Here is a 57,671-nt window from a genome sequence, read left to right as displayed (position 1 = left end):
ATTTACGTCTCACTTTGTCTGGCCTGAAGCAAAAACATCTGGTGCTGATTGATACTATCGGTATGGGCCAGCGCGACAGTCGTATGGCAGCGCAAACTGAAATGTTCAATGCTACTGGAGTGCAGCGCCTGTTGTTACTAAACGCCACCAGTAGCGGCGATACCCTGAATGATGTGGCGTGCATGTACAACGGTGCAGGGGTAATCGGCTGCATACCTACTAAACTAGATGAAGCGGTAACCGTTGGTACAGTGCTGGATGTGGCAATGCGCCACAAATTGACATTGCACTACATTGCCAATGGGCAACGGGTGCCGGAAGATTTGCACGAGGTCAACATGGAATACCTGTTGCATCGCGCCTTAAAACAATCTACAAAAACAGCTCCATTTACTTTACATGAACTGGATTTTCCTGCATTGATGGCAGGAGTGGGTGCAGCACCTTTAACTGGGGATGAATATGCAACTAGAATGCGTAACTGATCAAGCAGAGGGCTTGCGCCGTCTGATAGTTCGTGCTTCCACTCGAGTGATCACAGTGACCGCTGCCCGCGCTGGCTTCGGGGCAACCAGTGTAGTTGTAAACCTGGCTACTGCCTTGGCGCGCGCAGGTAAAGATGTACTTATACTGGACGAGAGCCAGTCGCACGACAATGTAAGTACTATGTTTGCGCTTAAATCGCATCATGACTTGTTGCACGCTGTACGGCGCGGAAAATCGATGCGCGAAATTATGCTGCATGATGGACCACAAAATATACGCATACTACCTGTAGCACGTGCCATTCAAGCACTGCCAACATTGTGTGCGCAAGAGCGTGAGCATTTACTGGAAAGTTTGGCGGAAGTATCCTGCGATGTTGATGTTGTATTGGTGGATGCAACGACATGTAGAAATTCAGATGTTACTGGTAGCTTCGCACCTGATCAGCCGCTAATGCTGGTAATGAACTCCACTGCCTCTGCAATCACTGAAAGTTATGCCTTGATCAAGCGCATGGCCATGCAAGATGGGCGACTGAACTTTGGGATTGTGGTTAATAAGGCGTGCAATGAGCAGGCGGCACGCCTTATATTTGGTAACGTGGCAAAGGTAGCACGCCAACATTTGCAGGTATGCGTGGAATATCTAGGTTATATTCCGTTTGATGAAAAGCTTAAACGTGCAACACAACTAGGTCGCCCAGTTCATGATGTGTTTCCGGCTGCACAATCTACGCTGGCATTTGGTGAACTGGGCCGCAACCTGATGTTGCTGCCCGCCACAGAAAGTGAAGAGTCAGAAGGTCTGCCCAATTTTATGCAACGATTAATTCGGCAAGTAAGCACCCTGAATTAGGGCTCGCGCAAGTTATTAAATGCATAAGGCGTATTTCTATAAACAAAAGGAATGTGTTGAGATGGCTTTGTTTTATAAAATTTGTCAGCAACTTCTCATCCAATATATTATATGTCGCTAACACTTCATCTCGCGCCATGTTTATTTAACTCAGTAATCCCTGCAAAGACAGGGGATCGTGAACTTTTAAAAGAATCGTGAATTTTAGATTTCCGATTCATCAAAATCAGCCTGTTTTGAGCTTATTGAAACGAGAATGATGGTTGCCATCAGTGACACTCTTCATAATCAATGTAAATCTCAATAACAAATATTATGTACACAGCCAGCGGAATCAACGATAAGGAACAGTGCATCAAAGAATATGCGCCGCTTGTAAAGCGTATTGCATATCATTTAATGCTGCGATTGCCCAGCAGCATAATGGTAGACGACCTCATACAGGCTGGCATGATGGGTCTTTTAGAGGCAGCTGGGCGCTATGATGATTTGCGCGGCGCGCAGTTTGAAACTTATGCCTCGCAGCGCATTCGAGGTTCGATGCTAGACGAACTGCGCCAAGCTGATTGGATGCCGCGAAACTTGCGTCGCGATATGCGCCGAATTGAAACGGCAATCTGCAAACTACAGCAACGCCTAGGCAAACCGCCAAGTGAAACAGAGCTTGCTAAAGAGTTGGGCGTACCGCTGGCCGAATATCAGCATATGTTGTTTATGTCGCGCGGTGCGCAATTGGTGTATTACGAAGATTTTCAAAGCGATGGTGAAGAGGACTTCTTCGAGCGCTATGATTTTGATAGCGATGTTAATCCGCTCGACGTGTTGCAAGATGAACGTTTCCGCGATGCGTTGATCAAGGCAATCGGAAATTTGCCAGAACGTGAAAGCAAATTGATGGGCATGCATTATGAGCAGGATATGAACTTGCGCGAAATCGGTGAAGTAATGGGCATTAGCGAATCGCGGGTATGCCAGTTGCACAGCCAAGCGGTAGCACGTTTGCGCAGCTCGTTGAAAGGGCATTAATGGATAAGCTTAGCTTAGCCGGCCTATTGTTTGGCCTGGGCGGAATTGTAGGAGGGCAATTACTTGAAGGGGGTGAGCTATCCATCCTTTTTCAGGGCGCGGCTTTTCTCATAGTTTTCGGCGGTACGCTGGGTGCCGTGATGCTGCAAAGCCCTCTAAATGTTTTTGTAGAGGGTATCAAAATGGGCCGCTGGGTGTTCGTTACACCAAAGCTATCCCCGCAGAAGTTGATCAATCAGATTGTCGCTTGGAGCAGACAGGCACGCAAGGATGGAATGCTCGTATTGGAACCGCAAATTGCCAAGAGCAACGATTCATTTGTACAAAAAGGGCTTCAACTGCTGGTTGATGGCCACAATGGGGAAAAAATTAGAGAAATACTTGAGGTAGATAATAATACGTATGAACAATTGCGATTTCAGTCTGCACGTGTATGGGAATCCGCAGCAGGTTATGCGCCAACTATCGGCATTTTAGGCGCAGTTCTTGGGTTAATTCATGTCATGCAGAGTCTTGGAGAGCCTTCAAAGCTGGGTGCAGGTATTGCAGTTGCGTTTATTTCTACTATTTACGGAGTGGGACTTGCGAATCTAGTATTTTTGCCCATGGCCAATAAATTGAAAATGTTGATTCTGCAACAGGTTATGATGCGTGAGATTTTGGTTGATGGACTGACAGCCATTGCCAACGGCGAAAGTTCAAGTTTCATCGAAAGCAAGTTGCAGGGATTTATTCCTTAGTCATGGCACGTCAGATCAGACATCATGAGCATGAAAACCATGATCGCTGGCTGATCTCATATGCCGATTTCATCACGCTGTTATTTGCCTTCTTCGTAGTGATGTATGCAATTTCGTCGGTGAATGAAAATAAATATAAGATATTCAGTGCTTCATTGACTTCCGCATTTAGTAAACAAATAGTCAAATCTGATGCAAGTGATTCAGCCGGCAGGCCGGACTGGTTGCTAAAATCATTGGTGGACAGAAGAAATGCCAAGTTAGTGGAACAACGACAGAAAGCCATGCAGGACATCGCCAAAAAAATCAATCAAGTCATGGATGCATTGGTTAAAAATGGCCAGGTCAGTGTGATGGAGACTAATCGTGGGGTAGCGGTCGAAATTAACGCTAGCGCACTATTCAAAGAAGGCGATGCAACGTTACAAGGCGGTGCAATAAACACGCTAATTGCTGTGGCTAAGGTATTAAAACCAGTTGATTTGGCCATTGAGGTTGAAGGGCATACTGATGACATACCCATCTCCAATCCGCTGTTTCCATCCAATTGGGAGTTGTCTTCGGCACGTGCCAGTAGTGTAGTGCGCTTATTTATCGGGCAAGGGTTAATGCCAAAGTACCTGAAAGCGATAGGCTCCGCCGCCAACTATCCAGTTATGTCCAATGATACGGCGGGTGGCCGCGCGAGAAATCGTCGAATTACTGTGACGATATTATCGCCTCTATCAGAGGAAGCAACATTAGAGCAAACAACGCAAGCACCTAAAGCGCTTCCTATCGAATAGTACGCACGTCAGTTTTACGAAGGCTGGAATCTATAGAATGGTGCTCCCACCGATGATGCTCAGTAGGCGTTATACGTTACTTGTATAGCTGCTTCACTCACGCCCATCAGTGAACCCATTGCCGGCCAGGCAATTATTAACATATTTCTTACAGAATCAATTTTTATTTGAGGATCGTTGCTGATTCAGCAGCATTTTTTGTATTCACGGTGTCTGAAATCTGACTGGCATGTGCCAAATCGTCCAGTGTATTAATGTTAGTAAATGCAATTGCATCATCTATTACTACTTCGCTTAAATGTAAGGTTTCTAGCCAGCTATTTACTTTACGCCCACCCGAGTTCAGATAGGCATCAAGTTTAGGAAGCACGTTCTTGCGATAGAGGGCAATAGTAGGTTGTCGCTTACCAGCAACGACTGCCACGGAGGCTTCCATTGTAACTGTTGAGCTAACTGCTTTATATAATCGGGCAATCAAATCGTCTGGCAGAAATGGTGTGTCGCAAGGAACACTCGCAACCCAATCATGACGTGCAAGTCGCAGAGCGGACTGCAATCCAGCAAGCGGTCCTGGCCAATCCGGTGTCTCATCGGCAATGACTGGATAGCCGAAGCACATATAAGCATCTGGCACACCATTCGCATTAATAAAAATCTCTTCACTTTGGCGGCTGACAGAATCTAGTACCCAGTCAATTAACGCTCGTCCATGCAAGGGCTGCAAGCCTTTCGCGCCGCCGATACGCGTGCCTAAACCCCCTGCCAGAATTACAGAGGTTATTGCAGGCTGTGTCGCTTCTAGAGGCGTCTCGAATTTCACCTGAGACATTCTCATAACCTATTACGTATTATTGCTAATGGCATAAACTGTAATATTTTAAAGTTTTAAGATATTCGGTTGAAGTGACAAATCATTACAAATTGCTATTGCAAGATTTAATTTAAAAAGAAACCTATTGCCCCGCTGAGAAATGGTGAGGGTATCCTGATAATAACTTTGGTTCAATTTGGGAATGTGGAAATAACTACTATCCATTTTTGGATGCGATGACAGGCATACTTCATCGTAATCTGTAGGTCAGTCTTACTAAAAAATTTAGCACTGCTTCCGCCAACACCCATTCAAAAACGGAACATCGGCTATTCCCTCATTCCTTACTTACACGGATAGATTTAATATAATCTGCTAAACCGTCCTCTCTAGTATCATCCGTCGCCGTCTCTTCAGCAAGTAACCCATATTTATTTTTAATCATGATATCTGCGCCATATTCAATTAAAATTTTGGCTGATGCTATATTATTTGTGCAATGTAAAGTGCTATTCCCCTTCTTATAAAGCCCCCCTCTGGACAATGTACCACCTCGTGAAAGCTGCACATTTGGGTTGGCACCCGCAACCAATAAATGTTTGGCAACTGTTGGATGATTAACCCATAAATGCAAAGGCGTGAAACTATCTTTATCTTTCAAATTAACACTAGCACCGCTATCAATTAAAAACATGGCGATATTAGGATCGTCAACCTCGAACAGTGGAGTGCGATTGTTATTATCCATCATGTTAATGTCAGCTCCACCATCAATTAACAGCTTAGCTGCGTCTAAGCTAGAGACATAATGCAAGGGCGCTTTACCCAGAAAATCACGAAAATTCAAATCTGCACCCTCTTTGATTAAGCTCTCTATCCCCGCTAAGTCATTGTCCCATGTCGCCACCATCAGGGCGTCATTATCTTGCACCGCTAAGATAGCGTTATTATTTTCAGAAGGAATAATGCTAGCTGCTATCTTTGCAGCAATTGCGCCTTCATCGCCCTCTATTTCATATTTTTTTTCTTTTCCACGAAGAGGGTTAGATTCATCTGCTAATTTTAGTGATACTTCAGCAGCGTTTTCTATGTGCTGCTTGCGCAATTTCTCTATAGTAGTGGCGTCTTTACCATCCGCAAACGGTTTAGGTTCGGTCGGTACTTTTGGCTTCTCTGATTTTTTCCCAAATAATTTCGGCAGTAGTGCCATGAAAAACCTCCTGATGAAATTTTATTAAATAACAATGGCCGCTGCCAAATAGCCTGTAGAACGAAAAAAATAATAGCGAAAATTAGCTGAGCAGGGATAAATTTTGCGAGCTTACACCTTACGGCGAAATGCATGCTTACCCCACCTGACGATTTTACAGCGTAATAGTTATTTTATTGCCACAAAAGCGGAGAAACATATACGTCTCAGCTAAATTTGCCGCCGATTTACTTTAAGTACGTCAGGCTGCTAGTGGGCAGCTCGTTTAGCGTAATTTTGGAGCACGCATTCTTTAACATCCTGGCATCTGTAATTATTGATCAAAAGCTTAATGTTAATGCTTTAGAAAAGCCATTCTTTGTTAAGAAACTCTTAAACATATACCTTGCTTTAGGAGTAATTTTATTATCATCTATCCTGATTTTTTAAGTCAATATCAGTCAGTAACTGTATCCAAATATATAATAAGTCTCTTTATATAATTCCACAATTTAAAGAGTCTTCTTGATGCTGGTTCAGCATCAAGAAGAGCTTATGGTAGCACGCGCGTGCTTGATGAATAGCGTGGCTATTGCTTCCCCGGTGGCAAGGGCTGCGTGAGATGTTTGATGTTTGAGAACAGCTTAATGCATGAAGCTAATGTGGCTTCAAAACCACAGCTAATGGGTTCTATATAGTGGTCAACTGATTTTGAGCGTTTATCCAATATATGTATGTGCTCAATTACAGCCTTGTTGGGTTGAATATATAAATATTGATAATTTAAATCAATGTGTTGCTATGAGGTGTGACAATTTGCCGCATGTTCACACATATTGAACTGAGTTATTCTTGAGCGAAATCATTTCATAAAGGCATCAATGCAGGCATTAGCTTGTATCGCAAGTTTAATAATAAGAATTTTGTGAGTGCCTGTTCAATGGGTGATTGTCATCCCAACACGATAAATTACAAGGATTAGTTATGAGTTTTTCGAAAAAAGTTCCTCTGTTGATGTTTCTAACATCGGCATTGGCTATTTACAGCAATACAACTCGGGCTGATCACGGCTCTATGGGCTTCGGCATAGGTACAGCATCGCCAATTATCACTCAGACCGGTATAACACTCCCTACCGGAATGTGGGCCAGCGGACTGATCGCCCAATTTACTGATTTTGACACTCCCAGTCCGTCAGCCTTACATGATCTGAGCAAAGATTATGGTGATGTTCACAGTGTGAAATCTCAGTTAACCCCGTCGATATTTGCTGCTTATGGTGTGACCGACAATTTGTCGCTGGGTATCAGGCTACCTTATGTGCAGCGTTTCGATGTCGGTGGTGTAGATCATCATGGTGGTCATCATGATGTCAGTGATCAGGGCAATCCAGGCGGTTTTGGCGGTGTTTCCCTGTTTAGTCAATATCGTATTTTCAATTCCGTAGACAATCTAAACCATTTATCACTGGTTACGGCTCTCACTACCCCAGGCGCAACTCACGTCCGAGGTGCCGGTGAGCGACTTGAAACACATTCTCAGCCCAGTGGCGGTTCATGGAATCCTGCAGCCGGATTTTCTTTTACTCGTGCCATGGGAAAGGTTTCGTTTGACAGCAATATTCTGTATACGTTAGCCACTAAAGGCGCGCAACGTACCAACCTCGGCGATACTTTTGACTATAATGTTGCACTTTCTTATGCATTCGTTGGCACGGCCAGAAACAATCTTTTCGTTGGCAGCAATAACTCAACGTGGACGGGTATTTTGGAATTAAACGGTCATTGGCAAGATCGTCAAAAAACTGCTGGCCTGACTGATTCGAACTCGGGTAGTAATATCATTTATCTCTCGCCAGGTATCAGATATTCCGGCGGCAAAAATTGGAATACTGCCTTATCAATAGGGACACCGATTGTCAAAAATATCAACGGTTATCAAACGCCACCAGATTACCGAGTAACTTACCGCTTCGTTGTCGCGTTCTAGCAGCATTTACATTTTTACAAATTCAAGATTGACCATAAAATTATTTATGTATGATCAACTGACTAACGAGAGAATCTTTCGCATCAATCGCATAACAACTGCAAGGGATTTTATCGGGTCTCTCTCCATAAGCGGTGCTCAGCTACTCAGTAAGTTACTGCTGCTCGGCGCGTTGGCGTTAAGCACTGCTAGCTATGGCGATCATAATGACATAAAAGCCGGAACAAACGATTTCTCGCACTACCCTCAGGGTGGGAGCCTGTTTGTTTCTACGGCTTTTGGTCCTGATAACCGTTTATGGCGGATTGTCTCCGAAAAATGGCATGTTTATGTTGATTATTCAACCGATCTAGGCAAGACCTTCAGTGCACCTGTGCGTATCAATTCGAAATCACAGCGCATCAAAGCAAGCAGTGAAAATCGTCCCGATATCGCCGTAGATGGTACTGGCCGGATCTCAGTTATTTATTCGGCTGAAGGTGCTCAACCGTCAGTCCTGTACTTCAGTACATCTACCGATAATGGCCGCAGTTTTTCAACGCCAAAACCATTGAGCAACAATGCATCAGAAGCAAACTCTTCTCAAGGCCGACTGCTTTTAAATTCGTCGGATCAAGCTTATATCTTCTGGCTTGACGAACGCGATAGAACCGACTGGAGGCAACCTGGGAACTCGGTTTATTACACAATCATTGACGGCCAGAGCAGCCATGATTTCATCAATCAAAAACTCTCCGACACCGTTTGTGAATGCTGCCGTATTGCTGCCGCTATTGATAATGAGAGCCAGCCTGTTTTATTCGCACGTTTCATTTATCCAGGTGGTATACGCGATCATGGTCTTTCCAAGACTCAAGCAAATGGCAAAAATCCACTATCGTGGCGTGTCACCTTTGATGAATGGAAGATAAAGGGCTGTCCTGAAAATGGACCTGCAATTTCTATTAGTGATGACGGCCACTACCATGTTGCCTGGTTTACGCGAGGGAGCGTCCGTCAAGGTTTGTTCTACGCTTATTCATCTGACCAGGGAAAGAATTTTTCAACTCCGTTGCCGATTGGTACACCAAAAAAACGGTCAAGTCATCCTGATATCATGGCTCAAGGGAAGCATGTCGTTCTGACCTGGACTGAGTATGATGGGACAAAATCGCAACTTTTGGTGATGCAGTCAACCGATAGTGGGCAAACATGGTCTCAGGCCAGATCAATCGCAGAAAGTAGCAGTGGAATTGACTTTCCGTTTTTGTTAAGCAGTAGCGAAGGTGTTTTCGTGTCGTGGAACAGCAAGAATGAAGGTTATCGGTTAATTCCGCTGGATTGATATATCCACGTTTAAGCTACAGTGAGCGTAGTGTTGTTTTCGCCACCATACTTTTGATCCCTCACTCAGATTGGCTTCTACCGAGTATCGCCGTATCGTGACGCAATGGGGTAAGCAGGCAAGCCTTGAAGCGGCTACAAGCAAAATTGGATTTTTAGAGATGCCCTGAGGTGTAAGGAAGTTCTATTATTCATGTGGTCGCACTGATTGGCCCACAGTCGCTCTACTTGCCAATACCGACTCTCAACCGACCTATATCGAGTCGGTTGCGTCTGTTTTTAACCGGTGTTTGTCAGAATTTGGTAGCGTTTATTTTTCGAGTGTCGGGCTCGCCAAACTCCGGTCGAGCTTGTCTTCAACCTCGCCTATGTATGCCAACTGGCTGCGGCTAGTTTCTTCAATCAGGCTGCGTAACGCTTCTTCCACCCCTTCAATTTGAGTAGAAAATGAAGTTCTTGATTTTTCTGTCGACTCTCGCAATTGCGCAAACTCATGATTGATTTGGCCGCGCAACTCGTTCAGCCGCGAGGCCTCAGCTTTTTCGGCCAGCTGTTGTTGAGCTTTAAGTTCGCGCGCATAACGGTGTGCGTCCATCAGCATAGTTGTGCGAAGGATGAGGACGTAAGCGACAAAAAACGCCGCAAATACTAGAATCACTCCCAGCAACAAGAGACCCAAGGGCGCCTCAAAGCTGAAGGCCACGAAGGATAGCGTGGCTGAGGTTGTCAGCGTGCTCCAATTGGCTAAAACGAATATACCAAAACAGAAAAAGCCTACAAGTATCAGTGGCCCAAGAATTTTCATGATGTTTCCCCTAAAAAATGCCTACAGTTTTTTATTGACCCATCCAGTTGCCACTATGCAACTCTTAATGGTTAAACACTGTACTTGAATATCGGCATAACGAATTTTACAGCGAAACAGTGTCCTTTAAGTTTATTTTTACCCAACGATACCAAAGTATTACTATTTAAAAGCTTTGACCAGAATGGCACTAAGTCAAGCTCAATTAGCATTTCGCTACCCTTTAGCGCGTATCAATATATTGTGGCTAAGCTGTTGATAAAGATTGCTAAAATCTTTCGTTTTGGTTGGATTGTTATTGATTCCTTTAGTTGATTTAACTGGTCTCCAACTATTGTTTAATCCTGTTTGTTACATGCATGATTTAAAAAGACAGTCACCGTACCCCCAAATAACTGTGCCTGAAATAATTTCTATATGTGCAATGATAGTAAACGCATTATACCTAGGGGATAACTCTCTTTTATATACGATACCTGAACCTCCAATTTCTAGAGATGACGAGGTTTCAGCAGTAGACATTCTGGCGTTGTTTACTTGAAACTCTGCAATTACGGCCAGTAAGACCATTATTGACCCAGAGCGTGAAAACCATATGCCATCACTGCCGGTTGTAAGATAACTATAAATGCAAAATGCTAATGCAATAGTTAATAATATTTCTATGTTGTGTTTTTTTATCATGCTCATACCTAAAAGCACCTAACGAAAAATTGAAGCGCGCCGCGCTTTTGCATAGTCTTACTTAAATGTAAAATTGGGAAAAGCTGTTGTCGCAGAGAAATACGCCCCATCAATTTGATTAAAAGCCATAATTCCTCCTCAATCAGCAAGATGATTTTGTACTTTATCATGTGGAGAGTGATAATGAAACACGAATATCTGCAACTCTTTAAGCGGATTATGAGAGCCTGTCCAAGTAGCTTGAAGCTGCGCGGTATGCAGCCCAGACGGTTTTGAATCGTCCCGTAACGGTGCGCGCCGGACTGCCAAATATTTCAAGCGTTTTGACACGAAAGCCACTAAGATAAGCTTTGTTAGCAATGTTAGATCATTATAAAATCTAGGAAATTATGATTTAAGTTGTTGTTTTATATATGCTGAATAACCTTAATTTAGTGACATTCGGCGTTGCCTCCTTTAGTTACAAATTTATTTATCGAAACAGATTGAGATGATGCACTAACGGTCAGCCTGAAATTTCGTCAGTCTTTACGTAAGGTATTTAAAGGCGCTATTGTCGTTGCTGGCAATTACTCCAGCTGAAGTTGGGACACAAATAATCGCAGATGGATTAGTTGATTTCATTGCATATGGGCGTAAATTTCTTGCTAATTCGGACTTGCCATTTCGGTTCGAGGACAACTTGCCGCTGAAAAAAATTAGCGATATGGACACACTATTTGGTGGCAATGAACGAGGCTATACTGATTACCCGACATATCAAAATCCATAGGAACGAGAGGCTAAAAATGAAAGCTGTAGCTATCAAAAAATACCTTCCAATTGAAAACCCTGAGTCTTTTCTCGATGTAGAGATGAAAAAGCCTGTACCGGCCGGACATGACATTCTTGTCGCTGTAAAGGCAATTGCCGTCAACCCGGTAGATACAAAAGTACGTGCGCCAAAAGACAAAATTGAAAATGAACCCAGAGTTATAGGTTGGGATGCCAGCGGTGTGATTGAATCAGTCGGTTCGGATGTCACCTTATTTCAACCCGGCGATGAAGTGTACTACGCTGGTGACATCACTCGTTCTGGCAGCAATGCTGAATATCAGTTAGTTGATGAGCGGATTGTTGGTCATAAGCCTAAAACTCTCAGTCACCCTGAAGCGGCGGCTTTACCATTAACGACCATCACCGCCTATGAAGCGATGTTTGATCGACTAGGTATCGATCGTGATGGAAAAGACGCAGGGCAATCAATATTAATCATCGGAGCTGGTGGAGGTGTTGGCTCTATCGCAATCCAACTCGCAAAACGCGCTGGTCTGACCATAATCGCAACAGCCTCGCGGCCTGAATCATCTCAATGGGTGACAGACCTGGGGGCAGATTATGTGGTGAATCACCGTAAACCGATGGTTGAGCAGGTGAAAGCCTTAGATATTGAATACGTAGATCATATAGCGATTTTTAACGACATGCGGCACTGGCAAGCGGCCGTTGAATTAGTTCGCCCTCAAGGTGGTATTGTCTCTATTGATGACACTGATCACCCAATGCCTATGGGTGGTATGAAGTTGAAGTCTGCTAGCTTACATTGGGAATTCATGTTCGCGAGGTCGATGCACCAAACCCCTGACATGGTTGAACAACATAAGCTACTGACATATGTAGCCAAAGAAATTGATGCAGGAAATCTAAAAACTACTATTAATCTGGTTATTCGTCCGATCAATGCAGTGAACCTTCGCAAAGCGCATGCGTTAATTGAGCAAGGTAATGTGATTGGCAAAGTTGTTCTAGCTGATTGGTAATGTCGTTAAGATGACTAGGACGACGTTAAAATCTATGACTGCTTAGGGGCGCTTTTGGCTAAAATCTGACGATCAACGCTCCATAAAATTACTCTCAAGTTGCATGATTGCAATACCTGTCTACTTTATTTTTACAGCGAACAATACGTAGTTACGCTAAATTGCACCAATATTGTGAATATTAATATACAGACAAGGACTTAGCATGGGGTTTATACGAAAAACTATCACGTTAACCGCTAAGCCAGACCAATGGATTAAAGAACAAATATCTGCTGGCAAATTCACGAATGATAGTGAATATATACGTGATCTAATACGTCGCGATCAAGAGCAAAGTGCTAAATATGAAGCCTTGAAGCAGACTATTTATGAAGGACTAGAAAGTGGTGGGAGTGATAAAACTTTGCGTGAGGTATGAAAAGAGGCTGAGCTGCGTTACTAAATAAAGCATGAGTGAATTTTATTTGTCTTTCCAAGCTGTTGAATTCACAAATATCGCTAAGATGACTCTCAATTCAGTAAACATGCCTCGCAGCAACAATCGTATATTCAGCGAACCCGCCATCGCATTCCAAACCAGAGTACCAGGGCTGAGCCAGATCTTTTCCGCCGGCCTCGAACATACATGGCTCAACGAGCACCCTCGCATCTATCAGGTCCGAATCCACCTGCTCTCCAACAGCAACTATCCTGCCGCTGCCATCAGCGCCTTGTATCCTTGCAAATTGAATGGAGTTGCCTGACCACCTTGCGTCGCCAACTAGTGATACTCGATTTCGAGTATCACCCTAACCGGGTATTGATATCAGGGGTGTTCACTCCCGCTGCACCTACTTTTATCAGTACATCTCGTGGTCCAGGATGGGGGCATGAATATCGTCACGAAACAATCGCTTATCCAAGTCATTATGACCAGTTAGCTAAAAGCCCTTCATTACAGCTGATATTGCGTTCAACAATATTTACCTCCGAGCCTAACGCTCGCGTAATAGGCGCGAGCTTCCGAGCGTCTTAATTGACGCGCTTGTTAGCAGTAAATTTCAGGCGCAATACTTGCTGACCAGTAGGTTCGTGCAATTTCTCTTCAAGCTGCTCAAAACCATACTTTGAGTAAAATTTAAGACCAATTGAGTTTTCTTTAAAGACCTCAACTTCAAGATCTCCGTGTAATTCTTGCGCTTTATCCATTAGCGCTTTACCTACACCCTTGCCGTGATACTTTGGCTGTAAAAATATTGCACCAACCTCGTTGCCCATCAAGGCAATAAAGCCTTCAATATTGCCGTTAATGACTACAACCCATGTATCTGTATTAGGCATATACACTTCAGCTACATTTATTCGCTCTTGAGCTATAAACTCATCGGTCATAAAAGGATGCGCTAATCGAGTTGCAGTTTCCCAAGACGAGAGCACTGCATCTAAATCAGAATCTTTATATTGTCGTATTTGCACGAATCTATTTCCTTTACTGCTAATGCCCACGTTGAGCATTTCCGTAACCCGCGCGTGAAACGCGCGGGTTACGGGATATGCTTCGACGTGTTGTTAGCTATCTATTGTATTTCGATCTATTCGCCTCGACTGCGTTCACGAGTGCTTCGGAAAACAGACCGACTGAGCCTGGATTTTGACCGGTGATGAGCTCTCGGTCCTTTACAACGTGCGGGGACCAAGGTTTGGCCAACTCCACTTTCCCGCCTGCGGCTATGAGAGCAGCATCTGGATAGAAGCGAACTTTTCCGCCAAGCCCTGTTGCCTCGGCGACTTGCTCCTCCGCAGTTGAAAATATCGTCATTTTATATCCCGCATAGGGCCAGCCCGAAGCCAGTTGCGACGCTTCTTGCATGAGGCCTTTTTCGAGAGCGAGCACAAAGGCCTTCGGATCTTTGACCGTAGAAACGAGCGCGATCGGTCCATGGCAGATGAAAGCCGTGGGCTTCCCCGCTCGATGGAAATGGTTCAGCACGATTGCGACGTCCGCGTCTTGGATTAAATCCACCATCGGCGCGTGGCCACCGGGGAAGAAGACGGCCGCATAGCGGTCGAGTCCCTTTTCTATCAGAGCGGAAAGCTTCTCCGGCCTCTTGAGACCCGTAAGACCATCATGGAACTTGCGATAGGACTCATAGACCCCACGATCGTTTCCGAAATGGTCTGCGGAATCGCTGCGCTTGTCCATCGCCACAGCATTGCCTGCCGGGTTGGCGAAGACAACTTCATATTCCCGATCGATCAGCTTTCGAACAGGAACCGTAAGTTCGTTCAAATAATAGCCGGTCGGGTAGGTCTTACCGTCCTGTAACTTGAGTGTGCTCTTGCTCGAGATAATGACCAAGATCGTGGGCGGCGGCTCGGCGGCCGCGCGCGTGATAATCGTGAATGCCAGTGTGCAAAGGACCGCGGCGCCAAGAAGAAGTTGTGTCCGGCGTGAGAAGGTTGTGATCATGTGATTTGTCTCAATTCTACGTGTTGGTTATTGTGTGCCCGCTCTTGGCGCTCCGCTTGAGCGAAGGTTCAGACGGCAGCGCCTTAAGAATAGGGAGTTCCGTCTTTATGCACAAATTGCCACGCTCCCTCAATTAGAATGGCGCCCAAGTCGTCATCTGGGTAAGTGCCTTCGTCGCCCGGAGTTCTGTCGCCAACCTCAAGGTAAAGGACTGCCTTGTTAGTTTCGTTGATCAGGCAATGGCCGTTCCCAGTGCCCGCCTTGAACCCCGCGCACATACCGGGCTTCAGTCGAGTTCGACCCTCATCAGTGTGTAAGGTCGGATGCCCTTGCAGAATGTAAACAAACTCATCTTGTTTTGAATGAGTATGTCGCAATGCCGATTTTGCGTTTGGATCAAGACTCGTCAAATTGACTCCGAGGTTATTTAAGCCGAAGAACTCACCGAGTTGCCGCTTCTCCCTGCCTACCATTTGCGAGGCGAATGGCTCGGGATAAACAGAGGGTTTCCTTCTGACGGGAACCTCCGTGGCGAGAATTGCTACAGTTTTGGGGTTATTTGGCATGAGGACTCCGAAATCAAACTCTGACGCCTAACGTTAATGCTATGCAGCGCAAACGAAGTGCAGCGTAATTTGCGTCCGGACGAGCGCCTTGTTAGCTGCTGAATAATTGAACTACCGAGCACGAACATATCGGCAAACTTGCGCACCTGTACTGGCTTTTACTGAGGATTCCAGTGTAAAAGGAACCGCCTTTCCGTTCTCAGCAAAAATCGTCTTTCCACCACCAAGAATGATCGGCTCGATTGTGAGCAGCAATTCATCGACAAGATCGGCGTCAAGTAAAGACCTAACCATCGTTGCACTCCCATACACGTAGATGTAGCCTCCCGGCCTCGCACGTAATTCGGACACCGTCTTCATGAAGTCAGCGCCACGAATGATAGTGGTGGGATTCCATATTGCATCTTTCTCGGTGAGTGTATTGGATACGACGTACTTCTGGACACGATTGATCCAATCCGTGAATGGGTCCCCTGAGCGACTGGGCCAAGCGGCAGCCGAGACCTGATAAGTACGACGTCCTTGTAAGAGTATCTCACTCTGTTCAGCGAGTTCGGCATACATGCTCCCCATAACATCCGGGTCGAAATACTTCATCGACCACCCGCCGTGAGTGAAGCCGCCATCGTTGTCTTCATCAGCTCCTCCTGGAGCTTGTACGACACCGTCTAGACTGATGAATTCAGTGATAAGTGTTTTCATTTAATCTCCTGGTTTTAAATTGTGGTGATTTAAATTTATCAGATTTTTACGATGCCTTTCTCTTTTCTGTAACTGTTGCAGTTTGAACTTGAATTCACCAGACAGAGTCAGTTAATGTTACTCTGACCCTAAATATTTCTGACCCCAATTATTTTCAGAGGAGGTCGGAGTCTGGGGATTTCTTGCCGGTGCTTGTCTTGAAAATGCTCAATGGGACAGTCGCATGGGCGATGATCCAGTAGTCGGCAGCATTATCGGTACGCTTCATTTCGACGGCGGCCGCATGCACACAATTCGTCTTTCGGAGTTCGTCCCCAGGTCCCGGCATCTTGGTATAGCCGAAGCCTACGGGGTGAAAATCATAACGATCCTTGAACCATACATCCACGGTTTTACTGGCTGCATTGACCTGGTAGTCGACCTTGTCGATGCCTCCAAAGGCTCTTTTATTTTCTTCGATTGCGTAGTGTTTCTGTTGAAGAAACACGCTGCCCTTGGGGGACTTTGCGATAGCGCCGCCGATGAGACCGCGAACTCCACTGTCGTTGGTGAGCATATTGTCCAATGCTACGTGATGCTCTACATCCTTTCCGGATCCAGCCGTGTAGTGATCGAAAGTCTCTTGGGCGAGGCCTGTGAGTTCAAAGACACCTGCGCTATTCATGACACCCGACGGAGACAGATTGGAGCATGCGCAGTTGATTGCAGCGTCAGGACCAAAGGGGCATTTGGTCGCGGCGTCGGCTTGTACTTTTGCCCAGTTCGCTGCAGATGCCACATGGTTATGAGCGGGTCGTCCCTCAAGGTAGGGATCCGGCGGCGCTTTTGGATTGGGTTTGCGCTGTATTGCATTCGCGTGATCCCCGCCCTGCTGCACCACATGTGTCAACTCATGCGCCAACAATCCCCTTCCCCCCAACGAACCCGAAGAATACTCCCCGCTTCCAAACACAACATTATTCCCATGCGTAAAAGCCCGAGCATTAACTGAACGCGCCAAACCAGCAGCTCGCGCATCACTATGCACTCGTACACCAGAGAAATCTGCCCCAAAGCGCGGCTCAAAAAAGTTTCTCTCTGATTTAGATAATGGCCGTCCACCACCTTGCAATGATTGAATACCAGTGCTTATCGAAGGCGTCACTGAGGGTGTTACATCTCCGGTTGATTTAGCCTGGATTAATTTTTCATCATCCGCTTCATCAGGCTGCATTTGAATGAGTGGACTAATTTGCTGCGCCAGTGGCTTAGCTTGAATAAATTCTTCTTGCTTTTTTTGTTGCCGCTGAACGGCACCACCCGCATTACTAACTGAGAAACCGGATTTTTTTCCACCATAACGAGCATCAGCCTGCGAAGGCTGCTGTACTTTTGGTTCCGGCATCCGCATCACCTGCTCTGCTACCCGATCCGCTTCCTGCTCATATTTGTCATTTGGCTGGCCAATCTTGAGTTTGGCCTGGATAGGAAAGGATTGCGAATTTAGTCTGACAGGTGTTTTACTGTCGGGAAAAACAGGGATTGAACCAAAGTCAAAAAATCCTGATGGCTGCGATACTGCTACCTGCTTATCATACGAATCTGAAACGCCTTTCGTTAGGTGATTTTCTGGCAAACCAGACAATAACCGCCCAAAATTACTAAACGAAGGTTTTGCTTCTTGCTTATCTGTAACACTATGTTTTGAAACATGTGCACGATGATTACCCATAGTAAGTACTCCAGTTTTTTTTCGAATTGGCTTACGTCTGGTAATGTTTCAAATTACAAATCACCGTCGCACTTCATGGGTATTTGAAACATCTTTGTTAGCCCGTATCTTGTCATCTTTTGACCGTCCACGTTAGCACCAATTTACTTTAGCTTGATTTTATCATCAATTATTTGACTCTTTAGATATCGATCAACCTGGTTGACCCATTAATTCCATCGGCGATTAGTTTTGGCTGGTTTTTATCCAGGGGTCATGGGGTATATTGGGGTCAGAGTAACATTAAATGTGCTATTGTGACGCAATATTAGATAAGGCAGGGGAAGTAAATGGCAAGATTAGCACGAGTTAGTCCAGTTGGCGTGCCACAACATATAGTCCATCGCGGTAATAATCAGCAGGTATGTTTTGATGGAGCAGAAGATATGAACGCCTATTTGGATTGGCTTAAAGAATATTCGAAAAAATATAGTATTGATGTTCATGCCTGGGTGTTAATGAGCAATCATGTACATTTGTTATGCACACCTCAGAAAGAGGGAGCGATTAGCCGAATGATGCAGTCGATTGGACGAATGTATGTTCGTTATTACAACGACACATATCAGCGTAGCGGAACCCTATGGGAAGGCCGATTTAAATCCTGCCTGGTTCAAAGTGAGCGATACTTGCTTGAACTATATCGATACATTGAATTAAATCCTGTGAGAGCTGATATGGTTAAAGATCCAGCTGAATATAGCTGGTCCAGCTATGCCTGTAATGCCCTTGGAATAAAAACTAAAATGCACACACCGCATTCAGAGTATCTTTCACTAGGTAAGACAAAAGAAGAAAGATTAGAGAATTATCGCGCATTGTTACAAGTCCCTGTAACCACTGAGCTATTGCAAGACATAAGAGAAAGTGTGAATAAGGGATTGGCTCTGGGTGGCGATCGTTTTAAAGCGGAGATAGAAACATTAACGAATAAACGAGTAACGCCAAGAAAGGCAGGGCGACCACAAAAGAAAACAGACAGTGCCAGTTAATGTTACTCCGACCCTAATTATTCGAACGGTTAAGTGAACAGCATTGAAGTCTGTCACAAATGTCCTAAATTGTTCTATCACCCTCGCGCCCGGGTTGGGCGCGCATTTATTCAGTAAAGGTTCCGATGTACCCAATTCACGATGTTGATGTGATTCTTTTATTGTCCCTGTCTGTTGCGGCGAAGCGGCGGCCTGCCGACCTGGCCGAGATCATTACGGCGATCGATCTGATGCATCACGCGATCCCTTCCGGGAATAAGTTATCAGACGCGTTTGACCGAATGTCGGCATGCGGCCTGGTTATCGAGATTGAAGGCGGCTATGCACTCTCGGCCGATGCGCAGGAAATGATGGCCAGCCAGCGCAAGATAGTCGACACTGAAAAGAAACTGTTTCGCCTCAAGGAGCATCTCGCCGACTACAAACTCAAGGGCAAGCACGCGACTATCCTGATCCATCCCAATCAGTACCTTGCCGCTATGAAAGCGTTTCAGGCGGGCCAAAAAATTGCGGGCAAAAAATGGCGGATAGATAAACCCAAGACGGTCTGGATACCCACCAAAGAACTGGTTAATTTCAAGGGGAAGCAGTTTCCATCCAAGCGGCGCAAGACCTGAACCGTGAGCGCCGACGAGAACGTCAGCGCTTACATTAAAACGCGATGCAATTGCGCTGGAAAATTCAGGATCAAACTATGACTACCCAACAAAGCAACACCTCACCAAATTCCGCAGACAGCACCAGCAACTCGTTCAACGGGCTGCCACTGCCGCCCGCGATGCAGGCGACCCTGCAACAGCTTGGCTACATGACGATGACACCAATACAGGCCGCCAGCCTACCGATCACGCTAGCGGGACACGACCTGATCGCGCAAGCGAAAACCGGCAGCGGCAAAACGGCGGCATTCGCTCTGGCCCTGCTCACCAAACTCAACCCGCGCCGCTTTGCAGTGCAAGCGATGGTGCTTTGCCCCACGCGCGAGTTGGCTGACCAAGTCACCCAGGAAATTCGCCGGCTGGCGCGCTCTGCTGACAACATCAAAATACTAACGCTGTGCGGCGGCTCGACAATGCGCCCGCAGATTTCCAGCCTTGAACATGGCGCGCACATCGTCGTCGGAACGCCGGGACGCATCATGGACCACATGGAGCGCGGTACGCTGAACCTCGAAGCGCTCAGCACACTGGTGCTGGATGAAGCGGATCGTATGCTCGACATGGGTTTTTACGAAGACATCGCGTTCGTCGCCAAGCGTTGCCCGGCAGAGCGCCAGACGCTGCTGTTCTCGGCGACTTACCCCGACGGCATCACGCGGCTGGCGCGCCAGTTTATGTGCAAACCGAAGGAAGTGAAGCTGCTGGAGCAACATGAGGGCACCAAAATAAGCCAGCGATTTTATGAGGTTGAAGAGGAGCAGCGCCTGCAGTCGGTCGCGGTGCTGTTGAAACACTACCGCCCGATCAGCACTCTGGCTTTCTGCAACACCAAGCAGCAATGCCGTTCATTGCTCGAAGCGCTGCATGCCCGAGGTATCAAGGCCCTGACCCTGAACGGCGATATGGAACAGCGTGAGCGCGACCAAGTGCTGATCCAGTTTGCCAACCGCAGCTGTTCCGTATTGGTGGCGACCGACGTCGCGGCACGCGGCCTGGATATCGACAAGCTCGAAATGGTCATCAACGTCGATGTCACGCCTGACCCCGAAATCCACGTGCACCGCATCGGCCGCACCGGGCGAGCCGACCAGAACGGCTGTGCATTGACACTGTGCGGGCCGGCGGATCGCAACCGCATCATCACCATCGCCAAATCGATGCGCATCGTACCGGAGTGGCACGAGCTGGACGAATTGAAAGAAGACGATCAATCCCCGCTTGTACCGCCAATGGTCACGCTGCGAATACTCGGTGGGCGCAAAGAGAAAATACGCGCCGGTGATGTGTTGGGTGCGCTCACCGGTGATGCAGGTTATACCCGCGAACAAGTCGGCAAGATAGCCGTCACCGAGTTCTCCACCTACGTCGCCGTGGATCGAAACATTGCCCACGAAGCGGTGCGCAAATTGGCGGCGGGCAAGGTGAAGGGCAAGACGGTTAAGGTGCACGCGCTGTAGGCATGGTATTCGAAGCCACATTCAACCTGCAAGTGCACCACTAGCCGACCTAAGGTCATTCAGCAGGCTGTTGAGAAATTAAATCATCAGCCTCAAAAATGTTTAAAATTTAGAACTCCTTACGAGGCCCTTGTTTAAAACAAAAACTGTTGCACTTAGAACTTGAATTCACCTTGTTATATGTGTCACTTTGGCAAACTGCGGCCCATCACCTCCTGTTTCAGTCACTAAAAGTGCAGGCAGTTCATTGAGCTTAGCTATATCAAGCTGTCCATTTGAGTAAAACCTACTCCCAACGGAATCATCTGGTCGTATATAAACACGTCCACTTGACAATGCGCCGCCAGAGTCCGGCCACCCGTTATAAGAAACTAGTCAATGAAACATATATCTATTGAACATTTCTATAGTTCATGATTCGTAGTGAAATTAAAGGGGCCAGGCATGAATTATTCTAAGCAGAAATTTTCGAGCCTGACCACTATAATTGTTGACGTCCGCGCGAAATAAATATTTTCTAAGGCATTAATTTAATTTTCTATTTACGTAACCATTCCATTCATCAATCGCTTCTTTTGCTGCGTTTTGGTGTTTTCTTACCGCATTATTTTGTTCTTCCACAAAATCATTTATGCATTGCTTGTATGTTTCAACTTCATGCTTGAAACTATCAATTTCATATTGATGATTAAATACATAAGGTCTGTAGGGCTTCGAGCAAGAATGATAAGGGGTAAATATATCAGCACTAGCTGGCGAGATAATGCCGATGAAAAAAACCAACAATAATAATCTCATGAAAATTCCTTTGTGCTACTAACGCCCACATTCACTAGACATAGTTAAGGAGTGATATTTTTTTTGTGTGCGCAAAAAAACGTTTTTTTCGTCCAGGGAACTATTGGGGTCAGAGTAACATTAAATGTGCTGTTGTGACAAAATATTAGATAAAGCAGGTGAAGTGAAAGGCAAGATTCGCACGAGTTAGTCTAGTTGGCGTGCCACAACATATAGTCCATCGCGGTAATAATCAGCAGGTATGTTTTGATGGAGCAGAAGATATGAACGCCTATTTGGATTGGCTTAAAGAATATTCGAAAAAATATAGTATTGATGTTCATGCCTGGGTGTTAATGAGCAATCATGTACATTTGTTATGCACACCTCAGAAAGAGGGAGCGATTAGCCGAATGATGCAGTCGATTGGACGAATGTATGTACGTTATTTCAACGACACATACCATCGTAGCGGAACCCTATGGGAAGGCCGATTTAAATCTTGCCTGGTTCAAAGTGAGCGATACTTGCTTAAACTTTATCGATACATTGAATTAAATCCTGTGAGAGCTGATATGGTGTGAAGACACAGCTGAATATAGCTGGTCCAGTTATGCCTGTAATGCCCTTGGAATAAAAACTAAAATGCACACACCGCTTCAGAGTATCTTTCACTAGGTAAGACAAAAGAAAAAAGGTTAGAGAATTATCGCGCATTGTTAAAAGTCCCAGTAAGCACTGAGTTATTGAACGACATAAGGGAAAGTGTGAATAAGGGATTGGCTTTGGGTGACGATCGTTTTAAAGCGCAGATAGAAACATTAACGAATAAACGAGTCACGCCAAGAAAGGCAGGGCGACCACACAAGAAAACAGATAGCGCCGATTAATGTTACTCTGACCCCGATTATTGTGCATGCATTTATAATAAAAATGAAAAAAGCTTCAAGCTCTCTAACATATATTGCGCCTAACTGGTTACCGGGCGGCAATGCACAAACCATCTATCCCTATCTATTTAAACCAAAAAAATTAATAAATTATGATCGGAAACGATGGGAACTTGACGATGGTGATTTTATTGATATTGATTGGATGGGCGGAAGGGAAAACAAACCACTAGTCGTTTTTTTTCACGGGCTAGAAGGTGACTCATACAGTCATTATGTATTAAGTATGATGTCCGCACTTAAAGAACTTGGTTGGCATGGGGCTGTCATTCATTTTAGAGGATGTTCGGGTGAGCCTAATCGATTGCAACGCGCTTATCATGCGGGCGATTCTGAGGAAATCAACTGGATGCTTCATCGCATACATCAGCAGTGTAAATTATCAGACGCCAACCAACCCCTATTTACTGTTGGTGTATCACTAGGCGGAAACGCGCTATTAAAATGGCTTGGCGAACAAGGTGGTAACGCCCATCAAATCGTTACTGCTGCCGCAACAATTTCTGTACCTTTAGATCTCGTTGCCGCTGGCGCGGCACTAGATACTGGTTTTAACAAATGCTATGCCCGACATTTCTTAGGTACTTTAAAACAAAAAGCACTACAGAAACTTGACCGTTTTCCTGGTTTATTTGATAGAAATGACATTACAAAGTGTAAAACAATTTATCAATTTGATAATCTTGTAACCGCCCCATTGCATGGGTTTCGTAATACCGATGAATATTGGCAAAAGTCTAGTAGTAAACCATGGCTTAAACATATTCAAACCCCCACGCTTATTATCAATGCACGTAACGACCCATTCATGCCAGCAACAGCTCTTCCTACTCAAAATGAAGTTTCCCCAACGGTTACACTCGATTTTCCTGCAGAAGGTGGACACGCCGGATTCATACATGAGACTTTCCCAGGGAAGTTAACTTGGCTGCCAGATAGAATACTGAGTTTTTTTAAAGAGGCACTACACGACACAGAAACACGCCGCTCTCAATTATCAAATTGAACATCGTATTGACTATATAGCCACTTAAGTAATTCATCCATCGCCCTTCGAGAAGAAACTGCATTTGGACGATTGACAAAGAAAACAACAACAATACGTCGACCTGAATCATCAAGCATATAGCTGGTCCAGCTATGCCTGTAATGCCCTTGGAATAAAAACTAAAATACACACACCGCATTCAGAGTTGAATCCGCCAGAGTATCTTTCACTAGGTAAGACAAAAGAAGAAAGGTTGGAGAATTATCGCGCATTGTTAAAAGTCCCAGTAAGCACTGAGTTATTGAACGACATAAGGGAAAGTGTGAATAAGGGATTGGCTTTGGGTGACGATCGTTTTAAAGCGGAGATAGAAACATTAATGAATAAACGAGTCACGCCAAGAAAAGCAGGGCGACCACAAAAGAAAACAGATAGCGCAAATTAATGTTAATCTGCCCCCGATTATTCATTGAATAGCTGAATCTGAACTGACAGTCACTTCGATCAAATCGGGTAACTGTCAGATGATGTCGCGATTACTACATTTAATGTTACTTTGACCCCAATCATTGGGAAGCTTTATGCTCATTACCTCTGAGGACCGCGCCCACGCGCAAGATTTGCTGAACTTTATCGATGCCAGCCCCAGCCCGTGGCATGCCGTGGATACCATCACGCAACGCTTACAGGCACAGGGTTTTGTGCCGTTGCAAGAGAAGCTGAGCTGGAAACTGGAAAGTGGCAAAGGCTATTACGTGGTTCGAGGTGCATCGCTGATTACTTTCATGATCGGTCAGCAGCCTTTGACTGATACCGGCTTTCGCATGATAGGCGCGCACACTGATTCTCCCGGTTTACGCCTCAAGACCAATGCGGCACATGCCAGTGATGGCGTGGTGCGCCTAGGTGTGGAGATTTACGGCGGGCCGATACTTGCCACCTTTACCGATCGCGATCTGAGTTTGGCCGGCCGCGTGAATGTCCGCACGGCACAGGGTTTTGAATCATATTTGATTAACTTCCGGCAACCGCTGCTGCGCCTGCCCAACCTCGCTATCCACATGAACAAGGATGTAAATGAGCAAGGCCTCAAGCTCAACAAGCAAACCGAATTGCCGTTGCTGTTTGGCATTGCCGATGACACACTTTCTGCACGCGAGCAATTCCTCAACTTGCTTGCAGATGAATTGAAAGTTAAGGCAGCAGACATCCTCACCTATGAGCTCAACGTGTGCGACACGCAGGCCGGTGCCTTTTGGGGTGTGGAGCAGGAATTCATCGCCAACAGCCAGCTCGACAATCTCGCCTCTTGCCACGCCGCGCTTACAGCATTGCTCGCCACTTCTGCGCCGGCCGCCACCTGCATTGCCGCCTTTTTCGACCATGAAGAAGTGGGCAGCGAAAGTACGGCGGGCGCGGGCGGCAGTTTTGCCGGTGATGTAATAGAGCGGATTTCCCTGTGCATGGGTCTGGATGATGAACAACAGCATTGTGCTGCGGCACACAGCTTTTTCATCAGCGCGGATATGGCGCACGCCTATCAGCCCAATTTCCCCAACGCCTACGAACCTAATCACCACGTGATGGTGAATGCCGGCCCGGTGATCAAGACCAACTCTAACCAGCGCTACAGCACCGATGCAGATACCGCCGCGCGCTTCATCACGCTGTGCGAAAGTGCCGGTGTGCCATACCAGAACTACACCCACCGCACCGACCTCGGTTGCGGCAGCACCATCGGCCCGGTCGTTGCTGCCAGCCTGGGTATCGCTAGCTTGGATGTCGGCTCACCCATGTGGGCCATGCACAGCCTGCGTGAAAGCGCCGGCGTGCAGGATGTGGCCTACATGATCAAGGTGATGAAAGCCACATTCGGTAGCTAGGGGCCTGTCGGACTTGAAGAATCGTAGCGAAAATTCGGCTGGCCGAGGACAGATTTTGTCGGTTTTGCAGGTCAATAGTCGTTCTATTGACCAATAAAACGGCGAAATATGGACCGGTCAGCCGAATTTGCAGCCGATTTCCTTTAAGTCCGACAGGCTCCTAGGGTTTAGGAGAGCAGTAAAAGTAGCACAGCGGGAGCAGACCCCAATTTATTGTTGAAACGTAAAGAACCCGGCATCGCCGGGCTCTTTCTTTGCAGCAATTACTAATTTTCATTTCTCGAACTTCATCATCCAACCCATGCAGTCCACCTTGATCGGATCCTTCTCGATGGAGCATGGTCTTCATGCACCTTCACTACAGCGGCAATGCCTCTTCATAGATTCTTTCGCATTCAACCATGATTGACTGCCCGATCTCGGATTGATAGCGGGTATCGAGTGACTCCTGCATCTCATGACTGAGATAAAGTCCCGCTTCACGGGAAGTCATTTCAGCGATCTGCCTTGCCAAGTTGTCACTCAGATCGGACAGGTGTTTACGCAAATCCATGGGCATACTGCGTTTGGATCGGGACAACCAGTTTGTCGCGAGCGTTGCGCCCTGGGCCCTGGTCATCCATAGGTCGTGCTCGTAGTAAACGGACAGGCGCTCGCCCACGAGGGCGTAGATCAATGCCACGCATACCCTACGCTCTGTTGTTTCAGGCGTGGGGGGAACATCCTGCTCGCTCAAATGCCGTTCTCCTTATTCACAAATTCTTTACGGTAACACGATATTTCTGTACTCAAGTCTTTTCATATCGCGCCGCCACTTCTTGAATTGGCGTGTGCTTTTCAGCCGTAGTCAATCTGGAAATTTGTGTCGAAGAACCTTAGACCTTACCCTTGATTGTCCATTGTGTTATTGCGATACGGAAAGACCTCGTATATTGACGCTGTCGGCAAAACATTATGCAATGACAATGTTGAGCAGGCTGGGCAACATGACATCGGTAAGGCTTTAGGCGGTTAAGCTTGTGGGTCAGATAGGTGCGGTTGCCTATTTCTCGTTCAATCAGACCGAACGGTAACTTGGGTCGTGTTGCTGAAATGCAGCCAGAACCTGCATACGAGGAAGGTATAAACGATGAACGAACAAGCCACCTGCGTTGTTGGAATTGACGTATCCAAACGCAAGCTCGACATAGCTTTACTTGCCAACAGCAAGATTAAATCAAAAGTTTTTGATAACACTTTCATAGGTCATAGTGAGCTTGCGCAATGGTTGCTCGAACGAGGCGCCGAACAGCAGCGTACCCACATTTGCATGGAATCGACCGGACCTTACAGCGAAGCCGTGGCTATTGCTTTGGTTGAATCGGGCTGTCGCATCAGCGTCGTCAACCCTGCGCGCATCAAAGGCTTTGCTCAGGGAGAACTGGCGCGTAACAAAACAGATCGTGCCGATACCTCACTGCTGGCACGCTTTTGTGCGGCTATGCATCCCAGTTTGTGGACACCACCTTCCGCCGAATGGCGCGAACTGCGCGGATGGGTTGATCGACTGCAAGCACTTAAGGATATGCATCAACAGGAAAGCAATCGGCTGGAAGCGCACACGGCAAGCGGGCAAGCATCCTTGATTGAATCGGTGCAAACCCATCTGGATTGGCTCGAGCAACAAATCGGAGCGTTGGAGCACGATATTGATGACCACATCAATCGACATCCAGAGCTTAAACGCGATGCCGAATTACTGCACAGCATCCCAGGCATTGGCAGTACCACGGTCGCCAAGGTGCTGGCGTATGCAGGTGATGTGCGGCGTTTTGAAAATGCCAAGGTGCTGGCGGCATTTATCGGCGTGACTCCACGGCAGCGTTTGTCAGGCAGTTCGGTCAAAGGTCGAACCATGATGAGTCGTACCGGCCATTCAAACTTGCGACGGGCCTTGTATATGCCGGGACTGGTAGCGCGCAGGCACAATCCAGTTCTTAGAGCTTTCGGAGATAGGCTGAGTACTACAGGGCTGGCACCTAAGGCGGTGGTGGGAGCGGTGATGCGCAAACTGGCGCATCTTATTTACGGGGTGGTCAAATCGGGAAAGCCGTTTGATGTCAGTTTTGCAGGCCAGAATCTTGACTTGCAAGACGGTATCTGACCTTTATTTTTGTTAGGCTGAACCCAACTCAGAAAAGTAGTTAAGGACGCTTACTCTAAGGGACTTATACTTTTCGGCTGATATATCCATAAATGTACAAAGCGGTGGGTTTTCAATGTAACATGCAAAAAACTTGTTACGTTGAGTTACCCAATTTACACAGATGCGCCATTCAGTTGTATTCGCAACCTGTGACAGTCGTTTCTTATGAATACCATCAGCAACCTCAACCTCTTCAGTAACTTCGCCTACTGCGATAACACCTTTACCCTTCGCAAACAGGAAAACAATATCACCTTTTCTTGCTTTAGACATATGCTTTGGGTGCTTAAAGCTTTCCCAAGCCATTGCTGTGCCAAGAGATTGCATTAGCTCTTCATGTAAATATCCGCCATCAGCTGTTCTAGTTCCGTTTCGGCGGTCACTGTTACAAATGAAAAATTGTCGGCCTCCATCATCAAGACGTATTAAATGGGAGTCCACCGATTGCGCTATAGATAGACTTATATGTTTATCAAATTCTCTAATTTTAGAATTTACAGTTGTTAATTCTTGTTCAATTTTATCAGTGTATTTTGACAATGAGGCAAGCAAGTCATTAGATAGTGGCGATGCGCTAGACCATGCTGAGTCAAACCATTTACTTAGTTCATTTGACTCTCTGCTTTCAAGTAACGCACCAACTTCAATGTTATTGTGAATCCCATTATTGGTTAAATTTGCAGATGTAATAATAGCTTTGCTTTTGTCTGCTATATATACCTTTGCATGAAATTTTGGAGAACTAGGTAAGACTCTAATATCTACACCTTCATTGCACAGCCAACGAAGAGCCTCTAGGCTTGTTGCCCCAGAGATTAAATCAGCACAAGATACAGACGTCAATAATCGAACCTTAGTATTTTTTAGTGCACCTAATAATTTAGTATCAGTTAAATAAGCTGTTGCTATATCTACAGTCTCTTCAGCACCAGTAAGCAGCTCATAAAGCTCGTTGACATGTAACCTTTCGGAGTTATAACTTTCAGCTATTATTCTTGTCATGAGTCCTTATATGCTTGATTTAAGTTGACAAAGCCTGACGTTCGAGATAAGCGGGAGCCAACGGTGTGTCGCCAGGGCCAAGGCTGAGATAATAGCCTGCGGGGCACAGCTCGGGTCCTGGCGGCACACCGTTGGCTCCTTCTTGAGCGAGGGGTAGGCCTCACAGTGCTCAAACATGAAAGCGAAGCGAGCGTGAGAAGCCTTCCAAGCCCGGGAAGAGAGTAGCTGCGCTGATGTTCATCGACATCAGATCTTCCAGGATCTCGCGATGATGTTCCTTTGGCAAGATTATCTTAACCAAGGCGATGTATCCCGATACGCCGTACTCATTACCTGTTCGGTCGTCAAGCGAACGGGTCCATTTTTGCTCGCGCTTGGTAAGTACGGATCGATAGCGAACTTTGAAGGCTGCGCCCAGATTCTTGAGGAACGGTTCGTTTGGATCTGTCGGGGCGAGAAAAAGACCTTGCTGAACGAACAGCCGCTCGTGCATTCGGTCTGGCTCCACGTGAATGACCGTTTGCACGTTAGTCGGCGTTTCCTTTAACTCGTGAAACTTGGAGTTGTTTGAACGTCGCACCTCGTCAATGCTTCCGGTGGGCCAGTAGCCCAAACGTTCGTAAGTGGCCAGTTCTAGCGTAGGGAGACTCAGAGCCCATATTGCCGCATCCCCGACCGCGGTTTCTACCGCGAAGAATGCGGCAACATACAACGAGTAACTGAAATCTAGAAGCCTTGTCGGACCGCCATAGTGTTGAATCAGCGCAAGCCAGTCCAGGATGTCTTTTTCGGGCGGCAAATCGGCGCAATAGTGGTGTGCAAATCGCCGGAATTGATAGAGAAGCCAATCTTCCCGCGAAGACAAAGTCTTCCATTCAAGCGAATTGTTGCGCGCAGCTTCGCGATAGAGAGTCGTTTCTAGGGGCCATGCGGAGTCCATCTGCCCCCGATATGCCCAAAGCGGGCGGTCTGAAAACTGCGTCTTGAGCTCCGACCATGAAGAAAAGCGGGTAACAGCAAACATGTGTTTTGTGAGGCCTAACGTCATATATACGACATTTTTTGTCCAATAATAATGCCGACATGTCGTATGATCTTGCTCATAGTTAATAATCCTATTAATTATAAATATTTTTTTTAAAGTAAATAAGACAGCGAATGCAAGAAAATATGACATCACTGCCTGCTAAAAAATTACTGGATCAAGTACGCGATAAAATTCGCTACAAACACTATAGTCTAAACACAGAAAATACCTACATTTCATGGATTAAACAATACAATATTTTTAATAGCAAGCATCATCCAACAGAAATGGGCTCTGCTGAGGTGGAGAAGTTTTTACCCTACCTAGCGACTAAGCGTAATATGGCCAGCTCTACTCAGAATTAACTAAAGGGGTCAAAGCCAAATGCCACTAAGTTAAGCTTTGTTAGCAAGGTTAGACTAATGTGAAACTCGCGCAAATGCTGGCTTAACCTATTGTTTTAACTATGCTGAAGCCCATTAACTTAGTGCCATTCGGGTCAAAGCCCTTTACCGCATAACGGCGCATTACCGTTTATTACCTTCAGATGCAGAACCGCCAAGACAGGGTGGAGATGCGGTGGACGTCCCTCCTTTTTTAAACCACTCCTCCATTGTCATCGTGTGCAAAGCCAGGGCATGAATTGACTGCGCGAGTTCATCAGCCAGAATATCGTTAACCATTCGATGGCGTGCGACTAGCATTTTTCCTTGAAACGCTTCTGAAACAACGGTTGCTTTGAAGTGAGACTCAGATCCTGGCGGGACATTGTGATTCTGACTTTCATTGATAACTTCTAAAAACTCGGGTTGCAGTATTTGCAGCTTACTTTCGATAGTTTCTTTAATGCGCATATGACATTCCTTTAACTTGATTAAAACGTAATTGTGACGCCATTCTATCGTGTTACGTGCCGCAGAATGTTTGATAGACGCGGTCTGACGGTGGGGGTGGGCACGGTATTCATTATATTCTGGCGCATCCGCGTATGTACAAGGTTTTGCTCAGGCCTGAATGCCACTAAGCATTTTAAATAATTGGGATCAGAGTAATATTAAATACGCTACTATGAAGCAATATTAGATAAAGGGGGGTAAGTCTTGACATCACAGTTATCCTCCATGTTGCATACGAAACATCTTAGCCCTGTTGGACAAAATAAAAGTCCCGGCATGCCGGGACTTTTATTCTAAAACAAAATCATGTAGTAACTTAGTTCTGTAACGCCTTGATGATGTCCTCGACTACTTTTTTGGCATCGCCAAACACCATCATGGTTTTGTCTAAGTAGAACAAATCATTGTCCAGTCCAGCATAGCCAACAGCCATGCTACGCTTCACTACCAGAATGGTACGAGCCTTGTGTGCATCAATGATCGGCATGCCATAAATAGGACATTGCGGGTCGGTCTTGGCTGCAGGATTCACCACATCGTTGGCGCCGATGACCAGCACTACATCCGTATCAGCAAATTCGTTATTGATCTCGTCCATTTCAAGCACTTGATCGTACGGCACTTCAGCTTCAGCCAAAAGCACGTTCATATGCCCTGGCATACGTCCAGCCACAGGGTGAATGGCATAACGCACATTGACGCCATTTTCGATTAAAAGATTAGACATCTCATTGATTGCATGTTGTGCCCGCGCTACTGCCAAACCATAGCCCGGCACGATGATAACGCTACCCGCATTGCCCATCAGGAATGCAGCGTCATCCGCGCTGCCGCTACGCACTGGTCGCTGTTCGACCGCGCCAGCGGGTCCCGCTGCATCATCACCACCAAAGCCACCGAGAATTACATTGAAGAAGGATCGGTTCATTGCCTTACACATAATGTAAGAGAGAATCGCGCCAGAGCTGCCCACTAATGAACCGGCAATAATCAGCATATTATTATTCAGGGTAAAGCCAATGCCCGCTGCTGCCCATCCGGAATAGGAGTTAAGCATGGATACGACTACTGGCATGTCCGCCCCGCCAATCGGCATAATCAGTAGCACGCCCAGCGCGAGCGCCAAAGCAATCATGATCAGAAACGGCGTCCAGCTTTCCGTAACAATGAACATGATGCCGAAGGCGATCATTACAGCACCCAAAAACAGGTTAAACCAGTGTTGACCCGTAAAGTGCAGCGGCTTGCTGCCAAGTTTGCCGGATAATTTGCCGAATGCGATGATGGAACCGGTGAAGGTGATCGCACCAACAAACGTGCCGATGAATAATTCAATCAGGTTGCTGGCATGCAACGGCGCGATGCCGTATGCGACTGGATTATAAAACGCGGACATGGCGACCAGCACCGCCGCTAAACCGACCAGTGAGTGCATTGCCGCCACCAATTCCGGCATGGCTGTCATTTGAATACGTCGGGCGACCACTGCACCGATTGATCCACCCACAATGATGGCAAGCACAATATAAACCAGGTTCTGGGTGATAGTCAGCGTGGTAAGCACCGCAATGGCCATGCCTATCATGCCGAACATGTTTCCGTTCCGTGCGGAAATTGGAGAGCTCAAGCCTTTCAGTGCCAGGATGAACAAGACTGCGGCGACTAGATAGGCTAATGCAACAAAATTTGCCGACATATATTTTCCTTGATTATTATTTTGTAACTGCTTTATCTCGCAAGTCAGAAGAAGTGGTGTGAGGCTCCTGCAAATGAGAAGTGAGCCATTCACAAATTAATGGCTCATGCCGTTCCACATCACTACTGCGCGTCTGAAATATAGGCGTTTTGGCTTATTTGGTTTTCTTTTTGAACATGCTCAGCATGCGTTGCGTTACCAGAAAACCGCCGAATACATTAACTGCCGCCAGCATAACTGCGACTAAGCCCATTATCGTACCTGCGTCGAGTTGTTCAGGCCCAGCCGCCAGCATGGCACCGACGATAATAATGCCGCTAATGGCGTTGGTCACTGCCATTAGCGGCGTATGTAGCGCAGGTGTGACATTCCATACCACGTGATAGCCAACCACCACAGCCAGTACAAATACGGTCAAATTGATAATTACAGGATCAACTACACTACTCATTTCAAAACTCCTATGTTGAGATTGTCAAACTTTAACCTCTTCCAATTATCCCTCAGAGAGGGAGAAATACTTATTTAGTAACTACTTCTCCGTCAATACTCAGTAACGATCCGGCGATAATATCGTCATCTCGATTGATGTTTATTTTGCCACCGTTCTTGGGGTCACATAGTAAATTGAGGAAGTTAAGCAGATTGCGTGCATACAAAGCACTGGCATCTGTCGCAACCAAAGCGGGCAAGTTATCTTCACCGACCAGCGTGACGCCATGCTTGACCACCGTCTTTCCTACCTCAGACAACGGGCAATTGCCGCCTGCTTCAGCAGCCATATCCACGATCACGGATCCCGGCTTCATGGATTTGACCATATCCTCAGTTACCAGCACAGGTGCGGCTCTACCCGGAATCAATGCAGTGGTAATGACGATGTCGGCTTGTGCCACACGTTTGGCAACTTCTACCTTTTGACGTTCCATCCAGCTGGCTGGCATGGGGCGGGCATAGCCGCCAACGCCTTGAGCAATCTCTCGCTCTTCATCCGTTTCAAAAGGCACGTCAATGAACTTGGCACCCAGAGAAGCTACTTGTTCTTTCGCTGCCGGACGCACATCGGATGCCTCAATCACTGCACCCATACGTTTTGCAGTGGCGATAGCCTGCAAACCAGCAACACCTACGCCTAATATCACCACGCGCGCTGCCTTCACTGTTCCGGCAGCCGTCATTAACATCGGTATAAACCGATTATATAAATTAGCCGCCACCAGCACCGCTTTATATCCGGCAATATTTGCTTGCGAGGAAAGCACGTCCATAGCTTGCGCACGTGACGTGCGCGGCAGCTTTTCCATGGCAAAAGCGGTAATACCCTGTTTAGCGTAGGCTGCAACCAAGTCCGCCTGAAAAGGTGAAAGTAAGCCGATCAGTACGGTTTTTGCGGCCAGCTTTGCCAGCTCGTCCTCAGTTGGGGCTTTCACTTTAAGTATGATTTCAGCTTGCGCATATACCTCCGCATCGCTAACCAAGGTGGCCCCTGCTGTCTGATAATCTGCATCTGGAATGCACGCACCGGCTCCAGCACCTTGCTGCACCATGACTGCATGGCCAGCGGTCAGCATTTTTTTCACTGTTTCGGGCGTTGCCGCGACACGTGTTTCACCTGCGTGCGTTTCCTTAGGAATCCCTATACGCATGAAACATCTCCTCTTTTAATAAGGCCCGAGTCTACCGGGCAGAAGTAATTATTCAAGTCACTTAAGGGGTCAGGAAACAAGCAAAATTCCATTTTTTGATGAGTTGAGGGTGTGTTGCGTTGTTGTTCTTCACATGTGTGCTAAACACACTGAACGCGAAACGCCTTGTACTCACCCTGCCAGCACCTCAAAAAACGGAACATTGCTATTCCCTCATCCCTGAACACAATTCCCGTTTCTATCGGTGGAGAAGATTGACTTGCCATAGTTTCTCCTCCGAGTTGAATTATCAGGCGAAAAGTTTCTTTATGTTATTTGTTGCAATGAAACCATAAACGATCGATTTTATCATTAAGATGCACCCGTCAACATATCATCTTGTTCGATGCAATGCTCTATCCATTGTGCGGTAAGTTTTTCCTGCACGGTATTTTGCTTGAGCCGTGCATTCAAACCGGGGAAGTTCACGCAATCCAGTCTCTGATCCTGGTTAAAACAGGAGAATACATAGGTCTTTTCCCCAGTCGTAATATCGAAGTGTTCTTGAATGCACTGGCCGCAAATCTCTTTCATCATGCATTGCATTGGTGAATTGATAGAACCATAGGCGTGGTGATCCGGTTTCATATAAGGTTTCAGCTCGCTATGACGGGCTCCTGCAACAGCAGCCATCATCCTGTCTGAACCAATCGCAATGATGCGATCGACCTGATTCACCGCAAGGTCTTGATGTCCTAGTTCATCGCTGGCATAGGCTTTGATAGCCTGCACGATGTTACCTACATAAGTTCGGTCCTGGGGGCGATCCGGTGTAAATCCGGGCGCTTCATCGCAGCACCAAATTACTACATCAGCGGCCATTTCAATGTCTTCGACCTTGTATCGGTCTATCATTTTTTTGTAGCCAGCAAAGTAAAGTACCTTAGAGCCGACGCTACGGAATGCCTTGCCGATGGAAAATAGCACGGCGTTGCCCAAGCCTCCACCAACCAGCATCACTGTTTCACCCGGCACAATTTCAGTAGGCGTGCCAGTTGGCCCCATAAGTACTACTGGTTCACCGGGCTTCAGCGCTGCACATAACTGCGAAGAACCACCCATTTCCAGCACAATAGTAGAGAGCAAACCTTGCTCGGCATCAACCCATGCACCGGTCAAGGCTAAACCTTCCATGACCATACGTGTACCATCGACTTGTGAGGCACTAGTCTCATAATTCTGCAGGCGATAAAATTGCCCCGGTTGAAAATTTCGCGCCGCAGCAGGCGCCTTGACGATTACTTCTATGATGGTAGGGGTAAGTCGGATCACTTGATGTATGGTGGCGCGCAGATCGTTGCTCAGGCGTGCAAGAAAATCCTGATCGCTGCCTTTATCTGCAGCGGAAACCCGTGACAACACTCTGCTCAACACCGGATAACCCTGCTTTGCACTACCCATGGCCTTGACTACGTTGCCGGAATAAGAAGGATGCAGGTCTCCGAAAAAGCTGATGAAACGGCCATCATGGTGCTTGTACTGCAGCACGTGTGCCTGCGCCGGTTTGGTATTACTACGCTCGGGTGTGACGGGCTCTCCTTGTTCGTCGCAGGCCTGGAAGTAACGTCCATCAAGCTTGAATTTTTCTGGAAATTCACGTGCCAGGACTGTGTTTGGTTGGGTACCCGCAGCCACAAAGATGGTGTGTGCAGGTAGCTGTATTAGCCCGGCTTTCTGCCATGCTCCCTCGGAATTAATTACTTGGTGCATTACCTCCATGGCAATCGCATTGCCATTGGAGTCCACCTCTACCTTCACTGGTGTCAAACCTTCAGCAAAATAGATTCCTTCCTCCAGCGCTTTTTCCACTTCCTCATGATTGAGGGTATATGAAGGGCTGTCGACCAGGCGCTTGCGATAGGCCAATGTGACGCCCCCCCATGATTTAATAAGCTGGAGGATGTTGGGGTTACGTCCTTCACTCACGGCCATTGCCCGCTCCGCGCGTATAGCACGAGCGTGACTCAAAAACTCGTCGCCTATGATTGTTTCATCCGCCGTCCACATGCTACGCAATGCAGCCTCACCCTTTTCAGCTATCAGCTTTTCGTAACGGCAAAGGAATTTCTCAACTTGCACCGGATAATAGGCGAGAGATTCAGTGGCTGTATCAATCGCAGTCAAGCCACCACCGATTACCACAACAGGTAAGCGAACTTGCATGTTGGCGATGGAGTCTGACTTGGCGGCCCCTGTCAATTGCAATGCCATCAAAAAATCAGACGCAGTGCGAACACCACATGCCATGCCGTTAGGTATGTCGAGCAATGTAGGACGGCCAGCGCCAGCAGCTAGTGCAACATGATCGAAGCCTGACTCAAAAGCACTTTCGGCAGTAATGGTTCCACCGAAACGTACGCCACCGAGTAGCGCGAACTGAGTGCGTCGTTCCAGCAGCAGGCGAATGATTTTAAGGAAATTCTTATCCCATCGAACTGTAATTCCATACTCGGCCACTCCACCAAAGCCGGCCATAACTCTGTTGTCCAGCGGCTCTTTCAATTCGCTTGCATCGTAGACTGGACTAAATGCCACTCGATTGCCATCTGCATCCACGCCAGATAAATCGCCAGGCAACGGCTCGATTTTCAAACCGTCGACACCGACAACAATATGGCCATCGTTCATCAAATGATGTGCCAGTGTAAAACCGGCAGGTCCCATGCCGACCACAAGCACGCGCTTACCGGTGCTAGCATGCGGGTAGGGACGGCGAATATTAAGGGGATTCCAACGGGTGAGCAGGCTATAAATTTCAAAGCCCCACGGTAGCTCTAGAACATCCTTCAATGACCGTGTCTCAGATTGCGGAATATTTACCGGTTCTTGCTTTTGATAGATACATGATTTCATGCAGTCATTGCAAATACGATGGCCGGTTGCGGCGCACATTGGATTATCTATTGCGATGATAGCCAAGGCACCCAATGCACAACCGGACGCTTTAACTTTATGAAATTCTGAAATTTTTTCATCCACAGGACAACCTGCCAGCGGAATTCCAAACGTGCTTTTTTTGAATGGAGGGGGAGCGTCAGCAACACCTGCTTTCTCCCGCAGTCCAATCGAGCAGGAGTCCTTGCCTTGTTCATGGCACCAGATGCAGTAATTAGCTTCACCCATGGCGCCAGCTAAGTTCGTACCTTGGTCAGTAAGGGCGAAACCTTCGCGATCACGCAGATGGCTATCCGCCAGACGATGCGCGGTATATGGAACATTTTCTACTGGAATGATAGGCACCAGGCGTTGGAAATCGAGCTTGGCAGGTATCTTGAATAATACTCCGTGCCCGTGGCGTTGTTTCCCAGTCGTGGTATGCACCGCCCAAGCCGCGTAACGCATTGCAGTATCAATCTTGTCGATATTTTCTGCCTCTGCATCAAGCCAGGTGTTAACCTGCTGGGCAAAAAGTAATTCGCTCATTTCACCAGTGGCATCGCCGAAATTTTGTAACAACTCAGTTGCGAGGGCGTCGCCATCGAAAGCTGCGGCATCAGCTGCCTTGTACTTTTGCATGGCTTTACGCTGCACAAAAAGGCGTTTGCAGTGGAACAGTGGCGCTAGCTCATGGTGTTGTTCCGCCGACTTGCGTACCGCAATCTGAATATTAAATAATTGACCAAGAAAATCTTCCAAATGCGGGGCCAGGCTAATGATGAGCTGAGATTCTTCCAGGTGCGTCAGCTGATCCGGTGCTTTACGCGCTGCTGCCAGTTTTTCCGCCAGTAATGGTTCGCTTTTAGCAAGTTCGGCCAGGAAATAAGAGTCGATACGGGGCAGCTCATCACAGCTGTAGAGATCTTCAAATTGCATTCCGAATCCCAGTTTTAAAACTGGGGGCGGCGTTACTCCACTATCAATACCTGTGATAGGTTGCTGAGAATTTAAGCTTTCCATGCAGTGCAAACTCCTGAATTTATTATGCGCAGTGAATTAAAATCGGTATGTTACATGCCACGCGAGACATCTTGCTTTCACGCGGACACTAATTGTGCGCTTTAGCAGCACGCGAACTTAAAGGAAGTTGGCCGCAAATATACCCTCGCTCAGCTAGTTTCGCGCTACGATTTTTTAAGTCCGACAGGCTGCTAGTCCCAAATATATTAAAAAACCCGGCTATACCGGGTAATGAAAATTTTTTATTAACTAGCGATTATACGATTTTATCTTCGTCACCGCACTGCTATAGCATGAAAAAGTTATAATTCAGTGCCGTAACCTGAATCATTTTATATGCCGACTATACAGCTCTTATCTGATCTGCTCATCAACCAAATCGCTGCTGGCGAAGTTATAGAACGGCCTGCTGCCGCTCTTAAGGAGATGCTGGAAAATAGCCTGGATGCGGGTGCCACTGAAATAATCGTACAGCTGGAAGGTGGTGGCGTGAAGCTGCTACGTGTGCGTGATAATGGTAATGGCATTGCCCCAGATGAGTTGCCGTTCGCCCTTATGCGCCATGCGACCAGCAAGATTGCGTCTCTAGCTGACTTGCAGCGCGTCGCCAGCATGGGCTTTCGCGGCGAGGCTTTGGCCAGCATGGCGGCAGTGGCGCAGGTAACCCTTACCAGCCGCATGAAGGAAAGCCAGCATGCTTGGCAGATTCAATCCGTGGATGGCACACAAAGCGAAGTTATTCCAGCCGCACACGCTCAGGGCACCAGTGTCGAGATACGTGAGCTGTATTTCAACACCCCGGCACGACGTAAATTTCTTAAGTCCGAAGCCACTGAGCTCGCTTATTGTGAGGAAACTTTCAAGCGCATCGCGCTTTCACGCCCGGATGTTGCCTTCAGTCTGCAGCACAACAACCGTATGATGTGGCAATTACCCATGCTTTCAGGCTCAGGCTGCGCACCTCGTGCTTCGACCCCTGCGGTTTCTGAAGTATCCTGGGATGAAAAAGCAGATGCATTGCCAAGACGTATCGAAGCTATGTTAAGCAAGGATTTTGCGCAGAGTGCGGTGCCTGTCTCGCGTAAGGCAGCTGGGTTGAATTTATATGGTATGGCTTCTCTGCCTGCCTATTCGAAAGCAACACACGAAGCTCAATATTTTTTTGTAAATGGACGTTTTATCCGTGACAAGGTAATCGCCCATGCTATCCGACAAGCCTATCAGGATATCCTTCATCATCAGCGTCATCCTGCCTTCGTCCTGTTTCTTGAGATACCTCCAGAATTGGTGGACGTGAATGTACATCCTGCCAAAACCGAAGTCCGATTTCGTGAGAGTCAGGCCATTCATCAATTTGTGTTCCATACACTGCAACAAGTGTTGAGCACGCCCGTGGCTCTAACAGAACATGCATCTGACCTGCCAAATCAACTCGCTCAGATTCCATCCGTGCAACGAACCATGTCGATGCAGCAGCCTTTACAGTTGCACACGCAGTTGCACACGGCATCACAGCCGCTGGCTTTTTACGATGCCCTTTTTGGAAAGAAGGAAAGCAGGGAAGGGGAGGAGAGAAATCAAAATGATGCACCTGGTTTAAGCACTCCGACTCAGACTTTTTTATCAGAACCAGAAATTCCGCCGCTCGGCTTTGCTTTGGCACAGCTTGCCGGTATTTACTTACTGGCGCAAAACGAGCATGGACTGGTGGTGGTGGACATGCACGCCGCTCACGAGCGAATCGTATATGAAAGACTTAAAACGGCACTTGATGGGCAGCAAATCCCCATGCAACCTATGTTAATCCCGGTGAGCTTTGCAGCCGACTCATTGGATATTGCTACTGCCGAGGAAAATCATGCAGCCATGTCACAACTCGGTTTTGATATCGCTCCATTGTCGCCGACAACACTGGCAGTGAGGGCCATGCCAGCTATGCTTAAACAGGCTAACGCTGAAGCAGCCGCACGTGATGTGTTGCATGAAATGCGTGAATACGGCGCCTCTCGAGTGCTGACCGAACGACGCAACGAAGTGTTGTCCACGATGGCTTGTCATTCTGCTGTGCGCGCCAATCAAATCCTGACCGTGCCTGAGATGAATCATATCCTGCGTGAAATGGAACGTACCGAGCGCTCCGGCCAGTGTAATCATGGTCGTCCGACCTGGTTTCAAATGAGTATTGCAGAATTAGATACGTTGTTCATGCGGGGCAAATGAACGCACTGCCCCCCGCTCTTTTTCTTATGGGCCCTACCGCTAGCGGAAAGACACAAGTGGCTGTAGAGTTGGCACAGCAGCTGCCAGTTGAAATCATTAGCGTTGATTCCGCGCTGGTGTATCGGGATATGAATATCGGCACTGCCAAGCCTGAGGCTGCTGTCCTCATTCGTGCGCCACACCATCTGATAAACATAATTGACCCAACCAGTGTTTATTCCGCTGCAGCTTTTCGCCAAGATGCGCTGCGTTTGATGAATGACATCACTCAACGCGGACACATTCCTTTGCTGGTTGGTGGCACCATGTTGTATTTTCGCGCCTTGCTCTTTGGTCTGAATGAACTACCGCAGGCCAACGCTGAAGTGCGTGCTGCCTTGGACGAGCAATCCATACGTGTCGGTTGGCCTGCAATGCATGCGGAATTGGCTCGGGTTGATCCTGAAACGGCTGCTCTTCTAAAACCGAATGACGCGCAGCGTATCCAGCGCGCTCTGGAAGTTTATCAACTTTCAGGTCAGCCATTGTCCGCGCTGTTTAAGCAGCAAAACAAACAGCCGCTGCCTTATAGTGTCATGCAGATTGCGCTCATCCCAAGTGAACGTAGCAAGTTGCATGCACGTATCGCCACACGATTTGCTGCCATGCTTAAACTTGGCTTGGTGGATGAATTGCTAGCACTTAAAGAAAAATATGCGTTGCATCCCAATCTGCCCTCCATGCGCTGTGTAGGCTATCGTCAGGCATGGCAGTTTCTCGACAAAGAAATAAACGAAACAGAGTTATTGGACAAGGGCAATGCCGCCACGCGTCAATTAGCTAAGCGTCAACTTACCTGGTTGCGCGGTATGCCGGAAATAATCGAATTTGATTGTTTAGCCAATAATCTTGCGCAGCAAATACTTGCCGTCGCGAGCCAGCTAGAAAATATTTCACCCAAAGAGTGGAAGCAGGATTTGTACTAAAAAAATCAGGAACGCAGTTCGTCATAGGCTCCTGAATCTACACTGGCGCACCGATCATAACCTTCACTTCTTCCGGATCCATATGCAAAAGATTGCCAATATCTATATAGTCATCGGGCAGAGCAGCATCGTCCCAGCCATTGGCAGAGTGGTGCGCAAGATTGACGGCAAGAAAGACGTTGCGCACACGCTGTTGATCGGTACTTTCGCCATCCATAAGTGTGATCAGCAACTTGGGTAGTGACCATTTAAATGCCAATGCTGATTGCAAACAAAACAATGTAAAGCCTAACACCTGTTCTTGAGCAATATTGCTACGTAATGTTTTATCTTGTCGCTGCAGGGCACGAATTTTTAGCATATCTTCAGGCGCAAAACACCACATTAGTAGTTCGGTAATATCGAATAACAACGCAGCGATCCGTATTTCTTCCAGATGCAAGTCACTCAAGTGTACCGCCCAATCAACAGCGAAATCAGATGCACGGTTTGAACGGTGCGTCAATCTCAACAAGCAGCTAAGGGCATCCGTCTGCCCGTTGAGCACTGTTTCTACCAGCGGTTCTGCGGGCACTTTTTCAAAAAATATGTCGATACCTAACATCATTAATGCTTGATCCACCTGTATTACTTCATGTTCTTGACTGGGGCGCTTTTTGTGTTGCAGATGGCGAAGCAGCTTGACGGTCATCATGGGGTCGTGCCTGATAATATTGGCAACGCCACGCGCGCTAAGGTTTTTTTCATCCTGGCGTAAAGCAGACAGATTGCGAGCGGTTTTTTTCAATACGGGGATATCGACTTGACTGAGAAAATCGACCCATGTTGTCAATTCCCGCATTTGATGATGTTGCATAACGGCTCCTTTACGTATCATTTCTAACCTATTGGATACTTCGACAAGCCGGATTGAATCTTTAGAGGTGCCCTCAAGTAGTTTGCACTGCTGTGTCAGCTATGCAATTGAATATATATTATTATGTTAAGCGACATTGTAAGGCTTATTGATTAAGGTCTTCCTCCCGCACTTCCATAAGTGTGTTTAGTACCCATCCAGAAAACAAATCGCTGGCTTGAACTTGTAGCCAGTCACCCTGATAGGCCTGTGCAGTCAGCGCGGAATTTTTTTTTAGTGTGGCAAGCTTAGTCGCCTTGCTGAAAGGTCTTTGCCGCAGATTGACGTTGCTCTTGGCGCGTAAAGGAATGGGGACATTGAAGAATACCCTAGTAAGGTGAGGTCCAGATGCCTTGCGTGTGTGGTTACTCATCACCATCTCGATGAATTCTCGTGCCTGTGCGGAGTGGTCCATGGCTGCGCCATAGTTTCCTTTGGCGTAAGACGCCGTGGCGGCATTAAGGAGCCTCTGCGCCTGCAGTGTTCGTTCGGGCGTTGTGGCCTGAGATGACTTTAAACTTACCATCGCTACCTCTGCTTCCGCTATTGATGAGGCAGCACTGGGTTGTGTGGCGAGACGTCGTAGTCTCACTTGGTCACGGGTGACTTTACTGGTGGATTCCTGTAATGCTTTGGCCTGGTTTTGCTGGCGTAGGTTCAGGTTTCGGATCTGTTCTTCTTTTTCCGCCAACAGTTGCTCCAGACGTTCGATTTTACGTTGTTGCACTTCGTAAAGATCTTGCGGCGGGATTATGGCTGCTGGGATTGAGTTTGCCGGGATCGGCTTCGGGAGGGTGCACCCCGTCATGCTCAAATATAGAAGTGCAATAACTGTTCCGCATAGGATGTGACGCGCCCTAATTTTGAGCAAGCTCAATAATGTGTATGACAGTATCTGCAATCTTGCCACTTTGTCTTCCCCTAAAATGTGGTACAACCGTACCACAGCGTACATTTTCATGCGGTCAAAATTACTTGTTTTAACGCAGATTCCATTATGATGCACAAGCGGTTAAATAATTTCTTTGAATTAGCAAATTGTGGTTAACCAATAGCGAATTTATTAGGACGGTCGTATGCTTATCGCAGCCAGTTGATTTGCGGGCTCATTGCTTTAATCCGTTGAGTGATCGGAATGTCAGGCGAGCGGGTGATGAATAGGCTGCAAATTTCCCACATGGTCGTCAAATTGAGAGAGAATATACGGGGTGTTTAATTGCCTCGTCCCGTGTGATTATACCCTCGTCCGTTGCTGGTCACCGTTTAGAGTCCGTCAGTTAGTACAAGATAATATTGAGTTGTTGCAGGGAGAAGACGAAATGAGTCAAGACCATTCACGTACCCGCACGAAAATTTCTATCACGACCTCAAAAGCTGACTGATCGAGCTATTAATCCTATGATACTTAATGAGTTTGTACACTGTCAGGTTGAAAATGGCCCGATGTGTATGTTACTGGAGTAGACGATGCAGCGCATTCTTATCATTCTGGGCGTTGCACTACTGGTTATAGGTCTTCTCTGGCCATGGCTTTCCAGGCTCCCTTTCGGACGTTTGCCCGGCGATATCTCCGTTACACGCGAGAACTTCAGCTTCCACTTTCCATTGATGACCAGCCTGTTGGTGTCGTTGCTGCTGACTCTGTTGCTCTGGTGGTGGCGAAAGTAGATCCGCTTTCAAAAGCTGCACGAATTGCTTCCAGTCTCTTTCTGTTCGTGCCAAAATCTTTCTTGCCCAGGCGTGACGCAGAGCGCATGTTAATGACGCCAGCCTGGTCATCTAGCGCAAACTCTACGTCATCGGTGAACTTCATTAGACTGCTCCGAAATTCGGCGTATAAATAAGTGGGTTCTGCGACAATCACTGTTGTGTTGTTCATATTGCGCACTATATTAGTCAATTTGACAAAGGCAGCTTTACCGTCACCTTGATATGTTAGCGGAGCAATGATGTGGTAGTCACTGTGCGGATGTTGTGCAGCTTGGCTGGAGATGCTATTGAATGATTTAGCAAGTGGTGCTTTCAGTTTGCCATCATGCAGGCCAAGATCGGTTGGGCGTTTTCCATTGAATAAGCCAGCCTGACCTGCAATGATTGTAACTATCGTGAGTGTGAACAGTAAGATGGTAATTCTTCGGATGATTTTGATCATGAGGTAGTTAATAAAAATTCATATGGTTATAGTCATTGCAATGATTGTTATTACTGTAACGGCTATTACAGTAAAGTCGACAAGTGTCAAGATAATGAGAGTTGAACTTTTCCTGGTTTGCTATTTGCTAAGCCTATTACAGTAATGGTTTCATCTATTCGTGATACCTGTACTGACTACATACGATAGATATATTTTTCAATATGTTAGATATTTTAATAGCTGGGATGGTCTATCAATTTCGCCTTCTGCAGGCCACCTGGATAATTCCTCCGGAGAGCCGATGTAGCCATAGCGGGCGATGATGCAGCGCATCCCGGCAGCTTGCGCTGCATCCGCATCACGTTTGTCATCACCAAGATACAGGCATAGCTGTGGCGCGATATTAAGCAATTCACTGGCCTTCAGTAGCGAATCCGGGAAGGGCTTGGCACGCGCACATGTGTCACCACTGATAAGGCATGAAGCGCGCTGCGCATAGCCCAGTGCTTGCATCAATGGCATGGTGAAGCGGTGGGGTTTGTTAGTGACGATACCCCAAGGTAGGCCACGTTGCTCCAGTATATCGATCAGTTCCGCCATTCCTGGGAACAGGGTGGTGTGAACGCAAATATGGCTAGCATAATAATCCAAGAAGGCATTGCGCAAGTCCGCATAATTTGGCGCATCTGGTTCAATGTTAAAACCCAGTTTCAGCAAGCCAAGAGAACCATGCGAAGCTTGTGGGCGAATCGTTTCCAATGCCATGGGTGGCCTGTCATGGAGGGTGCGCAGGTGGTTAAGCGCGGCGCCCAAATCGGGTGCTGTGTCAGCGAAAGTGCCGTCTAGATCAAACAGGATGGCACTAGTCACGACGACAGGCGAGCAGGTAGTTAACGTCAGTATTCTGGCTGAGTGAGTAAGTTTTATGGAGGGGGTGGTAATTCATGCCACTAATGTCGCTAATATTAAGCCCTGCATTGCGGCAAAATTGTGCGAGTTCGGACGGTTTAATAAATTTAGCATAATCGTGCGTGCCACGCGGCAGCAAATGAAGTAAGTATTCCGCGCCAATCACCGCGAACAGATAGGATTTTGGGTTGCGATTTAGAGTGGAAAAAAACACATGACCCCCCGGCTTAGCTAGTCGCGCGCAGGCATTCACAGTGCTGGAAGGGTCTGGCACATGTTCGAGTAATTCCATGCAAGTAACTACATCGTAGTGGGCTGGCTGTTCTGCCGCCAGATTTTCTACGGCGATTTTGCGGTAGTCTACTTGTTGGCCACTTTCCAGCAAGTGTAGTCTGGCAATTTGCAGCGCTTTTTCGCTCAGATCAATGCCTGTTACCTGTGCGCCAAGCGCGGCCATGCTTTCCGACAGGATGCCGCCGCCACAGCCGACATCCAGCACAGTCTTTCCGGTCAGGGCCGCAATACCGTTGATATAGTTCAAACGTAGTGGGTTGATTTCATGTAGGGGCTTGAATTCACCGTTGGTATCCCACCAGTTATGGGCGAGCTGACTAAATTTTTCCAGTTCAATGGGGTCAGCATTTGTCATGATGTGCTCATATTCGGGGTGAAATGGGGAATGTATCAAAACTTGCCTTGAACCGCCAGTTAATCAAGCGGCTTAATTTCAGGTTATATGCAGCAAAGAAATTATGTTTTGTCTCGCTTGAGGTGGCCATGTTAAACTTACAGATTGTTTTACAAGAAAAACTAGTGTATCCGCTATACCTATGGAACAATTTGCTAAAGAGATTCTGGTAGTTAGTCTTGAGGATGAGATGCGCAAGTCGTATCTTGACTATGCAATGAGCGTGATTGTTGGGCGCGCTTTGCCTGACGTGCGTGATGGCCTTAAACCGGTGCATCGCCGAGCGCTGTTTTCCATGCATGAACTATCCAACGACTGGAACAAGTCCTACAAAAAGTCGGCGCGTATTGTGGGCGACGTGATAGGTAAATACCATCCGCATGGCGATACAGCGGTGTACGACACTATCGTTCGTATGGCGCAGACATTTTCGCTGCGTTATCCTTTGGTCGATGGTCAGGGTAACTTTGGTTCAGTGGATGGCGATAACGCAGCGGCGATGCGTTATACCGAAATTCGCATGGCGCGAATTGCGCATGAGCTGCTGGCTGATTTGGACAAGGAAACCGTTGATTTCGGACCTAATTACGATGGTTCCGAGCATGAGCCGTTGGTGTTTCCGGCGCGCTTTCCCAATCTGTTGGTCAATGGTTCAACCGGGATTGCCGTGGGTATGGCGACTAATATTCCGCCGCACAATCTCGGCGAGGTGATTGATGCCTGTCTGGCACTACTGCAAGCCCCTGATCTGGATATTGAGCAATTGATAGAATATATACCAGCGCCAGACTTTCCAACTGCGGGTTTTATATATGGTTTAGCAGGCGTAAAGGAAGGTTACCGAACCGGGCGCGGGCGAGTTGTAATGCGTGCGCGCACTCATTTCGAAAATATCGAAAAGGGGAATAATCGCCAAGCTATTATTATTGATGAGTTGCCTTATCAAGTGAATAAAGCCAACTTGTTAATAAAAATTGGCGAGCTGGTGCGAGAGAAGAAAATTGAGGGGATTTCCGAAATTCGCGACGAATCGGATAAATCTGGAATGCGCGCTGTGATTGAACTAAAGCGCAATGAAATGCCGGAAATAATACTCAATCAATTGTTTAAAATGACGCAGCTGCAAGACAGTTTTGGCATGAATATGGTGGCCTTGATCGACGGCCAACCTAAATTGCTGAATTTGAAGCAGTTCCTGGATGCATTCCTGCGCCATCGGCGAGAAGTTGTAACGCGGCGTACGATATTTGATTTGCGCAAGGCGCGGGATCGTGGCCATATTCTGGAAGGTTTGGCAGTCGCACTCTCCAACGTAGATGAAATCATTGCGTTGATTAAAGCGGCCGCGAGTCCCGCGATAGCCAAGCAGGGTCTTATGTCACGGACATGGCGATCTACACTGGTCGAGGAATTGTTGAGCCGAGTTAGCGATGCTTCCCGTCCGGAAAATTTGGAGCCGGAATTTGGTATGTCAGGACAGGGCGAGTTGCGCGCGTATCGACTTTCGGACGTGCAAGCACAAGCTATTCTGGAATTACGCTTGCAGCGTTTAACCGGGCTGGAGCAAGATAAAATTGTCAACGAATATCGCGACGTGATGGACAAGATTATCGATTTGCTTGATATTCTGGCCAAGCCAGAGCGCGTAACGCAAATTATCGTTGACGAGTTGGTTGCCATTAAAGCTCAATACGGAGACAAGCGCCGTAGCGAAATCATCACTCATACTCATGATATGAGCATGGAAGACCTGATCACCCCGGAGGACGTGGTGGTTACGATGTCGCATGGCGGTTACATGAAAGCGCAGCCGTTAGCGGAATACGTGGCGCAGAAACGCGGTGGTCGTGGAAAGCAGGCTGCGCCGCCTAAAGAGGACGACTTTGTAGATAGCCTGTTTATCGCCAACACGCACGATTATATTCTGTGTTTTTCCAGTCGTGGTCAAGTGTACTGGATCAAGGTATACGACGTACCTCAGGGTGCTCGTACCGCCCGCGGTCGGCCAATCGTTAATCTGTTGCCGCTGGAAAGTGGCGAGAAGATCAACGCGATTCTGCCGGTAAAAGAGTTCTCGGAAGATCAATATGTATTCTTTGCTACCGCCATGGGCACGGTGAAGAAGACTGCGTTGTCTGATTTCGCCAACCCGCGTAAGGCCGGCATCATCGCTATTAAATTGGATGAAGGTGATTATTTGATCGGTGTAGCTTTGACTGATGGCAAGCATGACGTAATGTTGTTTTCTAATGGAGGCAAAGCGGTACGTTTCGACGAAAACGATGTACGTTCCATGGGCCGAGTGTCGCGCGGTGTGCGTGGCATGAAGCTGGCTGCGAAGCAATGCGTAATTGCACTCTTGGTGGCTAGCGATGAAAGCCAAGCGGTATTGACTGCGACCGAGAATGGCTACGGCAAGCGCACGCCAATTTCAGAATATACACGCCATGGCCGGGGGACTCAGGGCATGATTGCAATTCAGGCTTCTGCCCGGAATGGTAAGGTGGTAGCGGCTACTTTGGTAAACGAGGAAGATGAAATTATGTTGATTGGAACTAATGGCGTACTAATCCGCACTCGAGTCAATGAAATCCGTGAAATGAGTCGTTCTACGCAGGGCGTGACACTAATTAATCTAGGCAAAGACGACAAGCTGGCGGGTTTGAGCCGTATTGCCGATCCAGAGCCGGAAGATCTTTCTCCTTTAATCCAAACCGATTAAAAAATAGGAAAACTATGACAATTTATAATTTCAGCGCAGGTCCCGCAGTATTACCGCATGAGGTGTTGCAACAGGCACGGGAAGAGATGCTGGACTGGCATGACAGTGGCATGGCAGTTATGGAAATGAGTCACCGCGGCAAGGAGTTTATGAGTATTGCCGCTGCGGCGGAAAGCGATTTACGTGATCTACTCGTGATTCCCTCTAATTACAAGGTGTTATTCCTGCAAGGCGGGGCGAGTTTGCAATTTTCCATGATCCCACTGAATTTGTTACGTGGTAAGACTTCAGCAAATTACGTTTATACCGGTGAATGGTCCAAAAAAGCAATAGCCGAAGCGAAAAAATTTAGTAATGTAAATATTGTGGCTAGCGGCGCGGACAAGAATTTTTCTTATGTGCCGTCGTTTGATACTTGGCAGTGTGACCCGAATGCAGCCTACTTGCATTACACGTCGAATGAGACGATAGGCGGAGTCGAATTTAATTGGGTTCCGGAAACAGGTGAAATACCTTTGGTGGCAGACATGTCATCTAACATATTATCGCGCCAGTTTGATGTATCTAAATATGGTCTGATTTATGCTGGCGCGCAGAAAAATATTGGTCCGGCTGGGTTATGTATTGTTATCGTGCGCGATGACCTGATTGGTAATGCTTCACCGAACACGCCCTCTATGCTGGATTACAAGATTCATGCTGACAATGATTCAATGTATAACACGCCACCCACTTACGGAATTTACGTGGCTGGGTTGGTATTCCAGTGGCTCAAGCGCAATGGTGGATTGGCGCAGATGGAGCAGACCAATATCAGAAAATCAAATTTGCTATATCAGGCTATCGATGCTAGCAATGGTTTTTATAATTGCCCAGTGGTCAAGTCGGATCGTTCACGCATGAACGTGCCATTCACCCTGAAAGATGCCAGTCTGGATGGCGAGTTTCTAAAACAGGCGGATTCGAACGGCCTATTGCAACTGAAAGGACATCGCTCTGTCGGTGGCATGCGCGCTTCCATTTACAATGCTATGCCGCTGGAAGGCGTGCAGGCTTTGGTTGATTTTATAACACATTTTGAAAATAAACATGGCTAAGACTTTTAAGGTACTGACATTAAATAAAATTTCTACGGTTGGGCTTGCCTGCTTGCCCGCTACAAACTATGTTGTTGGCAACGACATCACAGAACCTGATGCAATCCTGGTGCGTTCGCAGAATATGCTGGAGATGGATATTCCAACTAGTGTTAAAGCCATCGCCCGCGCGGGTGCAGGCACTAATAATGTACCTATAAAAAAAATGAGTGCGCGAGGTGTGCCAGTTTTTAACGCTGCGGGTGCCAATGCCAACGCCGTGAAGGAGTTGGTCATCGCGGGTATGCTGCTGGCATCACGCAAATTGATTGCTGCGCATCATTTCACCTCCAATTTGAAGGGTGATAATGCCACGATGCATAAGCTGGTCGAGGATGGCAAAAAAAATTATGCAGGTATCGAATTGAATGGCCGTACCTTGGGGATTATTGGTTTAGGTGCCATAGGTCGTCTGGTAGCGGATGCCGCCATTGGTATGGGCATGAAAGTGGTTGGATTCGACCCTGAAATTACCGTGGAAGGAGCATGGGGACTGTCTTCTCGGGTTAAGAAAGCGCACAGCATAGAAGAGCTGCTTAAGCAAAGTGATTTTGTTACCCTGCACATCCCCTTGCTGGATGCTACACGCGGTTTGATTAATGAGCAGCGCGTACAAGCGATGAAGCGAGGAAGTGTGTTACTGAACTTTGCGCGTGATGGCATCGTCGATGAAGACGCAGTGCTGGCGGGAATTGCCGCCAAACGAATTCAAAACTATGTTTGCGATTTTCCTATGCAGAAAACGCAAGGCCATCCAGCAGTGATTGCCCTGCCTCATCTGGGTGCTTCTACGCAAGAGGCGGAAGATAACTGTGCGGTAATGGTGGCGAAAGAAGTGCGTGACTATTTGGAGCATGGCAACTTGAACAATGCGGTAAATTTTCCTACTGTTAATATGCCACGTGAATCATCTTTCCGTATCGCCATCGCTAATGCCAACGTGCCGAATATGTTGGGACAGATTTCAACCGCCTTGGCCGGAGCCGGCGTTAATATCCACAATATGATAAATAAATCACGTGGAGAGATGGCTTACACACTGGTTGACACAGATATCGCTACACCTCCTGAAATGATCGCGCAGATTGCTGCCATTCCAGGTGTGCTCATGGTGCGCGATTTGCATTTAGATGCTTAAGCAATATGGATGTCTGAGCAATGAAAGATGAGCTCAAGAAATATCGTGAACAAATCGACTTAATTGACGAGAATTTGCTCAATTTATTCAACCAGCGCGCGTCGCTGGCAAAGCAAATCGGTCATTATAAGGGTAAAAATGCAGTGCTGCGACCTGAGCGCGAGGCGCAGATATTGCGGCACATGGTTAGTAATAATCCCGGTCCGTTGCCGAGTCAAAGTATCACGCAATTATTTACCGAAGTCATGTCTCACTGCCGTGCATTAGAGTCGCAGCTATGTGTTGCTTTCTTGGGGCCAAGTGGAACTTTCAGTCAAGAAGCAGTAGAGAAGCGTTTTGGACATGCAGTACTTAGCAAGCCGTGCGTTTCGATAGATGAAGTTTTTCAAACTGTAGAAAGTGGCGAGGCAAATTATGGGGTGGTGCCGGTGGAGAACTCAACTGAGGGTGCCATTGGACGCACATTAGATTTATTGTTACAAAGCCAGCTCAAAGTGTGTGGAGAAGTGATGCTGCCGGTACATCAATGTTTGATGTCACAAGCAACTGATATTTCGGTTATTAATAAAGTATTTTCGCATTCTCAATCTTTGGGGCAGTGCCAAGTCTGGCTGAATTCGAATTTGCCTAATGCCGAGCGCGTGCCAGTTGGCAGCAATGCGCAGGCGATTCTTCTGGCTTTGGAACAGCAGGCTGATAGTGCGGCAATCGCAAGTGCAAAGGCTGCAAAAAATTACGATATTCCATTATTGGCTCAAAATATTGAAGATGACCCGCGCAATACCACGCGTTTTTTAGTCATCGGAAATCAGGATGTTGCACCATCCGGTAAGGATAAGACCTCATTGGTTATGTCCGCGCCTAATCGCCCAGGCGCGGTATACGAATTGCTGGCGCCGCTGGCAAAAAATGATGTCAGCATGACCAAGCTGGAATCACGGCCGGCGCGTTCTGGCATGTGGGAGTATATGTTCTATATGGATATTGAAGGCCATCAGCATGAGCCCAAAGTGGTGGCCGCACTGGTCGAATTAAAGCAGATCGCCGCATTCGTAAAAACGCTAGGTTCATACCCAGCTACTGTATAAAACCGTTTGTAAAATATAAAAATATTGTTATTGTCGGAAAAACAAAATTTAGCTCTGTCAATAATATCTATGAATGACAGGGCACCTGCATCTTCGGGAATAATGGAATTAAAATTATCTAAGGTTTTAAATGAACTACAGTGAGTTAGCCGCTCCTTATATCCGCGCAATAGCGCCCTATCAGCCTGGCAAACCGATTGCTGAACTGGAGCGCGAGCTCGGTATCAGTGGCATCGTAAAACTGGCATCCAATGAAAACCCCCTTGGCACCAGCCCCCTCGCCATGGCTGCTATGAGTGCTGCAATTAACGATATAGCACGTTATCCAGATGGCAGTTGTTTTGAGCTGAAAAATGCATTATCCGAACGATACAAAATAGAGAATGCATGCATTGTGCTGGGAAATGGTTCAAATGATTTGTTGGAACTGGCCGCACGCGCTTTTCTCTCGCCAGGCGACAAAGTGGTTTACGCTGATCATGCTTTTGCGGTGTATGCGCTGGCTACGCAAGCGGCGGGGGCTACGGGCATCAGCGTGCCAGCCACAAAAGAGTTTGGCCACGATCTTTCTGCAATGCTGCAGGCTGCTGTGCAGCATAAGGTAAAAATGGTGTTCATCGCTAACCCGAATAATCCAACGGGTACTTTTCTAGGTGCAACGGATTTGTTGAATTTTCTGCGTGCAGTGCCGCCCCAGGTGTTAGTGGTACTTGATGAGGCGTACAACGAATATCTGCCGCAAAATTTGCGTTACGACAGTGTGAGCTGGTTGCGTGAATTTCCCAATTTGATCATTTCCCGTACTTTCTCCAAGGCGTATGGTTTGGCCGGTTTACGTGTTGGTTATGCATTAGCAGGCGAGTCGGTGACGGATATGTTGAACCGAGTACGACAGCCGTTCAATGTTAACAGCGTAGCGCAGGCTGCAGCTGTGGCTGCGTTACAAGACGAGGCATTTGTAAGGAAGACTTGTGAATTGAACCAGGCTGGCATGGAACAGATTACACAAGGATTAGCGCGATTAGGACTGAAGTATATTCCCTCTTATGGGAACTTCGTATGTTGTCATATTACGAATTCAACCCAAAGTGGGGAAAATGGGGCTGGTCAAATGTACCGTCGCCTACTTGAACTGGGGGTGATTGTGCGGCCGATTGCCAATTACGATATGCCAGATTATTTGCGTGTGAGCATTGGTCTGGAAAGTGAAAATGAGAAATTTTTGTCTGCGCTGACGCAGGCATTAGGAGAAACAGCGTGATTATTGTAATGAACAAGGATGTGACTGACGCTCAAATTAGCGTAGTGGTAACAAAACTCAAGGATGCAGGGCTGGACGCCAATATTTCCCGAGGTATTGAACGCACAGTAATCGGCGCCATCGGTGATGAGCGTAAATTAACTGAAGAAATGTTTACCCCGCTGCCCGGGGTGGAATCGGCGATGCATATAGTCAAACAATATAAAATTGTGTCGCGCGAATCTCATCCCACAAATACGGTGATTGACATTGGCGGTATCCAGCTGGGTGGCAAGCAAATCCAAGTTATTGCTGGCCCGTGCTCAGTAGAAACTCAGCAGCAAATGGATTTGTCCGCCCAGTATGTGAGCGAAGCAGGTTGCCGTTTGATGCGTGGCGGGGCATTTAAGCCTCGCACCAGCCCTTATGCTTTTCAAGGCAAGGGTATTGAGGGACTGGATATGTTCCGTCAGGCAGCCAGCAAATTCAAGCTGCCAATTGTGACTGAGCTAATGGATGTCCGCATGCTAGACACCTTTTTGGAAAATGACGTCGACGTTATTCAGATCGGCACCCGCAACATGCAGAATTTCGATCTGCTCAAAGAAGTGGGTCGTATCAACAAACCAGTCATTCTCAAACGCGGTATGTCGGCTACCATTTCCGAATGGCTAATGGCGGCAGAATACATCGCGGCCGGCGGCAACCATAATATTATATTCTGCGAGCGTGGTATCCGTACTTTTGAAACCTATTACCGCAACGTACTTGACGTGACCGCTATTCCAGTAATCAAAAGAGAAACTCATCTGCCAATAATTGTCGATCCTTCACACGCAGGTGGCAAGGCATGGATGGTTGCGGCGCTATCACAGGCAGCAATTGCGGCGGGGGCAGATGGACTGCTAGTTGAGATGCATCCAACTCCCAGTGAGGCATGGTGCGATGCCGATCAGGCGCTGACACCGCAAGAGTTGAAGAAGATGATGGGTGTGTTGGGCGGAATCGCCACAGCGATTGGACGCACACTTTAATCCTTTCTCACGCTAGCAAGAAAAGTGATGAAAGTCGTGACAAAACCATTGTTTCGCAAGATTGTTGTTTTCGGCGTTGGCCTCATCGGCGGTTCGTTTGCGCTAGCTTTGCGGCGAGTGAATGCGGTGGAGGAAGTAGTTGGTTTCGGACGCAGCGAGCGAACACTAGCACAGGCACAACAACTTGGTATAATCAATCGCAGCGGTTCTGATTTTGCGACAGAGTTAGGTGATGCCGATCTAATATTGCTGGCCACGCCCGTGGGCCAGATGGCCGACATAATGGCTCGCATTGCGCCCCATCTGGGTGCTCATACAATCATTATTGATGGCGGCAGTACTAAGTGCGATGTTGTCGGTCATGCTTATAAACATTTGGCCGCACATATCGCCCGCTTCATACCGGCACACCCTATTGCAGGTAGCGAGCAAAGCGGCGCACTCGCGGCGCGAGCTGATCTGTATCAAAACAAAAAAGTAATACTGACTCCGTTACCGGAAAACTCCGCTGATACTGTATCGCGCGTAAGATTGGCATGGGAGTTGTGTGGCGCGCTGGTAAGCGAACTAACGCCGAAACAGCATGATGAAGTGTTTGCTGCTGTCAGTCATATGCCGCACTTGCTTTCATTTGCATTGGTGCATGATTTGGCACTACGCGAAAACCGTGATTTGTTACTTTCTTTTGCAGCTAGTGGTTTCCGTGATTTTACTCGAATCGCAGCCAGCTCGCCGGAAATGTGGCGCGATATTTGTCTGGCCAACCGTGATGCATTGTTGATCGAAATGGGCCGCTACATGAAAGAACTGGAAACTTTGCATAATGCGCTTGCGGAAGCAGATGGTGACAAGATGGAAGAAATATTCAGTATTGCCAGTGCGCTACGTATTAATTGGTCTCCACAATAAATTTAAAATATTCTAGTCTTTTTGATTTTTAGGATGAGGGAGGGAGTAATGAATTTAGTGTAGGGCATCTCTAAAAATTAAATTTACGTCATTTCCGCCTTCGCTAGAATGACTAATTTTTAGAGGTGTCCTAATCAATACCGTCTTAAATAGATGACTATAAGGAGAAAAGGATGGATTTACGAGTTTCCTGTATTAGAAAGAGTGACAGTAAACTTGCGCATGAGCGCATTAAATTTATTGGTGGAGTAGATGCTAATGGAGTCCGTTGGCAACTTTCTGTGGAAGAGGCAATTGAGGGTATTTCAATTGGTAAGTGGCGATTTACCACTCTTGTGGCGGGACATCCATTTTGGTTAGTTGTCGCTACCAGCTCACTTGGGTATAAGTACTTAAAAACGGATCACGATTTGGAACAGCCATATAATTTACTTAGCTTACGCGAATGTCCGCCAGATAAATAGATTTCTATTTTAAGGTGGTAGTCATGCCTTTATAATGAAAGTTGGAAATGTAGCTAGTTGTTCAGTATGAATAGAGTGGGCGCTCTATTACGATTATGGACACCTCTCCGATTTTAAGTTCGATTTTGTACCGCGTAGTGTAGTAGAGTCATGGATTATGAATATTCAGTGATATCCTTCGTTTCATACTGTTTTCTTAACTAAATATTTGCACAAATCTCTATGCACATTGCAGCCAACTTTTTTTCGCAAGCATTAAAATGATCATGTCGCTCCTTGATAAGCTGTTAAAGTTGCTTGTAATCAGCTCGGAAGGTAGTTGAACGTTGCTTCCATGCTTAACTGGCAGGATGGACAGCCATTCTCCCACCGTTTCAGCGATGTCTATTTTTCAAGAGATTCCGGACTGGAGGAAAAACGGCATGTTTTTCTGCAAGGCAATCGGCTGGCTGAACGTTTTGCATCTTTATCAAGTGGAGATAGTTTTGTCATCGGCGAGGCAGGTTTCGGCACGGGGTTGAATTTTTTATGCGCTTGGCAACTGTTCGAAAAGGTCGCTCCATCCAATACCAGTCTGGATTTTTTCAGCGTCGAAAAATTTCCCCTTGACGAGAGAGAGCTGACCGATGTTTTGGCACTTTGGCCAGCGTTGCGGCAGTATGCAGATAAACTCCTTACCCACTGGCGACGTCGCGTACCCGGCTGGAATCGGTGGTGTTTTGACAATGGAAAGATACGTCTTACGCTAGTGATAGGTGACGTAAAAGATGCGCTAACTGAAGTCTGTGGTGGCATCGATGCATGGTTTCTGGATGGGTTTGCACCAGCACGTAATCCAGAAATGTGGACGCAGCCCGTGTTCGAGAACATCGTACGAGTCTCTAAGCCAGGCGCCTCGTTCGCCACTTATACTTGTGCAGGCTGGGTACGGCGCGGTTTGGAACAAGCAGGATTTCAAGTCATCAAATCTCCAGGCTTTGGACGCAAGCGCGATATGCTCCAAGGTCACCTTCCCGGTTCGCCGCCGATGCGGCCTCCTGTAACAAAAGCCATTGTGATTGGCGGAGGAGTGGCTGGTTGTGCCGTTGCTTCAGCATTGGCGATGCGCGGAGTCTCAGTTACCCTGAACGAAGGCGCACCGGTATTGGCTGCGGCGGCATCAGGCAATCCACGTGGGGTATTGCATGTCCGGTTAAGCGCAGGCATGAACCCATTGCAAAGTTTTGTTCTGGCCGCTTATGGGTATGCACTGGCCTTGCTTGATGAAAAGCTTCCCATTGACGGCATCGTTCGTGCGGAATGCGGAGAGCTACAACTGGCGTTTTCTGAGCATGAAGCGAAACGTATCGACCGGCTGTCGGCACTTGATTGGCCACCGCATTTATTACGTCGTGTGGATGTGGCTGAAGCATCCCAGCTGGCGGGTATTGAATTGGCACATGGCGGCCTGTGGTTTCCCGCCGGTGGCTGGCTGGTTCCGCCGCAGATGTGTGCAGCATTGGCAAGAGACTCCTGTATCGTGCAGCGTACCGGTTATCGCGCGGAATCTTTGACAGCGGTAGGAACCGGCTGGCGGGTGGAGGGAAAAGACGAGCGACAACAGACATGGTCTGAAGAAGCACAGGTAGTAGTGGTTTGTACCGGTTATCAGGTGAAATCATTTGCACCATTATCACACCTTCCGCTGACGCCAGTGCGAGGACAGATTACGTTACTGCCTGTTTCATCTCATAGTGAAAATCTGCAAACGATAGTGTCTGCCAGTGGTTATCTGACTCCATCAGCCGGGGAGTTGCATGTGTTGGGAGCGACGCATGATTTTAACGATGATGCTGTTGATTTGAGGGTATCCGATCATGCAGGTAATTTGTCCAAGCTGGAAGATATATCTCCTGCACTAGCCAAAACGATGAATATGGATTCATTAGATGTTGAGAAACTTAATGGCCGTGCTTCAGTGAGATCTTCCGTTCCCGGAGCCATACCGTTAGTAGGAGAATTATTGCCGGGGTTATATACCAGTCTGGGTCATGGCACTCGAGGTCTGGTAACTGCCGGACTTTCCGGTGAATT

The 57,671-nt window shown here is 47.2% G+C and carries 55 protein-coding genes (2 of these 55 cut by a window edge); 31 read left to right on the top strand and 24 right to left on the bottom strand.

Annotation, left to right across the window (positions count from 1 at the left end):
* The 5 genes from flhF to motD form a co-directional block, all read left to right on the top strand.
* A protein-coding gene (flhF, locus tag MJ770_RS00805) for a flagellar biosynthesis protein FlhF (RefSeq protein ID WP_239249438.1) crosses the window boundary here: on the top strand, positions 1–485 show its 3' end. Its footprint begins 742 nt before the window's first position; 485 of the gene's 1,227 nt are visible here — the last part of the coding sequence; its start codon lies beyond the left edge, outside the window; its stop codon occupies positions 483–485.
* Positions 463–1,341: a MinD/ParA family ATP-binding protein gene (locus MJ770_RS00800; protein WP_239249436.1), complete on the top strand. Its 879-nt coding sequence runs from the start codon at positions 463–465 to the stop codon at positions 1,339–1,341. The genes flhF and MJ770_RS00800 overlap by 23 nt, the downstream gene beginning before the upstream one ends.
* A gap of 315 nt (positions 1,342–1,656) precedes the next feature.
* The gene (locus tag MJ770_RS00795; RefSeq protein WP_239249434.1) at positions 1,657–2,367 is read left to right on the top strand and encodes an RNA polymerase sigma factor FliA; all 711 of its coding nucleotides are present in this window, start codon (positions 1,657–1,659) and stop codon (positions 2,365–2,367) included.
* Entirely contained in the window at positions 2,367–3,107 is a 741-nt protein-coding gene (locus tag MJ770_RS00790; protein ID WP_239249432.1) for a flagellar motor protein, read from the top strand. Before MJ770_RS00795 ends, MJ770_RS00790 begins: the two co-directional genes overlap by 1 nt.
* A gap of 2 nt (positions 3,108–3,109) precedes the next feature.
* Positions 3,110–3,892, top strand: coding sequence for a flagellar motor protein MotD (gene motD / locus MJ770_RS00785; protein ID WP_239249430.1), 783 nt, complete (start codon positions 3,110–3,112; stop codon positions 3,890–3,892).
* A 163-nt stretch (positions 3,893–4,055) separates the two neighbouring features.
* Here motD and mobA read toward each other — a convergent pair whose 3' ends face one another.
* Together mobA and MJ770_RS00775 are read right to left on the bottom strand one after the other, a co-directional pair.
* A complete protein-coding gene (mobA, locus tag MJ770_RS00780; RefSeq protein ID WP_239249428.1) occupies positions 4,056–4,721 on the bottom strand; it encodes a molybdenum cofactor guanylyltransferase MobA in 666 nt (221 codons plus the stop codon).
* Between the two features lie 319 nt (positions 4,722–5,040).
* Positions 5,041–5,913 carry an ankyrin repeat domain-containing protein gene (locus MJ770_RS00775; RefSeq protein WP_239249426.1) on the bottom strand — a complete coding sequence of 291 codons (873 nt, stop codon included), beginning with the start codon at positions 5,911–5,913 and terminating at the stop codon, positions 5,041–5,043.
* Positions 5,914–6,876: 963 nt separating this feature from the next.
* Here MJ770_RS00775 and MJ770_RS00770 point away from each other — a divergent pair.
* Together MJ770_RS00770 and MJ770_RS00765 are read left to right on the top strand one after the other, a co-directional pair.
* Entirely contained in the window at positions 6,877–7,881 is a 1,005-nt protein-coding gene (locus MJ770_RS00770) for a transporter (RefSeq protein ID WP_239249424.1), read from the top strand.
* A gap of 46 nt (positions 7,882–7,927) precedes the next feature.
* Positions 7,928–9,205, top strand: a complete 1,278-nt coding sequence (locus tag MJ770_RS00765; protein WP_239249422.1) for a sialidase family protein — start codon at positions 7,928–7,930, stop codon at positions 9,203–9,205.
* Between the two features lie 309 nt (positions 9,206–9,514).
* Here the strand turns inward: MJ770_RS00765 and MJ770_RS00760 are convergent, their stop codons facing one another.
* Positions 9,515–10,009, bottom strand: coding sequence for a hypothetical protein (locus MJ770_RS00760; RefSeq protein WP_239249420.1), 495 nt, complete (start codon positions 10,007–10,009; stop codon positions 9,515–9,517).
* Positions 10,010–10,360: 351 nt separating this feature from the next.
* Positions 10,361–10,699, bottom strand: a complete 339-nt coding sequence (locus tag MJ770_RS00755) for a hypothetical protein (RefSeq protein WP_239249418.1) — start codon at positions 10,697–10,699, stop codon at positions 10,361–10,363.
* 553 nt (positions 10,700–11,252) lie between these two features.
* On the opposite strand from MJ770_RS00755, the gene MJ770_RS00750 reads away from it, so the two are divergent.
* The 3 genes from MJ770_RS00750 (at position 11,253) to MJ770_RS00740 (ending at position 12,913) form a co-directional block, all read left to right on the top strand.
* Positions 11,253–11,465: a hypothetical protein gene (locus MJ770_RS00750; protein ID WP_239249416.1), complete on the top strand. Its 213-nt coding sequence runs from the start codon at positions 11,253–11,255 to the stop codon at positions 11,463–11,465.
* 16 nt (positions 11,466–11,481) lie between these two features.
* The gene (locus tag MJ770_RS00745) at positions 11,482–12,492 is read left to right on the top strand and encodes a zinc-binding alcohol dehydrogenase family protein (RefSeq protein ID WP_239249414.1); all 1,011 of its coding nucleotides are present in this window, start codon (positions 11,482–11,484) and stop codon (positions 12,490–12,492) included.
* Positions 12,493–12,697: 205 nt separating this feature from the next.
* Positions 12,698–12,913 (top strand): type II toxin-antitoxin system ParD family antitoxin, encoded by a 216-nt coding sequence (locus tag MJ770_RS00740; RefSeq protein ID WP_239249412.1) that lies wholly within the window; start codon positions 12,698–12,700, stop codon positions 12,911–12,913.
* A gap of 97 nt (positions 12,914–13,010) precedes the next feature.
* On the opposite strand, the gene MJ770_RS15525 is transcribed toward MJ770_RS00740, so the two are convergent.
* The 6 genes from MJ770_RS15525 to MJ770_RS00710 form a co-directional block, all read right to left on the bottom strand.
* Complete coding sequence (locus MJ770_RS15525; protein ID WP_445083110.1) at positions 13,011–13,184, bottom strand: hypothetical protein; 174 nt, start codon at positions 13,182–13,184, stop codon at positions 13,011–13,013.
* Positions 13,185–13,506: 322 nt separating this feature from the next.
* On the bottom strand, positions 13,507–13,950 hold the full coding sequence (locus MJ770_RS00730; RefSeq protein WP_239249408.1) for a GNAT family N-acetyltransferase: 444 nt from the start codon (positions 13,948–13,950) through the stop codon (positions 13,507–13,509).
* 97 nt (positions 13,951–14,047) lie between these two features.
* Positions 14,048–14,944, bottom strand: a complete 897-nt coding sequence (locus tag MJ770_RS00725; protein WP_239249406.1) for a type 1 glutamine amidotransferase domain-containing protein — start codon at positions 14,942–14,944, stop codon at positions 14,048–14,050.
* 83 nt (positions 14,945–15,027) lie between these two features.
* Entirely contained in the window at positions 15,028–15,510 is a 483-nt protein-coding gene (locus MJ770_RS00720; protein ID WP_239249404.1) for a cupin domain-containing protein, read from the bottom strand.
* 111 nt (positions 15,511–15,621) lie between these two features.
* Entirely contained in the window at positions 15,622–16,212 is a 591-nt protein-coding gene (locus MJ770_RS00715; RefSeq protein ID WP_239249402.1) for a dihydrofolate reductase family protein, read from the bottom strand.
* A gap of 154 nt (positions 16,213–16,366) precedes the next feature.
* On the bottom strand, positions 16,367–17,923 hold the full coding sequence (locus MJ770_RS00710) for an eCIS core domain-containing protein (RefSeq protein ID WP_239249400.1): 1,557 nt from the start codon (positions 17,921–17,923) through the stop codon (positions 16,367–16,369).
* A gap of 329 nt (positions 17,924–18,252) precedes the next feature.
* Between MJ770_RS00710 and MJ770_RS00705 the strand changes: the two genes are divergently transcribed.
* The 3 genes from MJ770_RS00705 (at position 18,253) to dbpA (ending at position 21,070) form a co-directional block, all read left to right on the top strand.
* Positions 18,253–18,954: a transposase gene (locus MJ770_RS00705; protein ID WP_239249399.1), complete on the top strand. Its 702-nt coding sequence runs from the start codon at positions 18,253–18,255 to the stop codon at positions 18,952–18,954.
* Positions 18,955–19,079: 125 nt separating this feature from the next.
* Positions 19,080–19,571 (top strand): hypothetical protein, encoded by a 492-nt coding sequence (locus tag MJ770_RS00700; protein ID WP_239249397.1) that lies wholly within the window; start codon positions 19,080–19,082, stop codon positions 19,569–19,571.
* A 77-nt stretch (positions 19,572–19,648) separates the two neighbouring features.
* A complete protein-coding gene (gene dbpA, locus MJ770_RS00695; protein ID WP_239249395.1) occupies positions 19,649–21,070 on the top strand; it encodes an ATP-dependent RNA helicase DbpA in 1,422 nt (473 codons plus the stop codon).
* A gap of 525 nt (positions 21,071–21,595) precedes the next feature.
* Here the strand turns inward: dbpA and MJ770_RS00690 are convergent.
* Positions 21,596–21,868, bottom strand: coding sequence for a hypothetical protein (locus MJ770_RS00690; protein WP_239249393.1), 273 nt, complete (start codon positions 21,866–21,868; stop codon positions 21,596–21,598).
* 200 nt (positions 21,869–22,068) lie between these two features.
* Between MJ770_RS00690 and MJ770_RS00685 the strand changes: the two genes are divergently transcribed.
* From MJ770_RS00685 to MJ770_RS00670, 4 genes are all read left to right on the top strand, one after another.
* The gene (locus tag MJ770_RS00685) at positions 22,069–22,431 is read left to right on the top strand and encodes a transposase (RefSeq protein WP_256448753.1); all 363 of its coding nucleotides are present in this window, start codon (positions 22,069–22,071) and stop codon (positions 22,429–22,431) included.
* A 349-nt stretch (positions 22,432–22,780) separates the two neighbouring features.
* Positions 22,781–23,803, top strand: a complete 1,023-nt coding sequence (locus tag MJ770_RS00680; RefSeq protein ID WP_239249389.1) for a hydrolase — start codon at positions 22,781–22,783, stop codon at positions 23,801–23,803.
* Between the two features lie 187 nt (positions 23,804–23,990).
* On the top strand, positions 23,991–24,230 hold the full coding sequence (locus tag MJ770_RS00675) for a hypothetical protein (RefSeq protein WP_239249387.1): 240 nt from the start codon (positions 23,991–23,993) through the stop codon (positions 24,228–24,230).
* 136 nt (positions 24,231–24,366) lie between these two features.
* Positions 24,367–25,668: a M18 family aminopeptidase gene (locus MJ770_RS00670; RefSeq protein ID WP_239249385.1), complete on the top strand. Its 1,302-nt coding sequence runs from the start codon at positions 24,367–24,369 to the stop codon at positions 25,666–25,668.
* A 358-nt stretch (positions 25,669–26,026) separates the two neighbouring features.
* Here MJ770_RS00670 and MJ770_RS00665 read toward each other — a convergent pair whose 3' ends face one another.
* Positions 26,027–26,404 (bottom strand): hypothetical protein, encoded by a 378-nt coding sequence (locus MJ770_RS00665; RefSeq protein WP_239249383.1) that lies wholly within the window; start codon positions 26,402–26,404, stop codon positions 26,027–26,029.
* Positions 26,405–26,797: 393 nt separating this feature from the next.
* Here MJ770_RS00665 and MJ770_RS00660 point away from each other — a divergent pair, with 393 nt between their 5' ends.
* Positions 26,798–27,811, top strand: coding sequence for an IS110 family transposase (locus MJ770_RS00660; RefSeq protein ID WP_239249381.1), 1,014 nt, complete (start codon positions 26,798–26,800; stop codon positions 27,809–27,811).
* 12 nt (positions 27,812–27,823) lie between these two features.
* On the opposite strand, the gene MJ770_RS00655 is transcribed toward MJ770_RS00660, so the two are convergent.
* Positions 27,824–28,855 (bottom strand): phospholipase D family protein, encoded by a 1,032-nt coding sequence (locus MJ770_RS00655; RefSeq protein WP_239249379.1) that lies wholly within the window; start codon positions 28,853–28,855, stop codon positions 27,824–27,826.
* A gap of 169 nt (positions 28,856–29,024) precedes the next feature.
* Entirely contained in the window at positions 29,025–29,879 is an 855-nt protein-coding gene (locus MJ770_RS00650; RefSeq protein WP_239249377.1) for an FRG domain-containing protein, read from the bottom strand.
* A gap of 134 nt (positions 29,880–30,013) precedes the next feature.
* Between MJ770_RS00650 and MJ770_RS00645 the strand changes: the two genes are divergently transcribed.
* Positions 30,014–30,247, top strand: a complete 234-nt coding sequence (locus tag MJ770_RS00645) for a phage integrase N-terminal SAM-like domain-containing protein (protein ID WP_239249375.1) — start codon at positions 30,014–30,016, stop codon at positions 30,245–30,247.
* A 162-nt stretch (positions 30,248–30,409) separates the two neighbouring features.
* Here the strand turns inward: MJ770_RS00645 and MJ770_RS00640 are convergent, their stop codons facing one another.
* The 5 genes from MJ770_RS00640 to MJ770_RS00620 form a co-directional block, all read right to left on the bottom strand.
* Positions 30,410–30,736, bottom strand: a complete 327-nt coding sequence (locus MJ770_RS00640; protein ID WP_239249373.1) for a BolA family protein — start codon at positions 30,734–30,736, stop codon at positions 30,410–30,412.
* 358 nt (positions 30,737–31,094) lie between these two features.
* Positions 31,095–32,474, bottom strand: a complete 1,380-nt coding sequence (locus tag MJ770_RS00635) for an NAD(P)(+) transhydrogenase (Re/Si-specific) subunit beta (protein WP_239249371.1) — start codon at positions 32,472–32,474, stop codon at positions 31,095–31,097.
* A 154-nt stretch (positions 32,475–32,628) separates the two neighbouring features.
* Positions 32,629–32,925, bottom strand: a complete 297-nt coding sequence (locus MJ770_RS00630) for an NAD(P) transhydrogenase subunit alpha (protein ID WP_239249369.1) — start codon at positions 32,923–32,925, stop codon at positions 32,629–32,631.
* Positions 32,926–32,995: 70 nt separating this feature from the next.
* Complete coding sequence (locus MJ770_RS00625) at positions 32,996–34,120, bottom strand: Re/Si-specific NAD(P)(+) transhydrogenase subunit alpha (protein WP_239249367.1); 1,125 nt, start codon at positions 34,118–34,120, stop codon at positions 32,996–32,998.
* Between the two features lie 351 nt (positions 34,121–34,471).
* Complete coding sequence (locus MJ770_RS00620) at positions 34,472–38,056, bottom strand: FAD-dependent oxidoreductase (RefSeq protein WP_239249365.1); 3,585 nt, start codon at positions 38,054–38,056, stop codon at positions 34,472–34,474.
* Between the two features lie 336 nt (positions 38,057–38,392).
* Here MJ770_RS00620 and mutL point away from each other — a divergent pair, with 336 nt between their 5' ends.
* Both mutL and miaA read left to right on the top strand, forming a co-directional pair.
* Positions 38,393–40,276, top strand: coding sequence for a DNA mismatch repair endonuclease MutL (mutL, locus tag MJ770_RS00615; RefSeq protein ID WP_239249363.1), 1,884 nt, complete (start codon positions 38,393–38,395; stop codon positions 40,274–40,276).
* Positions 40,273–41,241 (top strand): tRNA (adenosine(37)-N6)-dimethylallyltransferase MiaA, encoded by a 969-nt coding sequence (miaA, locus tag MJ770_RS00610; protein WP_239249361.1) that lies wholly within the window; start codon positions 40,273–40,275, stop codon positions 41,239–41,241. Before mutL ends, miaA begins: the two co-directional genes overlap by 4 nt.
* Before the next feature lie 37 nt (positions 41,242–41,278).
* On the opposite strand, the gene MJ770_RS00605 is transcribed toward miaA, so the two are convergent.
* On the bottom strand, positions 41,279–42,097 hold the full coding sequence (locus tag MJ770_RS00605; RefSeq protein WP_239249359.1) for an HDOD domain-containing protein: 819 nt from the start codon (positions 42,095–42,097) through the stop codon (positions 41,279–41,281).
* Positions 42,098–42,242: 145 nt separating this feature from the next.
* Positions 42,243–43,097, bottom strand: a complete 855-nt coding sequence (locus MJ770_RS00600; protein WP_239249357.1) for an SH3 domain-containing protein — start codon at positions 43,095–43,097, stop codon at positions 42,243–42,245.
* A 506-nt stretch (positions 43,098–43,603) separates the two neighbouring features.
* On the opposite strand from MJ770_RS00600, the gene MJ770_RS00595 reads away from it, so the two are divergent.
* Positions 43,604–43,804 carry a DUF2905 domain-containing protein gene (locus MJ770_RS00595; protein WP_239249355.1) on the top strand — a complete coding sequence of 67 codons (201 nt, stop codon included), beginning with the start codon at positions 43,604–43,606 and terminating at the stop codon, positions 43,802–43,804.
* On the opposite strand, the gene MJ770_RS00590 is transcribed toward MJ770_RS00595, so the two are convergent.
* The 3 genes from MJ770_RS00590 to ubiG form a co-directional block, all read right to left on the bottom strand.
* On the bottom strand, positions 43,725–44,288 hold the full coding sequence (locus tag MJ770_RS00590) for a DUF1499 domain-containing protein (protein WP_239249353.1): 564 nt from the start codon (positions 44,286–44,288) through the stop codon (positions 43,725–43,727). The genes MJ770_RS00595 and MJ770_RS00590 overlap by 80 nt on opposite strands.
* A 198-nt stretch (positions 44,289–44,486) precedes the next feature.
* Positions 44,487–45,140 (bottom strand): HAD-IA family hydrolase, encoded by a 654-nt coding sequence (locus MJ770_RS00585; RefSeq protein ID WP_239249351.1) that lies wholly within the window; start codon positions 45,138–45,140, stop codon positions 44,487–44,489.
* Complete coding sequence (gene ubiG, locus MJ770_RS00580; protein WP_239249349.1) at positions 45,133–45,828, bottom strand: bifunctional 2-polyprenyl-6-hydroxyphenol methylase/3-demethylubiquinol 3-O-methyltransferase UbiG; 696 nt, start codon at positions 45,826–45,828, stop codon at positions 45,133–45,135. Before ubiG ends, MJ770_RS00585 begins: the two co-directional genes overlap by 8 nt.
* Before the next feature lie 181 nt (positions 45,829–46,009).
* On the opposite strand from ubiG, the gene gyrA reads away from it, so the two are divergent.
* The 9 genes from gyrA to mnmC all read left to right on the top strand — a co-directional run.
* Complete coding sequence (gene gyrA / locus MJ770_RS00575; protein WP_239249347.1) at positions 46,010–48,589, top strand: DNA gyrase subunit A; 2,580 nt, start codon at positions 46,010–46,012, stop codon at positions 48,587–48,589.
* 14 nt (positions 48,590–48,603) lie between these two features.
* Positions 48,604–49,686: a 3-phosphoserine/phosphohydroxythreonine transaminase gene (gene serC, locus MJ770_RS00570; RefSeq protein WP_239249345.1), complete on the top strand. Its 1,083-nt coding sequence runs from the start codon at positions 48,604–48,606 to the stop codon at positions 49,684–49,686.
* Positions 49,679–50,863 (top strand): phosphoglycerate dehydrogenase, encoded by a 1,185-nt coding sequence (locus MJ770_RS00565; protein WP_239249343.1) that lies wholly within the window; start codon positions 49,679–49,681, stop codon positions 50,861–50,863. Before serC ends, MJ770_RS00565 begins: the two co-directional genes overlap by 8 nt.
* A gap of 20 nt (positions 50,864–50,883) precedes the next feature.
* Positions 50,884–51,951, top strand: coding sequence for a prephenate dehydratase (gene pheA, locus MJ770_RS00560; RefSeq protein WP_239249341.1), 1,068 nt, complete (start codon positions 50,884–50,886; stop codon positions 51,949–51,951).
* Positions 51,952–52,081: 130 nt separating this feature from the next.
* The gene (gene hisC / locus MJ770_RS00555; protein ID WP_239249339.1) at positions 52,082–53,212 is read left to right on the top strand and encodes a histidinol-phosphate transaminase; all 1,131 of its coding nucleotides are present in this window, start codon (positions 52,082–52,084) and stop codon (positions 53,210–53,212) included.
* Positions 53,209–54,225 carry a 3-deoxy-7-phosphoheptulonate synthase gene (aroF, locus tag MJ770_RS00550; RefSeq protein WP_239249337.1) on the top strand — a complete coding sequence of 339 codons (1,017 nt, stop codon included), beginning with the start codon at positions 53,209–53,211 and terminating at the stop codon, positions 54,223–54,225. The genes hisC and aroF overlap by 4 nt, the downstream gene beginning before the upstream one ends.
* 27 nt (positions 54,226–54,252) lie before the next feature.
* Positions 54,253–55,134: a prephenate dehydrogenase gene (locus MJ770_RS00545; RefSeq protein WP_239249335.1), complete on the top strand. Its 882-nt coding sequence runs from the start codon at positions 54,253–54,255 to the stop codon at positions 55,132–55,134.
* A 173-nt stretch (positions 55,135–55,307) separates the two neighbouring features.
* Entirely contained in the window at positions 55,308–55,598 is a 291-nt protein-coding gene (locus MJ770_RS00540) for a DUF3892 domain-containing protein (RefSeq protein ID WP_239249333.1), read from the top strand.
* Positions 55,599–55,917: 319 nt separating this feature from the next.
* Positions 55,918–57,671: the 5' portion of a bifunctional tRNA (5-methylaminomethyl-2-thiouridine)(34)-methyltransferase MnmD/FAD-dependent 5-carboxymethylaminomethyl-2-thiouridine(34) oxidoreductase MnmC gene (gene mnmC / locus MJ770_RS00535; RefSeq protein ID WP_239249331.1), read on the top strand. 70 nt of this gene lie beyond the right edge of the window; the window shows 1,754 of its 1,824 coding nt (coding positions 1–1,754); it begins with the start codon at positions 55,918–55,920; its stop codon lies off the right edge, out of view.

Origin of the sequence: Candidatus Nitrotoga sp. M5, from assembly GCF_927904885.1 — a bacterium.
GTDB lineage: Bacteria > Pseudomonadota > Gammaproteobacteria > Burkholderiales > Gallionellaceae > Nitrotoga.
Note: the sequence above shows the minus strand (reverse complement) of the source record. Positions and strands in the feature narration are given on the sequence as shown.

Excerpts from the sequence above, each read along its gene's own strand:
- MJ770_RS00745 (WP_239249414.1), top strand. The coding sequence starts at position 11,482 with ATGAAAGCTGTAGCTATCAAAAAATACCTTCCAATTGAAAACCCTGAG.
- MJ770_RS00595 (WP_239249355.1), top strand. The coding sequence starts at position 43,604 with ATGCAGCGCATTCTTATCATTCTGGGCGTTGCACTACTGGTTATAGGT.
- MJ770_RS00630 (WP_239249369.1), bottom strand. The coding sequence starts at position 32,925 with ATGAGTAGTGTAGTTGATCCTGTAATTATCAATTTGACCGTATTTGTA.
- MJ770_RS00600 (WP_239249357.1), bottom strand. The coding sequence starts at position 43,097 with ATGAAAATGTACGCTGTGGTACGGTTGTACCACATTTTAGGGGAAGAC.
- MJ770_RS00540 (WP_239249333.1), top strand. The coding sequence starts at position 55,308 with ATGGATTTACGAGTTTCCTGTATTAGAAAGAGTGACAGTAAACTTGCG.
- MJ770_RS00625 (WP_239249367.1), bottom strand. The coding sequence starts at position 34,120 with ATGCGTATAGGGATTCCTAAGGAAACGCACGCAGGTGAAACACGTGTC.
- MJ770_RS00650 (WP_239249377.1), bottom strand. The coding sequence starts at position 29,879 with ATGTTTGCTGTTACCCGCTTTTCTTCATGGTCGGAGCTCAAGACGCAG.
- MJ770_RS00660 (WP_239249381.1), top strand. The coding sequence starts at position 26,798 with ATGAACGAACAAGCCACCTGCGTTGTTGGAATTGACGTATCCAAACGC.
- mutL (WP_239249363.1), top strand. The coding sequence starts at position 38,393 with ATGCCGACTATACAGCTCTTATCTGATCTGCTCATCAACCAAATCGCT.
- MJ770_RS00720 (WP_239249404.1), bottom strand. The coding sequence starts at position 15,510 with ATGCCAAATAACCCCAAAACTGTAGCAATTCTCGCCACGGAGGTTCCC.
- MJ770_RS00635 (WP_239249371.1), bottom strand. The coding sequence starts at position 32,474 with ATGTCGGCAAATTTTGTTGCATTAGCCTATCTAGTCGCCGCAGTCTTG.
- MJ770_RS00790 (WP_239249432.1), top strand. The coding sequence starts at position 2,367 with ATGGATAAGCTTAGCTTAGCCGGCCTATTGTTTGGCCTGGGCGGAATT.
- MJ770_RS00765 (WP_239249422.1), top strand. The coding sequence starts at position 7,928 with ATGTATGATCAACTGACTAACGAGAGAATCTTTCGCATCAATCGCATA.
- MJ770_RS00590 (WP_239249353.1), bottom strand. The coding sequence starts at position 44,288 with ATGATCAAAATCATCCGAAGAATTACCATCTTACTGTTCACACTCACG.
- MJ770_RS00545 (WP_239249335.1), top strand. The coding sequence starts at position 54,253 with ATGAAAGTCGTGACAAAACCATTGTTTCGCAAGATTGTTGTTTTCGGC.
- miaA (WP_239249361.1), top strand. The coding sequence starts at position 40,273 with ATGAACGCACTGCCCCCCGCTCTTTTTCTTATGGGCCCTACCGCTAGC.
- gyrA (WP_239249347.1), top strand. The coding sequence starts at position 46,010 with ATGGAACAATTTGCTAAAGAGATTCTGGTAGTTAGTCTTGAGGATGAG.
- MJ770_RS00760 (WP_239249420.1), bottom strand. The coding sequence starts at position 10,009 with ATGAAAATTCTTGGGCCACTGATACTTGTAGGCTTTTTCTGTTTTGGT.
- MJ770_RS00690 (WP_239249393.1), bottom strand. The coding sequence starts at position 21,868 with ATGAGATTATTATTGTTGGTTTTTTTCATCGGCATTATCTCGCCAGCT.
- MJ770_RS00680 (WP_239249389.1), top strand. The coding sequence starts at position 22,781 with ATGAAAAAAGCTTCAAGCTCTCTAACATATATTGCGCCTAACTGGTTA.
- MJ770_RS00715 (WP_239249402.1), bottom strand. The coding sequence starts at position 16,212 with ATGAAAACACTTATCACTGAATTCATCAGTCTAGACGGTGTCGTACAA.
- MJ770_RS00775 (WP_239249426.1), bottom strand. The coding sequence starts at position 5,913 with ATGGCACTACTGCCGAAATTATTTGGGAAAAAATCAGAGAAGCCAAAA.
- MJ770_RS00640 (WP_239249373.1), bottom strand. The coding sequence starts at position 30,736 with ATGCGCATTAAAGAAACTATCGAAAGTAAGCTGCAAATACTGCAACCC.
- MJ770_RS00710 (WP_239249400.1), bottom strand. The coding sequence starts at position 17,923 with ATGGGTAATCATCGTGCACATGTTTCAAAACATAGTGTTACAGATAAG.
- serC (WP_239249345.1), top strand. The coding sequence starts at position 48,604 with ATGACAATTTATAATTTCAGCGCAGGTCCCGCAGTATTACCGCATGAG.
- ubiG (WP_239249349.1), bottom strand. The coding sequence starts at position 45,828 with ATGACAAATGCTGACCCCATTGAACTGGAAAAATTTAGTCAGCTCGCC.
- MJ770_RS00645 (WP_239249375.1), top strand. The coding sequence starts at position 30,014 with ATGCAAGAAAATATGACATCACTGCCTGCTAAAAAATTACTGGATCAA.
- mobA (WP_239249428.1), bottom strand. The coding sequence starts at position 4,721 with ATGTCTCAGGTGAAATTCGAGACGCCTCTAGAAGCGACACAGCCTGCA.
- MJ770_RS00755 (WP_239249418.1), bottom strand. The coding sequence starts at position 10,699 with ATGAGCATGATAAAAAAACACAACATAGAAATATTATTAACTATTGCA.
- MJ770_RS00605 (WP_239249359.1), bottom strand. The coding sequence starts at position 42,097 with ATGCAACATCATCAAATGCGGGAATTGACAACATGGGTCGATTTTCTC.
- hisC (WP_239249339.1), top strand. The coding sequence starts at position 52,082 with ATGAACTACAGTGAGTTAGCCGCTCCTTATATCCGCGCAATAGCGCCC.
- MJ770_RS00795 (WP_239249434.1), top strand. The coding sequence starts at position 1,657 with ATGTACACAGCCAGCGGAATCAACGATAAGGAACAGTGCATCAAAGAA.
- MJ770_RS00670 (WP_239249385.1), top strand. The coding sequence starts at position 24,367 with ATGCTCATTACCTCTGAGGACCGCGCCCACGCGCAAGATTTGCTGAAC.
- MJ770_RS00565 (WP_239249343.1), top strand. The coding sequence starts at position 49,679 with ATGGCTAAGACTTTTAAGGTACTGACATTAAATAAAATTTCTACGGTT.
- MJ770_RS00770 (WP_239249424.1), top strand. The coding sequence starts at position 6,877 with ATGAGTTTTTCGAAAAAAGTTCCTCTGTTGATGTTTCTAACATCGGCA.
- pheA (WP_239249341.1), top strand. The coding sequence starts at position 50,884 with ATGAAAGATGAGCTCAAGAAATATCGTGAACAAATCGACTTAATTGAC.
- MJ770_RS00800 (WP_239249436.1), top strand. The coding sequence starts at position 463 with ATGCAACTAGAATGCGTAACTGATCAAGCAGAGGGCTTGCGCCGTCTG.
- MJ770_RS00655 (WP_239249379.1), bottom strand. The coding sequence starts at position 28,855 with ATGACAAGAATAATAGCTGAAAGTTATAACTCCGAAAGGTTACATGTC.
- MJ770_RS00740 (WP_239249412.1), top strand. The coding sequence starts at position 12,698 with ATGGGGTTTATACGAAAAACTATCACGTTAACCGCTAAGCCAGACCAA.
- MJ770_RS00705 (WP_239249399.1), top strand. The coding sequence starts at position 18,253 with ATGGCAAGATTAGCACGAGTTAGTCCAGTTGGCGTGCCACAACATATA.
- motD (WP_239249430.1), top strand. The coding sequence starts at position 3,110 with ATGGCACGTCAGATCAGACATCATGAGCATGAAAACCATGATCGCTGG.
- dbpA (WP_239249395.1), top strand. The coding sequence starts at position 19,649 with ATGACTACCCAACAAAGCAACACCTCACCAAATTCCGCAGACAGCACC.
- MJ770_RS00725 (WP_239249406.1), bottom strand. The coding sequence starts at position 14,944 with ATGATCACAACCTTCTCACGCCGGACACAACTTCTTCTTGGCGCCGCG.
- MJ770_RS00700 (WP_239249397.1), top strand. The coding sequence starts at position 19,080 with ATGTACCCAATTCACGATGTTGATGTGATTCTTTTATTGTCCCTGTCT.
- MJ770_RS00620 (WP_239249365.1), bottom strand. The coding sequence starts at position 38,056 with ATGGAAAGCTTAAATTCTCAGCAACCTATCACAGGTATTGATAGTGGA.